General features: G+C 58.4%; 46 protein-coding genes (1 of these 46 running past the window's edge). 21 read left to right on the forward strand and 25 right to left on the reverse strand.

Going from position 1 to position 57,671, the window contains the following annotated elements; genetic code table 11:
- Window positions 1–187: 187 nt before the first annotated feature.
- Window positions 188–1,720 (reverse strand): hypothetical protein, encoded by a 1,533-nt coding sequence (locus PZA18_RS09575; protein ID WP_284100610.1) that lies wholly within the window; start codon window positions 1,718–1,720, stop codon window positions 188–190.
- A 45-nt stretch (window positions 1,721–1,765) separates the two neighbouring features.
- Window positions 1,766–2,932 carry a methionine aminotransferase gene (locus PZA18_RS09580; RefSeq protein WP_284100611.1) on the reverse strand — a complete coding sequence of 389 codons (1,167 nt, stop codon included), beginning with the start codon at window positions 2,930–2,932 and terminating at the stop codon, window positions 1,766–1,768.
- A 782-nt stretch (window positions 2,933–3,714) separates the two neighbouring features.
- Between PZA18_RS09580 and PZA18_RS09585 the strand changes: the two genes are divergently transcribed.
- Both PZA18_RS09585 and PZA18_RS09590 read left to right on the forward strand, forming a co-directional pair.
- Window positions 3,715–4,467 carry a pseudouridine synthase gene (locus tag PZA18_RS09585; RefSeq protein WP_284100612.1) on the forward strand — a complete coding sequence of 251 codons (753 nt, stop codon included), beginning with the start codon at window positions 3,715–3,717 and terminating at the stop codon, window positions 4,465–4,467.
- Between the two features lie 2 nt (window positions 4,468–4,469).
- A complete protein-coding gene (locus tag PZA18_RS09590; RefSeq protein ID WP_284100613.1) occupies window positions 4,470–5,594 on the forward strand; it encodes a GNAT family N-acetyltransferase in 1,125 nt (374 codons plus the stop codon).
- Window positions 5,595–5,620: 26 nt separating this feature from the next.
- Here the strand turns inward: PZA18_RS09590 and PZA18_RS09595 are convergent, their stop codons facing one another.
- A complete protein-coding gene (locus PZA18_RS09595) occupies window positions 5,621–6,571 on the reverse strand; it encodes a hypothetical protein (RefSeq protein WP_284100614.1) in 951 nt (316 codons plus the stop codon).
- A gap of 179 nt (window positions 6,572–6,750) precedes the next feature.
- Here PZA18_RS09595 and cysM point away from each other — a divergent pair, with 179 nt between their 5' ends.
- From cysM to PZA18_RS09610, 3 genes are all read left to right on the forward strand, one after another.
- Entirely contained in the window at window positions 6,751–7,638 is an 888-nt protein-coding gene (gene cysM, locus PZA18_RS09600; RefSeq protein ID WP_284100615.1) for a cysteine synthase CysM, read from the forward strand.
- Between the two features lie 4 nt (window positions 7,639–7,642).
- Entirely contained in the window at window positions 7,643–7,900 is a 258-nt protein-coding gene (locus tag PZA18_RS09605; RefSeq protein ID WP_284100616.1) for a SemiSWEET transporter, read from the forward strand.
- Between the two features lie 216 nt (window positions 7,901–8,116).
- Complete coding sequence (locus PZA18_RS09610; RefSeq protein ID WP_284100617.1) at window positions 8,117–12,178, forward strand: bifunctional diguanylate cyclase/phosphodiesterase; 4,062 nt, start codon at window positions 8,117–8,119, stop codon at window positions 12,176–12,178.
- Between the two features lie 206 nt (window positions 12,179–12,384).
- Here PZA18_RS09610 and PZA18_RS09615 read toward each other — a convergent pair whose 3' ends face one another.
- Window positions 12,385–13,230: a DUF2971 domain-containing protein gene (locus PZA18_RS09615; protein ID WP_284100618.1), complete on the reverse strand. Its 846-nt coding sequence runs from the start codon at window positions 13,228–13,230 to the stop codon at window positions 12,385–12,387.
- A 114-nt stretch (window positions 13,231–13,344) separates the two neighbouring features.
- Entirely contained in the window at window positions 13,345–13,587 is a 243-nt protein-coding gene (locus PZA18_RS09620) for a hypothetical protein (protein WP_284100619.1), read from the reverse strand.
- A gap of 353 nt (window positions 13,588–13,940) precedes the next feature.
- On the opposite strand from PZA18_RS09620, the gene PZA18_RS09625 reads away from it, so the two are divergent.
- The 3 genes from PZA18_RS09625 to PZA18_RS09635 all read left to right on the forward strand — a co-directional run bounded on the left by PZA18_RS09625 (window position 13,941) and on the right by PZA18_RS09635 (window position 17,042).
- Window positions 13,941–14,732, forward strand: a complete 792-nt coding sequence (locus tag PZA18_RS09625; RefSeq protein WP_284100620.1) for an alpha/beta fold hydrolase — start codon at window positions 13,941–13,943, stop codon at window positions 14,730–14,732.
- Window positions 14,733–15,166: 434 nt separating this feature from the next.
- Complete coding sequence (locus PZA18_RS09630) at window positions 15,167–16,087, forward strand: lipase family alpha/beta hydrolase (protein ID WP_284100621.1); 921 nt, start codon at window positions 15,167–15,169, stop codon at window positions 16,085–16,087.
- Between the two features lie 4 nt (window positions 16,088–16,091).
- Complete coding sequence (locus PZA18_RS09635) at window positions 16,092–17,042, forward strand: lipase secretion chaperone (RefSeq protein ID WP_284100622.1); 951 nt, start codon at window positions 16,092–16,094, stop codon at window positions 17,040–17,042.
- 143 nt (window positions 17,043–17,185) lie between these two features.
- On the opposite strand, the gene PZA18_RS09640 is transcribed toward PZA18_RS09635, so the two are convergent.
- The 6 genes from PZA18_RS09640 to nudC all read right to left on the reverse strand — a co-directional run bounded on the left by PZA18_RS09640 (window position 17,186) and on the right by nudC (window position 22,591).
- The gene (locus PZA18_RS09640; protein ID WP_284100623.1) at window positions 17,186–18,259 is read right to left on the reverse strand and encodes a DUF418 domain-containing protein; all 1,074 of its coding nucleotides are present in this window, start codon (window positions 18,257–18,259) and stop codon (window positions 17,186–17,188) included.
- A 174-nt stretch (window positions 18,260–18,433) separates the two neighbouring features.
- Window positions 18,434–19,003, reverse strand: a complete 570-nt coding sequence (locus PZA18_RS09645; RefSeq protein WP_284100624.1) for an aminodeoxychorismate/anthranilate synthase component II — start codon at window positions 19,001–19,003, stop codon at window positions 18,434–18,436.
- 614 nt (window positions 19,004–19,617) lie between these two features.
- Complete coding sequence (locus PZA18_RS09650) at window positions 19,618–19,824, reverse strand: hypothetical protein (RefSeq protein WP_284100625.1); 207 nt, start codon at window positions 19,822–19,824, stop codon at window positions 19,618–19,620.
- 545 nt (window positions 19,825–20,369) lie between these two features.
- Window positions 20,370–21,089: a substrate-binding periplasmic protein gene (locus tag PZA18_RS09655; protein ID WP_284100626.1), complete on the reverse strand. Its 720-nt coding sequence runs from the start codon at window positions 21,087–21,089 to the stop codon at window positions 20,370–20,372.
- Between the two features lie 109 nt (window positions 21,090–21,198).
- A complete protein-coding gene (locus tag PZA18_RS09660; RefSeq protein ID WP_284100627.1) occupies window positions 21,199–21,747 on the reverse strand; it encodes an SRPBCC family protein in 549 nt (182 codons plus the stop codon).
- Window positions 21,748–21,754: 7 nt separating this feature from the next.
- Entirely contained in the window at window positions 21,755–22,591 is an 837-nt protein-coding gene (gene nudC / locus PZA18_RS09665; protein ID WP_284100628.1) for an NAD(+) diphosphatase, read from the reverse strand.
- 573 nt (window positions 22,592–23,164) lie between these two features.
- Here nudC and PZA18_RS09670 point away from each other — a divergent pair.
- Window positions 23,165–24,796 carry a methyl-accepting chemotaxis protein gene (locus PZA18_RS09670; RefSeq protein ID WP_284100629.1) on the forward strand — a complete coding sequence of 544 codons (1,632 nt, stop codon included), beginning with the start codon at window positions 23,165–23,167 and terminating at the stop codon, window positions 24,794–24,796.
- A 26-nt stretch (window positions 24,797–24,822) separates the two neighbouring features.
- Here the strand turns inward: PZA18_RS09670 and PZA18_RS09675 are convergent, their stop codons facing one another.
- Together PZA18_RS09675 and PZA18_RS09680 are read right to left on the reverse strand one after the other, a co-directional pair.
- Window positions 24,823–27,450: an ankyrin repeat domain-containing protein gene (locus PZA18_RS09675; RefSeq protein WP_284100630.1), complete on the reverse strand. Its 2,628-nt coding sequence runs from the start codon at window positions 27,448–27,450 to the stop codon at window positions 24,823–24,825.
- Between the two features lie 126 nt (window positions 27,451–27,576).
- Window positions 27,577–27,936, reverse strand: a complete 360-nt coding sequence (locus tag PZA18_RS09680) for a DUF4326 domain-containing protein (RefSeq protein WP_284100631.1) — start codon at window positions 27,934–27,936, stop codon at window positions 27,577–27,579.
- A 716-nt stretch (window positions 27,937–28,652) separates the two neighbouring features.
- Between PZA18_RS09680 and PZA18_RS09685 the strand changes: the two genes are divergently transcribed.
- Window positions 28,653–29,057, forward strand: a complete 405-nt coding sequence (locus PZA18_RS09685) for a hypothetical protein (RefSeq protein ID WP_284100632.1) — start codon at window positions 28,653–28,655, stop codon at window positions 29,055–29,057.
- A gap of 106 nt (window positions 29,058–29,163) precedes the next feature.
- Here the strand turns inward: PZA18_RS09685 and PZA18_RS09690 are convergent, their stop codons facing one another.
- Window positions 29,164–30,393, reverse strand: coding sequence for a peptidoglycan DD-metalloendopeptidase family protein (locus tag PZA18_RS09690; protein WP_284100633.1), 1,230 nt, complete (start codon window positions 30,391–30,393; stop codon window positions 29,164–29,166).
- 490 nt (window positions 30,394–30,883) lie between these two features.
- On the opposite strand from PZA18_RS09690, the gene PZA18_RS09695 reads away from it, so the two are divergent.
- Complete coding sequence (locus tag PZA18_RS09695; protein WP_284100634.1) at window positions 30,884–31,633, forward strand: hypothetical protein; 750 nt, start codon at window positions 30,884–30,886, stop codon at window positions 31,631–31,633.
- 19 nt (window positions 31,634–31,652) lie between these two features.
- On the opposite strand, the gene PZA18_RS09700 is transcribed toward PZA18_RS09695, so the two are convergent.
- From PZA18_RS09700 to PZA18_RS09715, 4 genes are read right to left on the reverse strand one after another with little or no spacing between them, the layout of a single operon-like run.
- Window positions 31,653–32,651: an ABC transporter substrate-binding protein gene (locus PZA18_RS09700; RefSeq protein WP_284100635.1), complete on the reverse strand. Its 999-nt coding sequence runs from the start codon at window positions 32,649–32,651 to the stop codon at window positions 31,653–31,655.
- Window positions 32,652–32,701: 50 nt separating this feature from the next.
- Entirely contained in the window at window positions 32,702–34,747 is a 2,046-nt protein-coding gene (locus PZA18_RS09705; protein WP_284100636.1) for an MFS transporter, read from the reverse strand.
- Window positions 34,740–35,564, reverse strand: coding sequence for a hypothetical protein (locus PZA18_RS09710; protein ID WP_284100637.1), 825 nt, complete (start codon window positions 35,562–35,564; stop codon window positions 34,740–34,742). Before PZA18_RS09710 ends, PZA18_RS09705 begins: the two co-directional genes overlap by 8 nt.
- An 18-nt stretch (window positions 35,565–35,582) precedes the next feature.
- Window positions 35,583–37,202 carry a serine hydrolase gene (locus PZA18_RS09715; RefSeq protein ID WP_284100638.1) on the reverse strand — a complete coding sequence of 540 codons (1,620 nt, stop codon included), beginning with the start codon at window positions 37,200–37,202 and terminating at the stop codon, window positions 35,583–35,585.
- A 333-nt stretch (window positions 37,203–37,535) separates the two neighbouring features.
- Between PZA18_RS09715 and PZA18_RS09720 the strand changes: the two genes are divergently transcribed.
- Complete coding sequence (locus PZA18_RS09720) at window positions 37,536–37,976, forward strand: hypothetical protein (RefSeq protein ID WP_284100639.1); 441 nt, start codon at window positions 37,536–37,538, stop codon at window positions 37,974–37,976.
- Window positions 37,977–38,092: 116 nt separating this feature from the next.
- On the opposite strand, the gene PZA18_RS09725 is transcribed toward PZA18_RS09720, so the two are convergent.
- Complete coding sequence (locus tag PZA18_RS09725; protein ID WP_284100640.1) at window positions 38,093–38,980, reverse strand: cation diffusion facilitator family transporter; 888 nt, start codon at window positions 38,978–38,980, stop codon at window positions 38,093–38,095.
- Window positions 38,981–39,206: 226 nt separating this feature from the next.
- On the opposite strand from PZA18_RS09725, the gene PZA18_RS09730 reads away from it, so the two are divergent.
- Together PZA18_RS09730 and PZA18_RS09735 are read left to right on the forward strand one after the other, a co-directional pair.
- Window positions 39,207–40,523, forward strand: a complete 1,317-nt coding sequence (locus tag PZA18_RS09730; RefSeq protein WP_284100641.1) for an NAD(P)/FAD-dependent oxidoreductase — start codon at window positions 39,207–39,209, stop codon at window positions 40,521–40,523.
- 397 nt (window positions 40,524–40,920) lie between these two features.
- A complete protein-coding gene (locus PZA18_RS09735; RefSeq protein ID WP_284100642.1) occupies window positions 40,921–41,787 on the forward strand; it encodes a M48 family metallopeptidase in 867 nt (288 codons plus the stop codon).
- Window positions 41,788–41,893: 106 nt separating this feature from the next.
- On the opposite strand, the gene PZA18_RS09740 is transcribed toward PZA18_RS09735, so the two are convergent.
- Window positions 41,894–43,816: a UvrD-helicase domain-containing protein gene (locus tag PZA18_RS09740; RefSeq protein WP_284100643.1), complete on the reverse strand. Its 1,923-nt coding sequence runs from the start codon at window positions 43,814–43,816 to the stop codon at window positions 41,894–41,896.
- Window positions 43,817–43,883: 67 nt separating this feature from the next.
- Window positions 43,884–44,516, reverse strand: a complete 633-nt coding sequence (locus PZA18_RS09745; RefSeq protein WP_284100644.1) for an arylesterase — start codon at window positions 44,514–44,516, stop codon at window positions 43,884–43,886.
- A 142-nt stretch (window positions 44,517–44,658) separates the two neighbouring features.
- Here PZA18_RS09745 and smc point away from each other — a divergent pair, with 142 nt between their 5' ends.
- From smc to def, 7 genes are all read left to right on the forward strand, one after another.
- A complete protein-coding gene (gene smc, locus PZA18_RS09750) occupies window positions 44,659–48,171 on the forward strand; it encodes a chromosome segregation protein SMC (protein WP_284100645.1) in 3,513 nt (1,170 codons plus the stop codon).
- Window positions 48,172–48,491: 320 nt separating this feature from the next.
- The gene (locus tag PZA18_RS09755) at window positions 48,492–49,598 is read left to right on the forward strand and encodes a cell division protein ZipA C-terminal FtsZ-binding domain-containing protein (RefSeq protein WP_284100646.1); all 1,107 of its coding nucleotides are present in this window, start codon (window positions 48,492–48,494) and stop codon (window positions 49,596–49,598) included.
- 52 nt (window positions 49,599–49,650) lie between these two features.
- On the forward strand, window positions 49,651–50,199 hold the full coding sequence (locus PZA18_RS09760; protein WP_284100647.1) for a GNAT family N-acetyltransferase: 549 nt from the start codon (window positions 49,651–49,653) through the stop codon (window positions 50,197–50,199).
- Window positions 50,196–52,301: an NAD-dependent DNA ligase LigA gene (gene ligA / locus PZA18_RS09765; protein ID WP_284100648.1), complete on the forward strand. Its 2,106-nt coding sequence runs from the start codon at window positions 50,196–50,198 to the stop codon at window positions 52,299–52,301. Before PZA18_RS09760 ends, ligA begins: the two co-directional genes overlap by 4 nt.
- Window positions 52,302–52,311: 10 nt before the next feature.
- Window positions 52,312–53,196 carry a UTP--glucose-1-phosphate uridylyltransferase GalU gene (gene galU, locus PZA18_RS09770; RefSeq protein ID WP_284100649.1) on the forward strand — a complete coding sequence of 295 codons (885 nt, stop codon included), beginning with the start codon at window positions 52,312–52,314 and terminating at the stop codon, window positions 53,194–53,196.
- Window positions 53,197–53,246: 50 nt separating this feature from the next.
- Complete coding sequence (locus PZA18_RS09775; RefSeq protein ID WP_284100650.1) at window positions 53,247–53,993, forward strand: S-methyl-5'-thioinosine phosphorylase; 747 nt, start codon at window positions 53,247–53,249, stop codon at window positions 53,991–53,993.
- A 12-nt stretch (window positions 53,994–54,005) separates the two neighbouring features.
- On the forward strand, window positions 54,006–54,539 hold the full coding sequence (def, locus tag PZA18_RS09780; protein ID WP_284100651.1) for a peptide deformylase: 534 nt from the start codon (window positions 54,006–54,008) through the stop codon (window positions 54,537–54,539).
- A gap of 89 nt (window positions 54,540–54,628) precedes the next feature.
- Here def and PZA18_RS09785 read toward each other — a convergent pair whose 3' ends face one another.
- The 4 genes from PZA18_RS09785 to PZA18_RS09800 all read right to left on the reverse strand — a co-directional run.
- Window positions 54,629–56,212, reverse strand: coding sequence for an ABC transporter substrate-binding protein (locus PZA18_RS09785; RefSeq protein WP_284100652.1), 1,584 nt, complete (start codon window positions 56,210–56,212; stop codon window positions 54,629–54,631).
- Window positions 56,213–56,373: 161 nt separating this feature from the next.
- Window positions 56,374–56,838: a DUF3617 domain-containing protein gene (locus PZA18_RS09790; RefSeq protein WP_284100653.1), complete on the reverse strand. Its 465-nt coding sequence runs from the start codon at window positions 56,836–56,838 to the stop codon at window positions 56,374–56,376.
- A gap of 18 nt (window positions 56,839–56,856) precedes the next feature.
- Window positions 56,857–57,621 carry a TylF/MycF/NovP-related O-methyltransferase gene (locus PZA18_RS09795; protein ID WP_284100654.1) on the reverse strand — a complete coding sequence of 255 codons (765 nt, stop codon included), beginning with the start codon at window positions 57,619–57,621 and terminating at the stop codon, window positions 56,857–56,859.
- A 9-nt stretch (window positions 57,622–57,630) separates the two neighbouring features.
- Window positions 57,631–57,671, reverse strand: partial view of a class I SAM-dependent methyltransferase gene (locus PZA18_RS09800; protein ID WP_284100655.1) — the 3' portion only. 619 nt of this gene lie beyond the right edge of the window; 41 of the gene's 660 nt are visible here — the last part of the coding sequence; the start codon falls outside the window, past its right edge — the gene reads right to left on this strand; it ends in the stop codon at window positions 57,631–57,633.

Consider the following 57,671-nt stretch of genomic DNA (forward strand, 5'->3'; position numbering starts at 1 on the left):
GGAGGGTTTCGCCGGATTTGGGCCTGCTGCCGCGTTGACTGCCAGGCTGTTGGCTTGCGATGCAAGCCTTACAGCCTGTGCGCCCAGACGGGAAATCGCGTGGCTTATCACTAAGCGGCGCGCTTTTCGCCTTGCATCAGGCCCAAATCCGACGAAACGCGATCCGGAAACAAAACGTCAACAGAGCCTAACTGCGCGATGCCTTTTTCCGACTGCCCGCCGCTCCGGGGGGGACGATCTTGACGCGATAGAGCGCTTGGTCCGGACCTACGCTGAGGCGGCTGACGACGACCAGCGTCACGGCTTTTCCCTCGATTTCCGTTTCAAACTGCTGGGTAGACACCAGATCAGGGGTGTCGATCATCATGGCGGGCTGATGGTCGTTCAGCGGGCCGGGCGGTAGATAGATGGCCTGCCAACGGGCATTCACCTGGCTGCCCTGCAGCCGGATCGGATCGGGGTTATTGGACAGTAACTGAATGCCAAGAAACTGCTTGCCTGATGCCTGACGATACCGCCGGCGTATCACGCCCACCCACCACTGTTCCGAGGCAGGCCGCCACAGTGCTACCGCCCCATCTATGCCAGCAAAACGTGCGTGTTCTGCCAGCTCCAGTCCGAAACCTCCGGTGGCGTAGTCGTCAACCGGGCAAGTCCAGATCAGAGGGTCGTTGGCCAGCAGGCGTTTGTTTTTCTGGGTGATCAGGCTGCGGATGCGTAACAGGTCGAAAGCGATGGTCACGTTTGCACCATCCGCCAGCTTGGGGTTGCGGCAGAAGCCAGGCTGCTCGGTCCAGACTTTGCGCAAGGCAGCCAGCACACGCATGGTGTCCGGGACTGTCTGGTCTGGTTCACGCTTGAGTTCGTTCGGGACGAGGCCGGACAGTTCCAGCTCTTCGATATAGTCAGCGCACTGGACGCAGACGTCTGCCAGCCCAAAGAAGCACTGCTTGCCATCCAGCTCTACCTGCTCCCAGCCAATCAGGCGGCGAATAGGCGGTGACTTGTCGGCTTCGATCAGCAGAGGGCAGTTCAGGTGAAAAGCGCTACCAAACCAGACCGCATCGGCCAGGGTTTCGCAACAGCGCGCAGCCAGCAGCGCGACAAACGGGTTATCCGAAGTCTGGATGGTGCTCGAAATCAGCAGAAGATGAGCAAAACGCCGCGAATAATCGTTATCCCGGGCGTGGATCGGCTGTAGCGGATTCAGTGCGTCCCCGCTGGCGCGGCGATAGACCGTCAGCCAGCGATCAAGCCCCGGCTGGTCGCTGGCGGTGCCGGAGATCTGGTGCAATAGCCAGTCAATGCTGCACCAGTAAAGATAGCTCTCGGCCAGTGCCTGCAATATTTCGTGACTGCCACCCCGATCCTTGTCGATAGCGGCCACTTCGCGGCGGAATTCGATGTAGTAGGTGTTGCACAGCTGGTCGGCCAGCAGGGCGACGCGCTTTTGCAGCAGCTCGAATCGCACCGGGCTGTCTTTGCTTTGCGCCATTTCGGTGAGTCCGCGACGCGCCATGCTGCGGCTGGCGGCTTCGGTCGTGGCCAGCAAGCGGCGGGCGCCGCTGCTGCTGGGGAGTGCGCCCAGGCCATCAAGCAGGCAATTGCGTAGCGCATCCAGCGCGGCGACAGGTTGCATGCTATCTAGTGCGTCGATGACATGGCGCGCGGCGCGCAGGGGCGTGTCATCCTGAAACAGCGGAAAAATTCGACCCAACATGCTGTCTTCCTCCGGCCGGCTGATGCCGGCCGTCTCCTGCGGCGGTTACAGCGACGCCAGCCGTGCAGTGGCGGCTTGCAGCGTGGCAGTTTGTTTGGCGAAGCACAGTCGTATCAATTTGTGCCCGCATCTTTCAGCATAGAACGGCGAGAGCGGAATGGCGGCAACGCCTGCTTCACGGGTCAGCCAGATGGCAAAGTCAGCATCATCAAGCTCCGACAGGTGCGAGGGGAGGGCGCTGTAATCGACCAGCTGAAAGTAGGTGCCACGACAAGGCAGCAGACGTAAAGGACCATTTGCCAGCCCCTGGCGCAGGATGTCGCGCTTGGCCTGATAAAACGCCGGCAGGCTGGTGTAGTGGCTGGCATCGGCCAGATAAGTGGCCAGGGCATGCTGGGCGGGGGTGTTCACCGAGAACACCAGGTATTGATGAACCTTGCGGAACTCACTCATCAATGCTGCAGCGCCGGCGCAGTAGCCAATCTTCCAGCCGGTGGCATGAAAGGTTTTGCCGAACGAGAAAACCGCCAGGCTGCGGGGGGCAAGCCGGGGGTCGGCCAGAACGCTGTGATGACGGGCTTCGTCGTATACCAGATGTTCGTATACCTCGTCGGACAGAACCAGCAGATTATGCTGCTCGGCCAGATTGGCCAGCTCCGTCAAATCATCGGCACTCAACACGGCAGTCGAGGGGTTGCCTGGGTTGTTGATGACGATCATCCGGGTGTGTGGCGTGACGGCAGCAGCCACCCGCTGCCAGTCAATCACAAACTCAGGTGCCCTCAGTGGGATGCGGATGGCGCGTGCGCCCTGAACCTGTATCGACGGCACGTAGCTGTCGTAGGAAGGGTCGAATACGATGGCTTCATCGCCCGGCTGCAGCAGGGCAGCAAAGGCGGTGAACAGTGCCTGTGTGGCGCCTGCGGTGATGGTGATCTGGGTTTCGGCATCAACAGGGCTGCCGCTGGCCTGCAGTTTCGCGGCCAGCGCCTGTCGTAGTGCGGGCAGGCCTGGCATCGGCGCATACTGGTTGTGCCCGGCCGCCATGGCGGCGCTGACCTGATTCGCCAGTTCGCTATCAATCGGAAAGTCTGGAAAGCCTTGTGACAGATTGATGGCGCCATGCTCCTGCGCCAGTTTGGACATCACAGAAAAAATCGTTGTACCCACATCGGGTAATTTGGAGTGGATGACGGGAGCAGAGATCGGCATGGCGGAGTATTTGATTTTCGGTTGATTTGATCATGTTTTGCCGGCGTTGCAAGCGATGCAGGCGCTCACGATAAAGGCGCGCCTATATCGGCAGACAGGGCTTCCCCAGCTCGGGCCAGTGTGCTGGCGCAGGCCAGTCGTGAACACGATGGATGGGAACCCGGAGCACCATTCATCCTCCGTGCGGAAGGCAGGACGCCAAACGGATTGTCCAAGTTTAGCCCTAGTGCTGCACAAATTCACGCGTCAGGGGTCAATGGACGCCAAAAGCCACTAAAAGTTTATCTGTTTTGCATAATTAGCCGGGGTGTCGGAATTTAACCGATTTTCGGGGCGATGCCACACTGGTCTATATCAGGATATTCTGATTTTACAAAAATATGCTGTTTTGATATCTGGACGCGTATCTGACTTCGTTCAGATATCCCATTCTTGTGGCGCGCCACCCAACCCAAGGCAGTGAGGAGCGACGACAGTTGTTGATTCCGGGCACAATCGCGGTTTGGGGTTCAACGAGACCTATCACCCCTTGCGTCCAGGCGCTGTTGACGCTGGGTTTCCGGGCCGCCTTGCGGGAGTGGAGGGTTTCGCCGGATTTGGGCCGGCTGCCGCGTTGACAGCCTGTGTGCCCATGGGAAGCCACATGGCTGACCACCCAGTGGCGCGTTGTTTGAAATTTTGATCGCCCATAAATAAAAAAGGGCATTGCGAAAAACCTGGTGCCCAGGTACGGGCGGCAGTTTGATTGCCTGATACCTCAACCAGATGAGTGACCACTATTCATGCTTCCGATTTTGTATCAAGACGACCATCTGGTCGCTATTCACAAGCCCTCGGGTCTGCTGGTTCACCGGACGGCGCTCGATTGGTATGAACGCCGTTTTGCCTTGCAGATGCTGCGGGATCAGCTGGGGCGGCGTGTTTACCCGGTTCATCGACTGGATAAAGGGACCTCGGGAATTCTGTTGTTTGCGCTCGATCAGTCAATGGGACGGGCCATGTCGATGGCGTTTGAAGAAGGTCGTGTGCAAAAGCGCTATTGGGCGATTGTGCGTGGCTGGCCTGCCGAAATCGGCGAGGTGGACCACGCCCTGAGCCGTCGGGTGGATGATCTGGAGTGGCTTGGCGAGTCGGTCGAAGGTGGGCCGCAGCCGGCGCAGACCCGTTACCGACGGCTGGCCACGGTTGAACTGCCTTATTGCGTCGATAAATATCCGACCAGCCGTTACGCGTTGGTACAGCTTGATCCGCTCACCGGTCGGCGTCATCAGATCCGGCGTCACCTCAAGCATTTGTCCCATCCCATTATCGGGGATGCCACCTATGGCAAAGGGCGGCATAACCGGCTGTTTGAACAGCTGTACGGTCAGTCACGGCTGTTGCTGGCGGGGGTAGGGCTGCGCTTTCGACATCCGCTGAGTGGTGAGTGGCTCAATATCGAAGCTGAACCGGCCGACGGTTTTGCTGAGGTGGTACAGGCATTGGGCTGGCAACATTGCTGGCCACAACGGCAGTTCGACTGGCATCAGGGCTGACCATGAACCTGGCGTTACGGTTTCTGGATTCCCTGAGCGGGGTTGCTTCGGATCAATGGGATGCCATCAGCGATGGATCGGTGTTTCTCAAGCATGCCTTTCTGCATGCACTGCACGAGACGGGTTGCGCCAGTGCCAGAACTGGCTGGCAAGTGGCATATCCGAGCCTGTGGCAGGGTGACCGCCTGCTGGCGGCCATGCCGCTTTACGTCAAGTCCCATTCCTGGGGCGAATATGTGTTCGACTGGGCCTGGGCCGAAGCTTATGAGCGTGCTGGCGGCCATTACTACCCAAAGCTGACAGCGGCGATACCGTTCACACCGGTCGCGGGTAGCCGCCTGCTCGCCCGTAGCGATGAGCACCGGACGCTCCTGGTGGATGCGGCGCTGCAGCTGGCCCAGGCGCAAGGCATTTCGTCGCTGCATTGCTTGTTTCCGCAAGGAGCCGAGGTGCCGCTATGGCAGTCGGCAGGGTTAATGCTGCGGCATGGCGTGCAGTTTCACTGGCTGAATCAGGGGTATCGGGATTACCAGGATTTTCTCGATGGTTTGCAGAGCGAGAAGCGCAAGAAGATTCGGCAGGAGCGGCGCAAGATTGCGGAACAGGGTATTGAAGTGCAGCGCAAGACGGGTGCCGAAATCAGCGAGGCAGACTGGCGTTTTTTCTACCGCTGTTATGTGCATACCTATCAGGCCCACGGTTCACGGCCCTACTTGAGTCTGGACTTCTTCCAGCAAATCGGTCGCGATCTGGCAGGGCATTGCTTGCTGGTGCTGGCTCTGAAACATGGCAAGCCCGTAGCGGCTGCGCTGGATCTGTTTGATGCGCAGCGGCTGTATGGGCGTTACTGGGGCGCGCTCGAATACTTGCCGAACCTGCACTTCGAGCTGTGTTATTACCAAGGCATCGAATTTGCCATCGCGCAGCAGCTGCAGGTGTTTGAAGGTGGGGCGCAAGGGGAGCACAAACTATCGCGCGGGTTGAGTCCGGTCGCTACAGTGTCGGCCCATTGGCTGGCAGATAGCCGCTTTGCAGATGCCGTCAGCCATTTTTTGCAAAGGGAATCGGGTGGCGTCGAAGCCTATCTGGACGAACTGAACGAGCGTGCGCCTTTTCGACGGGCTTGAATGACAGAACCTAAGGTCAACAGAACCTAATCAAACTGCACGTCCCGGCTGAAGTTATAGGCGGTGCGGGCGTCACAGCTGGTCAGCAGCAGGGGGGCGGCCGGAGTGTGGCCGATTTCGTTCATCAATTCAGTGCTAAACGCACAGTCCGTACGCAAACGGCAGGCGGCGGCCATTGCTGGCCAGAAGACATTGGGCGGACTGGCCTCTCGGGCTTGTTCGTACTGCAGACGCTGCCCAAGCCAACAGAGTGCCGCCAGTTTTACCAACAATGCGAAGCGGCCAGGATTGCCGGCTGCTTGCACAACCAGCTCTGTCAGATCCATCTGCAGTATGGCGTGCTCGGCAAGCAGCCGGGACAGGCCGCGCTCGGCGATCTGCTGGATACGGCTGTCCTCGGGCAGAAGCGCCGGGTTCATGCCTTCCCAGCTTTGTGCCATGGCCAGACCGTTTTCCAGATCCTGCTCGGTACGATCGGCGTCCAGGCCGTCCAGGTGATCATTCAGCAACTCCGGCCCGCCGGGACTGTAGAGATTGAAGACCGCAAGCCGGGCACGTACCTCGTCATCATCAAACTTGCGCCAGTTGACGGTTCCCCATTTGGGGTCGAACTGTTCGGGGTCCAGCTCAGGTTTGACTCGCTCGATGGTGCCTTGCTCGACAAAACTGTCATAACGGTCGAGGTGGACCGACACATAGGTGGCAATGCCCTTGCGGTAGCTGTCCGGCAACTCGCTGTCATGCAGGGCAAAGCGTTTGAGCACGATGTCCAGCCAGCGCAGCATGGCGCGGGGCGAGCGCTCGATCCGGTCGCTGAGCAGTGCCAGAAACAGACTTTCACGCGCGGCATCGCCATCGTCCGATGCCGTGCGCAAGGCCCGATCCAGCGCTGGCAGGGCTTTGTCTTCCTCGCGCGCATTCCAGAGGTCGAGTATCCGGCTGGCCAGCTGGCCATATAAGTCATGTGCTTCGCTCATCGCCTGTCCGCCCAGTTTTGTTTGGCTTCAGCATAGTCTATCGGCAAGGCGCAACGTTGCTTTAGGCGCCGTACCTGAACGAACTGTGCAGTGACACTGTCCAGTGGGCGGGCTGCGACCTGAGCCGTATCTGGAAGCCCCCACACCGCCTATAATCGCGGCTTCGCAAAGGAGTACCCATGTATAAGACCATTGAGGATTTCGTCGGCAATACGCCTCTGGTGCAGCTCAAGCGCCTGCCGGGGGTAAGCAGCAATACCCTGCTGTGCAAGCTGGAAGGCAATAACCCTGCTGGTTCGGTCAAAGACCGACCTGCCTTGTCGATGATCCGGCACGCCGAAGCCCGTGGCGAGATCAAGCCTGGCGATACCCTGATTGAGGCCACCAGTGGCAATACCGGCATTGCGTTGGCCATGGCTGCGGCGATGCGTGGCTATCGCATGGTGCTGATCATGCCCGAGCATCTTTCAATCGAGCGTCGCCAGACCATGCGGGCGTTTGGGGCTGAAATCATCCTGACCCCGCAGTCTGCCGGCATGGAAGGGGCGCGTGATCTGGCCGAGAGAATGCGCGATGCCGGTGAAGGTCGCATCCTTGATCAGTTTGCCAACCCAGATAACCCGCTGGCGCATTTTGAGACCACCGGGCCGGAAATCTGGCGCGATACCGATGGCCGCATCACCCACTTTGTTTCCAGCATGGGCACGACCGGCACCATCATGGGCACCGGGCGTTTCCTCAAAACGCAGAACCCGGCGATTCAGATTGTCGGGGTCCAGCCTTGCGATGGCGCGTCGATTCCTGGCATCCGCAAGTGGCCGGCGGAGTACGTGCCGTCGATCTGCGACTTCAGCAAGGTTGATCAGATCGTGGAGGTGACCCAGGCCGAAGCCGAGGAGACCACACGACGGCTGGCGCGGGAGGAGGGGATATTTGCAGGTATTTCCTCTGGTGGTGCGCTGGCCGCAGCGCTCAGGCTGTCGGCCACGCTCGAAAACGCAACGATCGTCACTATCGTTTGTGATCGAGGAGATCGCTACCTGTCTACCGGCGTCTTCCCGGAGTAAGTGCATGACACTTTCGCTTGAATGGATAGGCATGCTGGCGGGTTTTCTCACTACCTTCGCTTTTGTGCCCCAAGTTATCCGCGTCTACCGCACCCGCTCGACCCACGATATTTCGTTACCGATGTATTCGATCTTTGTTACGGGCGTTGGATTGTGGCTGTATTACGGATGGCTGATCGGTTCACGTCCGATTGTGCTGTTCAATGCCATTACCTTTGTGCTGGCAGGTGCCGTGCTGGTGATGAAGCTGCGGTTTCGCTAGGCTCTGTTGACGTGTGGTTTTCAATAAGCCCGGCAAGCCGGGCTTATTGATTTTTATCTGTGTAGGTTTGAGTAAGCTTGATTGGTAGCCGTGCTGCGGAGTTTTCCAAGGGAATGCTCGACATCCGGCTACACGTAGGTTCTGTAAACCTTACGTCAACAGAACCTGGTGACCACTATTTAATCTGGCCGTTGACTTCCAACCCGGCGCCCCATCATGACTGTACGCAATTCTCCAATGTTGGCCCCCACCCTGCTGTTTCAGCTGGGCGTACTGGCCCTGTACCTGTCTAGCGGTTTGCTGTCGCGACAACTGGCGCTGTCCCACCAGCTGGAACCCTTGGTATGGCTGCCCGCTGGTGTAGGGGTTGCCATGTTGCATCTGGGGGGGCTACGTCGCTGGCCCTTGCTGGCGGCCGCCGCGACCGGACTGGCCCTGCTGCGTGGTGAGGGCTTCCAGCCCGGCCTGCTGGCCGTGATTGGGGCCGTGGCCGAAGCCATGATGGTTGCTGCCCTGTTACGTCGCTATTGCTTCAGCAGCAGTTTCTCCACGATCAATGATGGTGCCCGGCTGGCCACCTTTGCGGCGGCGGGGGCGATGCTCGGCGCCAGCATCGACATGCTGGCCGGACATCAAGGCGGCTTTGGCCCGCATGCGATGCTGGCCCACTGGCTCGGGCACTGGTTGGCCGACACCACGGCCATCATGGTGGTAACGCCACTGGTGGTGGCGATGGCACAGTGCAAAGGCGCTTACCGACCCTGGCGCTATCTGGAACTGCTGATCTGTACCGTGTGGGCGGCGGTGCTGGCATTCGCGGCATTCGGCCCTGGTGGGGCTTACCCATCGCTGCAGTTTGTGCTGTTCCCGGTGGCGATCGTCGCCGGCTTGCGCCTGTCGCATCTTGGTGCGTCGATGACCACGCTGAGCGTGATGGGGACGGCTGTCGGCGCCATGCGCTACGTTGGCAACGTCGGGCCGGATGAGGCCTTGTCCACCAGTGTGGTGTTCGGAGCACTGGCCCTGACCGGACTGGTGCTGGCCGCCTCACGCGCAGAGCGCACCACGGCTTACCATGCCATCGAAGAGCAGCGTGCCTATCTGCGCAAGATCCTTGATGCACTGCCTACCTATATGTATCTGAAAGACCTCGACGGCCGCTACATCTTCGTCAACCGCGCCTTTGCCGAGCTGTTCGGCCTGGAGCCGGAGGCAATGATTGGCAAGACGGTCTTCGATCTGCTGGCCTATGACGATGCCACCCGCTTTCGGGGCAATGACCTGAACGTGGCGACCAGTCGTATTTCCCGCCAATTTGAAGAGTCCTTTGTCCTGCAGGGGCGGCAGATGACCCTGCTGTCGCAGAAATTTCCGATCATCGACGAAAACGGCCGGCTGACCGGCACCGGCTGCAATGCCACCGATATTACCCAGCGCAAGCACGATGAACAGGCGCTGCGAGAAGCCGAGGAGCGTTTCCGCGCCTTGGTCGAACAATCGTTGATCGGCATCTATTTCATCAAGGATGACCACATCATCTACGCCAGCCCGCAAATGGCCACGGCCTTTGGTTATCCGCGAGAACAAATCACCGGCATGCCGCTGGATGTCCTGATTCACCCTGATGATCTCGCCCTGGTGCGGCGGAATATCGCCCGCCGCATCAATCGCGAAGTAGACAGCATGCGCTATGGCATCCGCTTTCTGCGCGCCGACGGGGAGGTGCGTTATGCCGAGGTCCACAGCCGGCTGGCCTCGCAGGAAGGCGAGCCGGTCATCATTGGCGCCTTGCTCGATGTGACGGACCGACTGCAGGCGCAGAAGGAAGCGACCTTGGCGGCAGCCGTGTTCGATAATGCCAACGAAGGCTTTGTGGTGATGGATAGGCAAGGCATTGTGCTGACGACCAATCATGCGGCCCTGCATATGCTCGACGTCAGCAAGGTTGAGATCGTGGGTGCGCCGGGGCAGGCACTCAAGGCCAGCACGGGTGAAACCCGCTGCGAAGACATGATGATCGAGGCTGCCCGGACCGGGCGCTGGCATGGTGAATGCCAGCTGCAACGCCGCGATGGCGGCCTGTTGCCGGTCGACGTCAGCCTCAGTTCGATACGGGACGAAGCCGGCGACGTCTCGCACTTCGTGGCGATGTTGACCGATATTTCCGGGCGTCGCGAAACCGAGCACCAGCTGGAGGCCACCGAAAGCAAGTTCAAGGCTTTTGTCGAGCTGTCGCTGGCGGGCATCTACGTGGTGCAGGATGGCATTCTGGTCTACGGCAACCCGCGCCTGGCCGAGATTCTGGGCTACACCCAGGAGCAGCTGATCGGCACCCCGGTACGCGATGTCACCTCGCCCGAAGACTTGCCCAAGCTCACGGAAAACCATCGGCGGCGCCTGGCAGGAGAGGTCGAAAGCGTGCGCTATGTCTATCGCGCCCAGCGGCGCGATGGCAGCCTGGTCGATGTCGAAGCGCATGGCCGTGTGTTCCAGTACAACGATCGTCCGGCGGTCATCGGCATCCTCATCGACGTGTCTGACCAGCTGGCGGCCGAACGCCAGCTCCGGCTCTCGGCCAAGGTGTTCGAGAACGCCTCGGAAGGGATTCTGATTACCGATGCCGATACCCGCATCATCGCCGTCAATGCGGCGTTTACCCGCATCACCGGCTATAGCGAGCAGGAAACCCTGGGTACGGTATCGCGCATGTTCAATCCGAAGGGTGATCGGCGCGAAATCAACCGCATCATGTTTGAGGAGCTGAACGAATCCAGCCACTGGCAAGGGGAGATGGTGGATCGGCGCAAGAGCGGCGAGCTGTACCCGGTCTGGCTGTCGATCAGCGCCGTGCGGGATGCGTCTGGCCGCATCACCAATTTCGTTGGCGTTTTCACCGATTACACCAGCCGCAAAGAGGCGGAAGAGCGCCTGTACTACCTCGCCAACCACGACCCGCTCACTTCTTTGCCCAATCGCACAGCCTTGAACGAGAGCCTGATTCACTCGGTCAATCAGGCTCGCAAACTCGGAGAGAAGCTGGCCGTACTGTTTATAGACCTCGACCGTTTCAAGGCCATTAACGACACACTGGGCCATGCAGCTGGTGACCACCTGTTGCAGACGGCGGCATCACGCCTGCGGGCCTGCCTGTCGGATGAAGACACCGTAGGCCGGCTGGGCGGCGATGAATTTACGGTGGTGCTGGAAACCATCGGCGATCCGAACGCAGCGGCCTTTGTCGCCCAGCGAATTCTCGACCAGATGGGCAAGCCGTTCACGATTGATGGTCACGAAATGTTCGTCACCTGCAGTATCGGCATCAGCCTGTATCCGAATGATGGCCAGGAAGCCCAGACCCTGCTCAAAAATGCCGATATCGCCATGTATCGGGCCAAAGAATGCGGCAAGAACAACTACCAGTTTTTTGCTCAGGACATGAACGCCAAGGCCTTCGAGCACCTGCTAATGGAAAACAGCCTGCGCTACGCCCTGGAACGACGGGAATTCGTGCTGCATTACCAGCCGCAGGTAGCCACGGCAGATGGCCGGGTTGAAGGACTGGAAGCGCTGATCCGCTGGCGCCATCCCGATTTTGGCTTGGTGCCGCCGACCCGCTTTGTGCCGCTGGCCGAAGAAACCGGGCTGATTGTGTCGATAGGCGAATGGGCGATACGCGAAGTTTGCCTGCAAACCAAGGCGTGGCTGGACGAGGGGTTGGAGATTGACCATGTGGCCGTGAATCTGTCGGCGCGCCAGTTTGCATCAGACAACCTGCTGCCGGCTGTGCATGCCGCCCTGGTTGAATCGGGCCTGCCACCGGCGCTGCTTGAACTGGAGCTGACCGAAAGCCTGATCATGAAAAATCCGGCTGAAGCGGTTGAGCTGCTGAAACGCCTGCAGGCGATGGGCGTGCAATTGTCGATTGATGACTTTGGCACCGGCTATTCCTCGCTGTCCAACCTCAAGCACTTCCCGCTGCACAACCTGAAGATCGACCGCAGCTTCATCGAGTCTGTACCCTACGACGACGACAGCGTGGCGATTACCGAGGCCATTATCGCCATTGCCCGCAAGATGAAACTGCGTGTCATCGCCGAAGGCGTCGAAAACGTACAGCAGTTTGACTACCTGCGTAGCGTGGGTTGCGACCTGGTGCAAGGCTATCTATTCAGCCCGGCCGTCAAAGCCGAAGACGTCCCCCGCCTACTCAAAGCCGGCCCCTGCCCCGTCACCCCAGAAGCCCGCGAAACCGTGCGTTTACTGGTTGAGGCAAGGTGAGGGGGCATGAGTGACCTGCGCAGGTGTTCCGAAATCATTGCCAAACCTAAGCATTTTTTCTGGGACCCAAGCCGAGACTAATCTCCGCGATTGGGGGAGCCGCCATCAACGCGGTGTCTAAAAAGTGTGTGCGCAGTGAGTGCCTTGGATTGCTCCGGCCTTGCGCGGCTTTATGTGCATGGTCTGATGGAATGATGCATTCGATGTCATGTTGTTCCTGAACTCGGAGCTAGGTCAATGCGGAGCTTGCTCAGCTCGCGAGTGAGAAAGCCGGCGTCTGCGTCGGGGGTGAGCAGAATTTCTCGAATGGCGGTGCTGGCAATTGCCTTACAAAAATCGAATCCCAGTAGCAGGGAGGTCGGAAATTGAATCCGTGCGCCGTCCTTTAGTACGAAGTGCCCCATACTAATGGCGGACAGGGAAATTCTTAGCTCCTTTTCTTCCGAAAAGCGAGCGGCATCTTTGATGTATGTGTAGCGAATCGGGTTGGGCAGATGCTGTTCATTTGCGCGATGGCTGTCCCAATCAACATAGTCAACCAACCCGTAGTTCACATCGAATATCTGGCGAAAGACTTCGCCGTTGTACCGAAGTACTGCACCTTCAGGGTCGAGTGCGCTATTGAGCAAGGTTCTCAGTTTGCCGAACTCGAATACAACACAGACTTTGCCCTTTTCGCTCCCGTTGGCATAGTTTTTCCAGATGTAGTCCGAGTTCTCAGTCGAAAAGCAGCAGGCATAGGTTCTCGCTCTACATTGGTCATAGTATTGAGCGGCATCGTAGTCGGGGCGGGCCTCGAATTTCGTTGTGGCATTTGCCGCTTGATCCATCGGCAGCTGCTGCCCGTCGTTTTTGTCGGCGTTCGGAAAGTCCGCGTAGCTATCGACACGATTGAAGTAGAGGTAACTGCCCGTGATTGAGTGCAATAGATTTTCGACACTCATGATCTTGTAAAGCAATTGATCCTCGGGCGGGACTGTTAGTAATGGCGCGTGCGGCTCAATGCTTCCCGGGGCAGCAGAAAGGCGTTGGGATTGTTCCGAATCATTCATGTCTGCCTCCTGTGAGCGATGATTGGACGCTGTAAATCTGACTGAATGTGGGGTCAAGGGGCATTCGGGATTGTTGTCAGGTGCTTCGATTGACTGTGAGGATAGACATTGCAGTCACGAAAGCTCCCACGGTAGATCACGACGGCCGTGGACCGGTTTTAGAGTGCCTTCATTGCGCAGTGCCTGAGCAGCCCAGCGAATATCGTATTGCCAAGTATAGAGATGGTTGCCCGAGCGCTTGAGTTCGATTTCATAATGATCCCAGATGTATTTGGCAACATCTTTGGGCCAGCCTTTTCCCCCCAATGAATTGACGGCTTGTATTACCCAGCTTTTCATATCTTCCCGTGTTGCCATTTGAGCCTCTCTATACATGAAATGCATGACATGAACTGCCCTGCCACCTCTTGCTACGTGATGTCTTGGCGATGTTAAGCGTACTAAGTTTGGTCTGAAGACTATCTTGACGAATTTCTCCACAAGCCCCGATTCCGGCCCCTTGCCGTATTGTGCCTCGTCCTTCAAAAGCCAGCGCCAAGTTATCGGTACTGGTTTTTTTATTGGGCTGGTGTGGTGGCCTTTCCGTTTTTCTATTGTCTGATCAGTGCTTGCGACGAACCGTTGGCGCCAGGGTGGCGACGCAATTGGGCGGTGTTTGGAATGCTTGCGTATAAAATGCTTCGACCAGCCCCTGACGATTGCACGCCCCCATGCCCGAGCCGATTCATTTTTCGCATGCCAACAGTTTTCCGGCCAGTAGCTATCGCAAATTGTTTGCGGCGTTGGCGCCGGAGTTTGAGGTGGGTTATATCGAAACGCTGGGGCACGATCCGCGTTATCCGGTCAGCGATGGTTGGCCGCATCTGGTGCAGCAGACGCTGGACTATATAACGCTGCACTATCGCGAGCCGGTGATTGGGGTTGGGCACTCGCTGGGCGGCTTTCTGACCTTTTTATCGGCAGTGGCTCGGCCGGAGCTTTTCAAGGCAATTGTCCTGCTCGATTCGCCGATTTTCGGTCGGCGCATGTCTACCTTGCTTTATTTAAGCAAGCGTCTGGGGATTATCGAGCATGTAACGCCAGGGCGGGGTGCGCGGGCGCGTCGCAATGACTGGCCCGATCTGCCAAGTGCCATGCAACACTTTGCCGAGAAGGCGTTGTTCCGGGCGCTGGACCCGGACTGCCTGTGTGATTACGTGACCTATGGCACGGTTGAGCACAATGGCCGTCGGCGCCTGCTGTTCCAGTCCGATATCGAATATCAGATTTATTGTGGCTTGCCGCACGATTTTCCTCGCCACAATGGTCGGCTGCAGGTGCCGGCTGGCTTTATTGGTGGCCGACGCTCGAATGTCATCTATCGCAGCGATCTGCGCCACATGCGGCAGAATCTTGGCATGGTTCTGCAATCATTTGATGGCAGTCATCTCTTCCCTCTTGAAAAGCCCCAGGCAACCGCCGATGCCATCCGCCTGATGTTGACGCGCTTACGCAACAGCTGATCCGGGCCATTTCCATTTTTCTTACACTGGCTTTGCACCCTCCGGCTGTGGGGGTGTTTGCGCTTGTCTGTCATCCATTCAGTTGATGATGTCCCCCTGACCTGAACAACATCGGCTTGGTTGCGCGATGTGGGCAGATCTATCGAATCGTCTTTTCGAAGAGGATTGTTTCGGGGCGCGGCGGCCGCGCAGGCGGCGGGAAAATCTGCTTATTCTTCACCGACTTGTAGTCATTTGCCGCCTTTGCGGAGAGGGTGCGTGATTTCCCGTCATGGCGCTTGATCTAGAGTAAAAACACGATTAGAGTTTGCGCACTACTACCAATCGATTGCTTGATTGATCAACCATCTGAAAGCAGCTTGCAAGGTTTGTAGTGCATTGCAGGTGTTGGCCGTCGTTGCATACAGATTTCCAAATAGAGGAGAACGACATCAATGAAGAAACTGCGTTTGTCTGCGGCCATTGCCGCTTTGTGTGTGTCTGCTTCAGTGTGGGCGGGTAACGGGTACACCGAGACCCGTTATCCGGTCGTGTTGGTGCATGGCTTGTTTGGCTTTGATAAGGCACTGGGCGTCGATTATTTCTATCGCGTACCGGGCGAGCTGCAGGCGGGGGGTACCAAGGTGTTTCTGGCGCAGGTTTCGGCGACCAATAGCACCGAAGAGCGCGGCGAGCAGTTGCTGCAGCAGGTGAAGAAGGTTCTGGCGATTACTGGTGCGACCAAGGTCAATCTGATTGGCCACTCGCACGGTGGCCCGACGATTCGCTATGTGGCAGGGGTGGCACCGCAGTTGGTGGCATCGGTGACTTCGGTGGCGGGGGTCAACAAGGGTTCGAAGGTGGCCGATCTGGTGCGGGGTACCTTGCCGCCCGGCTCGGTGTCGGAGGGGATAGCTGCCGCCGCCGCCAAGGCGCTCTCGACAATTATCTCGCTGGCATCGGGTGGTAGCAGTTTGCCGCAAGACCCGCTGGCCGCGTTGGGTTCGCTGACGACCCAGGGTACTGCTGCATTCAACCGCAAGTTCCCGCAGGGCTTGCCGACCACAAGCTGCGGTGAAGGCGCCAGTTATGTCAACGGTGTCTACTATGCCTCGTGGAGTGGTACCAAGCCTTACACCAACTTCTTCGATCCGCTGGATGCCCCGCTGGGCGTGCTGGGTCTGGTGCATGGCGAGGCCAATGACGGTCTGGTTTCGGCTTGCTCTTCGCATCTGGGCAAGGTGATCAAAGACAATTACAAGATGAACCATGCCGATGAGATCAACCACACTTTCGGCTTGCGTGATCTGTTCGAGACCGATCCGGTAACCGTGTACCGGCAGACCGTCAACCAGCTGAAAATGCTGGGGCTGTAAAGCCATGCGCCGCCCACTGATCGGTATTGCCCTGGTTGCTGTGATGGGCATTGTGGTCTGGCAATGGCCGGGCAGTGATGCCGTGGCCAGTGCCGGGGCACCAAGGGCGGCCATTGCCAGTCAGCCAGTTGCCAACCACGGCAACTGGCTGGCTACCCCCACTGCTGATGGCAAGTTGACGATGGTTGCAGGTGGCCAGCTGGTGATTGATGCCGAGCTGCGCCGCCTCTTTGATTTTCTGTTGACGGACAGTGCAGAAAAGCCAATCCGCCAGATCAAGGACAATGCCCGCAAAGTACTGGCAGAACGGCTGGCGCCGGGGGCGGCCAATGTGGCGTATACCCTGTTCGAGCGCTATATCGCCTATCGCGATGCCTTGGGCAATGTCAAACCGGCGGCAGATGCCACACCGGCCCGGCTGGCCGATGTGGTGGGGCGCCGCAATGCGCTACGCCGGCAGTTTTTCTCGGAAGAGGAAGCCAATGGCTTGTTTGGCGAAGAAGAGCGCTACGACCGTTTTACCCTGGACCGGATGGCGATTGAGGCCGACGTCAGCAAATCTGCGGCCGATAAGCGGGCGGCTTTGGAAGCGCTCGAAAATGCATTGCCACCTGCCTTGCGTCAGGCCCGTCGCGAGCCGGTGACGCATTTGGTTGAGGCTGACAAGGCCGCCGAGCTGCGAGCCAAGGGCGCCAGCGATGAAGATCTGTTCCGCTGGCGTAGCCAGGAGTTCGGGGCTGCCGCTGCCAGCCGTTTGGGCGAGCTGGATCGCGAACAGGCGGCGTGGGAGGCGCGGCTCGACCGCTTTGCGGCTGAACGCAACCGGATTCAGGCTGACGCCTCGCTCAGTGCTGAACGTAAACAACAAGCAATCCTGGCACTGCAGAACAGCCAGTTCACCACTCAGGAGCAGCTGCGGCTGGATGCAGCGTTGGCCCTGAGGGCCCGCCAGTAATCAGTAATCCATCGCTGCAGCGGACGCCGGGCGTCAGCTGCAATCCCGCCGCTCTCTCTTTTCTCCAGGCTCTGTTGACCGTCAACACCGTTGTTGACGTCAACAAAACCTAGGTAATGGCCGCATTACGGCCTGTTTGCCACTCAGAATGTGCTGAGTCGGCGCAACAGCCATTCCACTGGTCCCTGACGGAATCTCCGGCGCCAGAGTGAGGCAAATACTACCGCTCCCACGCAGAACGCCAGCGCGCTGCCTATGGCAATGGACGCAGAATGACTGGTGATCAGCCCCATTGCTTCCAGTGCCGACATCCCGATCAAGACATGCGCAAGATACAGCGTCAGGGCAAGCTGGCCGGTATGAATCAGTGGTTTGAGCCATGCGCTGTCGGCGAAGCGCTCGGCGATGGCGACACAGCTGACGATGATCGCAATGGCGCTGGCTGCCGCCGAAATGAAGTAGAACGGCTGTGGCGGCATGGGTGTGGTTGAAAACAGAAAATCCGCCAACTCGCGCGGTTGACCGAGCTCGCCCATTAGCCAGCGACAGCCCAGGGCCAGACTTTCGGTAAGCGCACAGACCAGAAGGCTGGTAGTCAACAGGACGCGCCGCTTTTCTGGCAACAGCCAGGCGGGGCGACCAAGCACCATGCCGATCAGCAGAAAGCCTATCCACGGAAATACCGGGTGGAAGCCATTGAAAAACAGATTTCGGACAAAACCGGTGACCGACCAGAACCCGCGATAGCTGAGGGCTTGCCAGTCCCAGCCGCTGCCGTAGTCCAGCAGGGTATGCAGCAGCGGCACCAGGGCTACCACCACACACGCCAGGGCGAGCAGGATGCGTGACGGTGTGGCCAGCAGCATCGCGCCGACACAAAGGTATACGCCGTAGTAGTGCAGGATGTCGGCAGGCCAGATCTCGATGTAGGCAAGCCCGCCCACCAATAGCCAGAGTGCCCGCCAAAGCAAGCGCGAGCGTGCCTGCTGCAAGGATTGTTCGGAGGCGCCATCGCCGCCGGCTGACAGGCTGATGCCGACGCCAGCGAGTGTCACAAACATCGCAGCGGCGCGCCCATCCACCAGATCAAACAGCGACCACCATCCGCCATCCGGCTGATGATCCGTGTGCATGACGGTTTTGAAGTTGACGATGACCATGCCGAAAATGGCTAGCGCCCTGGCAAGGTCAAATCCTGCAATTCGTTGTCGGGACATGGACAGGTCCTCCCGCTGGCGGGCGATGCGCCGACTGGCACCATCGTCCCGCCTCAAGCGTTGTATTTGTTTTAAATTTGGGTGCAGCGAGGCCGTGGCAATGCCTGGGGATTCGGGAAATGCCGGCCAGCCTTTACTTCAAATCGGGCACGGGTTCAACAGAGCCGGGATGTCTCAGGCGTGGGCGCGCAGGAAGTTATCCAGCATCTGGTGCCCGTGCTCGGTCAGGATCGACTCCGGGTGGAACTGTACGCCCTCGATGGGCAGCGACTTGTGCCGAACGCCCATGATCTCCCCGTCTTCCGTCCAGGCCGTTACTTCGAGGCAATCCGGGCAGGTTTCCTTTTCGATGACCAAAGAGTGGTAGCGGGTGGCGGTAAAGGGGATCGGCAGATCTTTGAAGACGCCGACCGATTTGTGCTGGATCGGCGAGGTCTTGCCGTGCATCAATTGCTTGGCGTGGATGATCTTGCCGCCAAATGCCTGGCCGATCGACTGATGGCCAAGGCATACGCCCAGAATCGGGATCTTGCCGGCAAAGTGTTCAATGGCTGCAACCGAAATGCCGGCCTCGGATGGCGAGCACGGTCCGGGTGAAATCACCAGATATTTCGGCGCCAGCGCCGCGATTTGCTCCAGTGAAATTTCATCGTTGCGATATACCTGCACCGCTTGCCCCAACTCGCCGAAGTACTGCACGAGGTTGTAGGTGAAGGAATCGTAGTTATCAATCATCAGTAACATGGGTCACCCTGGTCTGGCCAATCGTTATATCAATAGATAAGTATTGGCACGGCTGTGCGTTGGCTCGGTTGCGCCGGGTCATCTCTTGGGACGGGCGTGGCCGGAAAGTTACGTCAGCGGTGCCGGTGCGGTTGCCGCCAGCCGTGGTGGCTGGTGCGGCGATCCGCCAGAAAACGAAGAGCGCGGCAGATTGCCGGCATCGCAGCCATTATGCCGTTCAGGCTGGCGATTTGGCGACCGGATTCGCGGTCTGTGGCCGGCGCGGAGGGTTGTGAGCCGGGCTTCGAGCGAGTGTGCTGAGACTGAGGAATTGGCCACTTTAAATGCGAATCAATTTCAGCAAAGCGAATGATTTAATTGTTCTACTGTTTGATGCAAACAGGTGGTGATTGTTCTGATCGCAGCACCTTAAATTGAATGCCTGAAAAATATCATTTGATTGTTTGATTGCATTCAATGCGAACTTGACTGTTAGTGGGTATTTTTTCGGGACAAGTGCGCTGAATCAATTTGCCAGACAATACATCACAACCGAGAAATAGGGCGATAAATGCTGCCATGACGGTGTGCGTCATGTCTGAGAAAAACAGTGATTGCTGCCAGATTATCTCGATTTACCGGCGATTGCAGTGATATTGAATCGTGCTAAATAGATGGCCTGGGCCGGCACAGGTTTTGGTTTTTTCCTGAGTGAGCGGCCACGATGCCGGTAATGGTGATCCAACCAGGGCAATGACCACGCCGCCGCAGATTGCCAGAAAAAGCGCGGAGATCAATGCCAGATCCTTGGCGTAGTCGATAATGTCGAAAGAGTCGATCATATAGTGGGTTTCCCTGATATGGCCGGTCGGCGCGCGCGGTGGCAGATCCGGAGGGTAATGAGAATTGAATGCCCCGAAATTGCAGCAGGCCGGATACGAGTTTAACGGCAAAAATATCGACCCTGAATTCGGGTCAACACCAATCGAAAAATGTCAGCTGTGCAGCCTTTGCACGGCTTTGCGTGAATATTGAAAATTTACGCTTGACCAAATCTATTGCAAATGAAGTTGTACTGAAATCTGCCAAGCTGTAACAGTGTTTTCTTCTGAAATGGTAGATTTGTAAGAATTAGAATCAACTAATCTATTTAGTAGATCAGTCAAATATTTTGCTGATGATAGCGCTTGATCTACATAAAGCCAAGGAGCGTTATCGCGGGCTGTGCAGCGCGAGCGCAAAAAGATGGGTGAGGCGCAACGGCGCCCGTCGCGAGCCGTGCGTAGGTAAGCGAGGAGGGGGGTAGAACCGGGCTGGAAGAGTGGTCAACCGCAAGGGGGGTGACGGGTGAGGAGCGTGCGCATTGGCGGCGCACGCTCGATGGGGCTTACTGGTACTTCTTCATCACGCCGTCATAGCGGCCATCTGCCCGCATTTTCTTCAAGGCGGCATTAAAGGCATCGCGTAACGCGGCATCGCGAAACGCTACCTTGTAAGGCGTGGGGGGAAAGATCTCGTGGTAGGTCACCGCCTGGCCCACATCCATGCCTTCTTTCTTGGTGTCGGCGTTGTAGTACTTGAAAATATTGCGGTCGCCGACCACCAGATCGACCCGGCCCGAATACAGCAGCATGTTCTGTTTGACCTGTTGGGCGTGTTCGGCATAAGCCTTATTGCCCTCTGCCATTTTCTTGAATTTGTCACCCAGATAAAGCGTGGCGTTCTGGAAGGCAGCCACCGAATGTTTGCCCAGATCTTCCACACTACTGATCTTGAAGTTGTTCTTGGCCAGGCTGATGGCGAAGTTCTGGTAGCTGATATGGGAGTCGGAATACGAGGCCTTGATGCCGGTACTCTCATTGACCGTTATGGCGGCATCGACCTCGCCGTCCTGCATGGCGACGGGCACCCTGGCAAACGGCAGGTAGACCGGCTTCATGGTGTGGCCGGCTTCGGCCAGGCATTGCGCCACGATGTCGAGTTCCATCCCGGCGTTCTTCTCTTGAATCACATACGGCGGCAATGATAGTCCGACAGCGACTTTGATCTCTTTGGCCAGTGCTGGGGCGGCAAACAGGGCAGCGACAAGCAGGGGCAAGGCTTTCATGGCAGGCTTCTCCGATGGGAAGAGGATTCACCCTAGTGATATAGCCCTTTGTCCGGCAGAAGGTGGGCGCCAGTGCGGTTGGCCGATAAACGGTGCCGAAGAGACCGCCTCAGCCGTGAGCCTGCCGGCGTTTCATCTCCCGCCCCATGGCTTCAAACTGTTTGCCGATTTCCCCGCGAATGACAGTAGCGGTGAGGAAGTCGGGAATCCAGCGGTCGGGCACGATGCGGGCGTGGTAACGGATGTGGGCAGTGGCCGCGCTTTCGGCGTCGATCCGCGATTCGCTGTCGAGCGATTTGACGTCGCCTTCAATCATTTTCGAAATGATCAGGCTCTTGGGGGCGAGTTCGATGTCGCGCACGGACCGGAATGGGAACGCAAGGATACCGTAGCGGGCGGTGCCGGTTTGCTCAATCCGGAGGTGGTTGTCGCGCCGGGACAGGATTTTGCTGCTTTCCAGATTGGGCATGAACTCGTGCATATGTTCGAAGTCGGTGAGCACGGCCCAGGCGCCGTCAACATTCACGGGCACCAGATAGTCCACATCGACAATCAGCGTCGGGCCATCGAAGCGGGCTTCGACTTTGGGGCTGGTGTCTTTATCGGTGGCGAGTACGGTGGTGCTGGCAATCAGGGTGGCAAGCAGCAGGCGGCGCATGAGGTCCTCAGGCTGGTTCGGGGTTGTCGGATTGGCGCAGGCGGGCGATGGTTGCAGCAATCAGCCGGCCGGAGATGCTGAATGGCGGGGGGAGCTCCGGCAGGGCGTCGATATCAAACCAGCGCGCATCCTCGATTTCGCCGGGCTGCGGTGTGATGTCGCCACTATCGTATTCGGCGGTGAAAGCCAGCATCAGGGAGTGGGGGAATGGCCAGGGCTGGCTGCCAAAATAGCGCAGCTGTTTGATCTTCAAGCCGACTTCTTCCTGCACCTCGCGTGCCACACACTGCTCCAGCGACTCACCCGGCTCGACAAAACCCGCCAGCGCACTGTAGCGGCCTGGCGGGAAGTTCGGCGAGCGCGCCAGTAATAGCTCACGCCCGCGTACCACCAGTGCCATCATGGCCGGTGAAATGCGTGGATAGGCCGACTGCCCGCAGGCCATGCAGACGCGGCAGTATTCATGCGGTTTGCGCTCGGTCGGATGGCCGCAGGCGCCGCAAAAACGATGGCTACGATCCCATTCCACCACCTGGGCAGCGCGGCCTGCCGCAGCGGCCAGCTCGGGTGGCAGCCCCATCATGCCTTGACGCAGCGGAACGGCTTGCCAGCTGTCCGGCGGCGCTTCGGTCAGCGCCAGCGCCAGACAGTCAAACTCGCCAAGTCGGCCAATGTAATGGGCATGGGCATCGTCACTGCCGGGCAGGCGTTGCTGGGGCACGCTGGTCGGCCCGTCGCCCAGGATGAGCCGGCCTTGCCAGAAGTGAAACCAGAAGGTTATGCCAGTCAGCTCGGCGGGACGTTGCGAAGCGGGAGTGAAGTTGAAGTCGGGTTCGTTGGGCATTGTATTTCCGGTTGCGCGGGGCCGGGCGTTGAGCCTGGCTATGGTGTGCAGTATAGGGGTTGTTGGGGCGGCCTACGTTTCCAGGCGCTATTGACGTTTTGTTTCCGGTGGCACGGGGCCGGGTTTTGGAGCAGGGCGATACCCGCAGAGAGTAAGCCGTAGCGGGTAAGAGGCTGAAGGCCCCGCCACTACGCACGGCTGGGTGAGTAAAGTGTAGCGAGCTGAATCAGCGAACCCCAACGGCGCCTGGTAACACTAAAGAGCGATTGATTGACCGATTGCCCCTCGCTTGGTTGCCCTTGGTGTACCCCATGGATTACAACGGAGAGTGGGGAAATCAATTCGTCTGCACCTTTCCACTGTGCAGTTCGGGTGCGGTTGCAGCGGTCTGTCAGGTTGAACAAGACAGTAGCCCATCGCACCGGATCATCGGGAAAGGCTGCGGCATGCTAGGCGCTGTTGACGTTTTCATGCGAGCGATTGATTTTAAATTTGGAATATTTTATTCCATTTAAAAATCAAATAGTTATTTAGAGATGTCAGCGGAGCCAAGGGGGTGCAACGATGATAAGCATGCGCAACGGGTCGTTGCGGACCAAGCTGATGGCGATGTTCATGCTCGCCAACCTTGTCACCGCCCTGATTTACACCGGGTATATCTACCATCTCAAGGTGCAAAGCGTCATGGCCGGCATTGACGGCAAGCTGTTTGGCGTGGCCTATGCCGTGCCGGATATGGTCGGCGAAGGTTATATCCAGCGTGGAAAAGCCCCCGAGTCGATTTCCGACAGCGAATACACCCGTATTGGCGAAAAGCTCGACAGCTACGCCAAAAAAGCCGGTATCGGCAGTCTTTATGTGTTGGGCACCCAGGGCAATCAGGCGGTGTATCTGGCAGATAGCTTCGACGCCAAAGCCAAAGAGACGAAGCAGTACTCGCCTCATTTCACCCTGTATACCCAAGCGGCTGCCACCGCGCAGAAAGCATTTGCCGAAGGAGGCGAGCAGGTTGGGCAGTTCCGCGATGCGGTTGGAGAGCGCCGCGTTGCCATCGTCGCCCTGAAGACCACGCAGGGTTATGCCTATCTGGTGGGGGCCGATGTCTCGACCGCCAGCCTTGGACGCGAGGCTCGGGCCGCCTTGTTGAGTGCGCTGGTATTGGGCCTGCTCGGTTTTGCGATTGGCGGGGTGATTGCCTATATCAGCTCGAATCTGGTGGTGAAAGCCGTCGAAGCGATGAGTCGCACGCTGACCGAGGTCGCCCGGACCCGCAACCTGACGGCCGAAGTCAAAATACGTTCGCAAGATGAAGTGGGCCGCATGGCGCAGGACTTCAATCAACTGATGGGAGAATTCCGGCTGGTGCTGGGTAATGCCAAGCTGGCGGCTGCCGACAACGCCGAGCTATCGAGACAGTTTCTGAGCGTGACCGATGATATCGGCAGCCGTATCGGGCTGAGCGCCGGGCAGCTGACTGAAGTGACCGAAAGTGCCGAGGGCATTGGCCAGACCGCAGACCAGTCCGCCCAGCGTGCCAATGCGCTCAAGGCGGATATTCAGGAAGTGGAGGCCAGACTGCACGAGGCACGCGAGCAGATGGCTGCGATGTCGCACGAGATCGAGTCGGGGGCCAGCGCCAATCGCGAGTTGACGGGGGCTTATCAGACACTGAGCCAGGATGTTCGGCAGATCACGACCATCCTCGGCACCATTTCGGCGATCAGCGAGCAGACCAACCTGCTGGCGCTCAATGCGGCCATTGAAGCGGCGCGGGCTGGCGAGTTGGGACGAGGGTTTGCCGTGGTGGCCGATGAGGTACGCAAGCTGGCCGGACAGACCCAGTCCACGCTCGGAGAAACCAATCAGTTTGTTGGCAAGATTCTGCAGACCATTGAACGCACGACTCGGCAGGTCGAGGCGCAGGCCAAGCAGATTGATGTGCTGGTCGGGGCTTCGGCGGCGGTGGACGACGCCATCAGCAGTACCAGTGACATGATGGCGCGTACCAGCGGCGTGGTGGGCGATACCGCGAGTGATGCCGAAGCCGTGCGGCAGGCTATCGACACCATCCGCGAGCGCCTGCAGGTTCTCAACGGCCTGATGCAGGACACCCGCCAGAAAGTGGCCGGCATCGGCAGCGATGCCCAGCAGCTGGGCGCCAATGCCATGACCTTGAATCAAAGCCTTTCTGGCTTTCAAACCTGAGCGGCTTCAGCCTGCAAGGGGAGGGCCTAGGGCTGTGCCTTGGCCTGCTTGCGAAGCCGGGCTTGCAGGGCCTTGGTCTTGGCAAAGGCAAGTGCAGACTCGCCATCCTGATTGACGATATCCAGCCTCGCCCCCTGGCTAACCATCCAGACTGCCGTTGCTTCGGCATCTTTGCGTGCTTGTTTGACCACCGCGTTGTCGTAGTGGTGCTTCTCATAAGCCAGCAATGCGCATAACGCGGTGTTGCCGGCGTGGTCTTGCTGGTTGAAATCGACAATGCCGTGTTCCACCAGATAATGAATACAGTTGAAAGCGCCGCCTTCACAGGCTGCATGCAGCACGGTGCCGCCATCGCCACGGGTACTCTCCGGTTTGGCGCCGTGTTCCAGTAGACGGCGCAAGGCCGTCAGATTGTTGCAAAGTGCAGCGACCATCAGGGGGGAAAGCCCTTGGCGATGGCTGTTGTTCGGGTCAATTCCTTTGCGCAGCAACCAATCCAGTACCGGGTGATTTTCATCGACAATGGCGTCATATAGCGCCTGACTACATTGCCCATGACGTGCGCCCCGGCTTTCCAGCAAGGCATATAGCGCGGGGTGGCTGATGAAATCGAGCGGCGTGCAGCCGTCCCGGTTGCGGAGGTTGATATCGGCACCGCAATCAAGCAGGCGCAGCAGCAGGCTTGACATTACCTCTGCTTGCGCAGCGTCTTCCTCCCTGTCAAAAACCGCGATGCGCACGGCTTTGTGCAAGGCGGACTCCTGATACAGCATTTCGATGGCATTCGGATCTGCCCCTTGCTCCAGCAGCATGCCTGCGAGCAGATGGAACTGGGGGAGCAGCGAGGGTTGGTCATCCTGACGGGCGTAACGACGCGCACTGTCCAGAACACGATGCAGTGCAGTTTCCTGGTCTTCCGCCGTGGCCGTGGCCGTGGCGGCATGGCGGACCACTGCTGGGGCTGCGAGGCGGGCGATCTCGATGACCGCGTCCAGTTTTGCGGCGTTGCTGATGTCGAATGTCAGTTCAAGCAGTTCCTTGCCCTGCGTTCGTTCATCTTTGCTGATACGGGCGGGTGTAGGGAGGGCGCTTGCCTCAGGGGGCGTGCCGGGAGTGGCCGGTTCTGCGACAGGGGGTGGGAAAGTGGGATCAACCACTGCCTGGCTGGCCCCCGGAAGCCTTGGTCGGTTCGCCTTGGCGGCCTCCAGCAGCAGCTTGCCAACTTCGGCGCACTTGGCTTGCGCCAGGGCGGACTGGCCATGCTGATTGGTGAGCCGGACATCTGCACCATGCTTCAGTAAAGCCTGTAAGGCGCCGAGTTGTGCCTGGCCGTGGGCGTGCTGCAGATCACTTTTTTCAATTCGGCCCGCGATGAAGTGCAGGGCGGTTTCGCCATACAGATTCTGTGCATTGATCTGTGCGCCGGCAGCGACCAGCAGATCAACGATGTCGGCGCTAGCCGCCTGGCCGAGCGGAAAGTACATGAAACGGTCACCATATTCCGTTTCCAGCCCGTCAGGCGAGGCGCCGTGGGCCAGCAGGAATTGCACCATTTCGATGTGGTTGCCATGACAGGCTTCGGTTAGTGCCGTGCTGTCGCAGCTATCGTTGCTGGCGTTGACATCTGCCCCCTGCTCGACCAGATAACGGGCGATATCCTGATTGCCTTTGCTGATCGCCAAGAAAAGTGGCGTGCGGGTTTCGCGGATGATGAAGGTGGTATTGGTCTTGATATTGACCTTGGCCTTGTAGGCGATCAGCAGCTTGACCATTTCCAGCCCACCAGCCAATTGGCTGGCCCAATGCAGCGGGCGGGCGTTGTAACGGTTACGCAGATTGGGATTGGCGCCCCTTTCCAGCAGAAAGCGCGCCAAGGCTAGGTGGTTGCGGCTGACGGCATAATGCAGCGCCGTGTTTTTATCCTTGCCGAGTTGATTGACGTCCTCGCCTTGTTCCACCAGCCAGCGCACGATGTCATCGGCGCCCTCGCGAACAAACAGCAACAGACTGGTGTCGCCATTTTTCAGCGAGCGATTCAGAGGGATGTCTGGTGCCAGTGCATGCAGATGCTGAAGCATGACCAAGTGCCGGCAGAAGTCGATCGGCAGGTGGTCGTCGGCATTGGGGGTTTCCAATGACAGCCCGGTTTCCCTCAGCACGCGGTCAAACAAGGCGAGGTTGCCGGAACGAGCAGCCCGATGCAGGCAGCTGGTGCCGTCCTGATTGGCATAGTCCAGACTCAGTCCGAGTGTCGAGAAGGCGGCAATCAGCGCCTCATCGCCCGTTGCCAGCGCCACATCGTAAATGCGAGTACCAATCTTGCTTTGGGCCAGCAGATTGGCGCCTTGCGCCATCAGCCAATGTGCCATTGGTAACTGCTCATTCACCAGCGCCCAAAATAGCGGGGTGCGACCAGCGATATCTGTTTGCTCTGGATTGAGCCCAAGTGTCAGCAGATAGCTGAATATCTCGCAGCTGTTAGCCGCTACCGCCTGATGCAGCGGCGGCGCGATCTTCTCTCCTTTCCAGTTGGGACCATGCAGATGATTGGACAGGTGATAAGGTTTGACGCTGGCAAAAAAGGCTTTGAGTGCCTCCACATCACCACTCTGGATGATGCGGGACAGGGCTTCTGAGAAATGATGAAAGTTCATGGTGAGCTGAGATGGCAATTGAAGCGGCGAGCCGTCATGTCAGCAGCCCTAGATGGTGTCACTGTAACAAATACACTGGCAATACGCAGACTGCGCTGACGCGACCTCTGAAGCGGCCTCAGTTGTTCAGGGTTCCGTCAGGGGCGGCAGGTCCAGATCCAGTGTCGCCGCAGGGTCGTTGGCAAGACGTAGTAGCCAGTCTCCATGACACGGCGTACCAAGCTTGCACCAACAGGCCAAGTGCTTGCCGACAAGCGCCGTACGGATTTGTGCAAGCGTGGGTGGTGGGGCCGCAGGGGGTAAGACTGACGAAGGCAGCGTTTCGCCGCGCACCCAGCGACGATAGAGTTCGATCGCCTTGGCTGCCGAGCCGCCACAATCATCCGGCCGGAAGGGATTGCCCCAGGGCGTGGTGCGATCGACTTTGATTGCACCATCCGGCATGCGCCAACCCTTCTTTCTACTTAAAACAATACGTTCTGGCATGGTGGTTTCCTCCCGACAAACCTGATGGGAAAAAGGGGTGATAGGGAAAGTTTTTGTTCTCATTCATGTACTTGGGTGTAGCGAATTACCAGAGGGACAATGCGTTCGCCGATTAAACCATTACATCCCCATTCTTTCGTCAGGATTGAGCTTGAAGGTATCTGACCACAGAATGGTGGTGAATCAAACCTGGCTGATCTGCGATCAAACCGAAATGATTCGGACCGGAAAGTAAGTCAATAAGATTAGCGCAGCTGACGGGGATATATCGCCACAGCCATTCAAGAGGATAGGCATTGAAAGCCCCTGTGCAGGCTGTTCCTGTGGTCTGTCCGACCAGAGGAAGCGGATTATCAATGGTTTATTCGCGGTAAGTTCTGCTGATGCACGGGATGGCAGAGGAAATAGGCGAGCAACAAAGAGAAATTCTTCAGACGATTGGTTTGGGCCAAATATCCCGATGGGAGGCGCAAATATAAGACCTCCCGCATGCAGCGTTCAGTATTTTTGTTGCGGATAAAGAACAATTTGCCAGCAATAAATAGATTATTTGAATGGTGGAATTGCGATTTATTCAGGTGATGACTACTGCTTAATCCTGGGCATAGAAAATGACGTGAACGTAACGTGCCACCTGTGGCAACCGTTGCATCCGCGTCGGGCAAGGCAGATGGCCATAAGCTGTCATGACTTGCTACACCAAGCGGGGATTAAACATGAAGAAACAGTATGCAGTCTGGCTGGCCTTGACCTGTCTTTCCTCCAACCTTCCAGCCTTGGCGGAGCCGTATCGGGCTGAGGTGTTCCGTGCGAGTGAGGTAGGCGTCACCCGTGTCTGTCTTGATGAAGGCATTTTATACATCGTCATGACCCCCAGTTCTGGCTTGCCGTGCTCTGCCGTAGCATTCCTGATTCCGCCGCCGTCTAGCCAGGCCACCCCTGCGGCCCATCTGCAACCATCGCATGTGCTGGGCGAGCCGATTCAGGTATTGCGTGACGATGCCAGCCATCGGGAAGTCAAGGTGCCGATAGAGTACTGGGATGCCGAACACCATAGCTGGCAGCGAAGCCTGGCGGTTTATCGCATAGACAAGCATACCGGGTTGGTAGCCCCTGCCTGAATGGTTGCAGCCAATGATGGGTGGCTTTTGAGCGTTCGAGCCAATTGCGCCGCCCTGAGGGCTAACCCCAACGGCGGCGCGACCGGAAATCAAATGTCAACAGCGCCTAGCTGCACTGCGGGACGACCGGGTCGTTGCTGCCGGTATCCAGAAAGCCGTCGTTGACCCACTGGCCGGTTTCCAGCTTGTTCCATAACCTGGTCTGACCCCACATGCCCTGCACGGCATCGCCATATTGGTAGCAGACGATGCGCACCCGGTCGCCATGTTTTGCGGTGGCCAGAATGGTGGCACTCAGGCTGGGGCGCTCGCGCAGATTAACCGGCTGGTTGGGGTTGGGCGCTTGCACCAGAACTTCTACTGCACCCGGCTTGGGCGGGATGGTGCCGCCGCCCGAACCCCCTCCGTAGTTACGCAGTGAGCCGCCAACGCCAACGCGCTGTCCGGCATGGGTTGCATAGCCACCATAGGCCCGACTGCCCTCGGTAAATTGCCAACCACCAATGATCTTGCTGTTAACGGAGATGTCGCGCCCATCTTTCTGCAAGGAAAAGTGAACGTGCGCCCCCGATGCGCTGCCGCCGCAAGGCAGCTGTACCCCAATCCGGCCCAGGTAGGTGCCTTTGTCGATGCGCGTGCCGTCAGCGTAATTGCCGAGGTTGGTCATGTGGTAGTAGGTCGTGGTGTAGCCGTTGTCGTGGACCAGCTTCACCAGTGCGCTGCCATTACGGACACAGGTGCGGTAGAACCGTCCGGCTGCCGGTGCCAGTACCTGCCCGTCGCCGCCATTGAAGTCGATCGAGTTGAAAGGCCGCGAATTGCCGCTGTTGCCATGTGGGCCACCGCCCATATACCAGGCGACCCCTTCCTTCCAGGGCAGGCTGAGGCCGGTTTCGTCGCTGGCATCCATCTGCAGGGTCGCGGCGGCGAGCAGGCTGGTTTTCTCGCCTTGCTCGATCAGATCGGCCGGGGCGGCGGCAAGCATCTCGCTGTATTGCGGGCTGCCTTCAACCGCGAGCTGCCAGCTGTTGCCAACACGCTGCGCCACAAAAAATAGAGATTTTGGGGATTCGTGAACCTGTGGGCTCATGATCGCGGTGATCGATCCGGCAATCCAGCGCCCGCCGGCGTCGGCCCGGGTGATTTCCACCAGATTCTCACCAATCGTCGCCCGCCGACCGGGCCAGTCAAGCGTGGCCGCCGCAAAGGCTTGATTCGCGATACGACTTAGCGTGGCATCGACGGTGGGGCGGTTGCTGAGGGTCTGCGGTGCAGCCAGGGCGCCGGTAGCGACACACAGCAAAGCCAGGCAGGTTATACGGGTTGGGGTAAACATGGACTCTCCTGGATTCTGGTGACCAGGCATGCCAACAGCAGAGCAGACAAGGGTGGGCAGGGCGCTGGTCATGTTTTAGTCAGAAAAACAAATACATAAAGACATCGCGCAGTTTTCAGTAAGATTTGTTTTATGACGTAAACATACGCAGCCCCTAGCATAGTGCCTGAGTATTTAATGTCAAATGAATTTTTCTTTGTTATGAGACAGGCAGTTAAATGACTGTTCGTCATAATTTGAGCGTGAAAATCCATTTTCCTCATGAATTTCGATTCAAATCAGCGATTTGAATCAGGACTGTTATGCAATTTGATTGGCTGGCAGATTCGTCTGTCTATCGGGTTGTGCCAAGGCCGCAGGGCGGCTGGCGATGCCATTACCCGTAATGGGCTATCGACGGGCAGGGGAGAAGGTGACGGAATTGAAGGGTGGGCGCTTATGCGCTAAGTTGCGCATTCCCCTCAAGCCATGATCGCTGTAAATAAGCAAAATGACAGACAATAAAACAATAGACCGATTCATCGATCTGAAAATGCTCAATCAGCAGGCAAACTGGCTGAGCGAGCCTTATCAGCAAGCGTTGAAAGCAATCATCGACTGCTGTTTTTCCGGGATTGATGCAGCAGCCTATTTGCAAAAATATTTTCTGGCTGACGATTGCTTTGCCCGGCGATTACGCCTGTTTTTTTCCGGGGAGAAACTGGTGGGGTACTGCCTGCTGACGTTTCGTTACCAAGCCGTGCAATGGCCTGGTCAAAACCAGCCCAAACCGCTGACGCTGATTGGTGCATCGGCGGGGTTTTATCCTGAATTTCGCCACGGCAACCAGACGGTGCAATTTTCAATCTGGCAAACAATTCTTTACAAACTGGCCCATCCGCAGCAGGCGGTTTATTACGCCGATACCATGCTCAGCCCTGCCATGTATCGGGTCATGGCCAAGTCTGTTGCCGAGGTTTACCCGCGCCGGAATACCCCGGTGCCGCCAGAAATCAAAGCCATATTGCGAGTGCTGCAGCCCGATCAGCCGGCGAATGCCTGTAATTTCGTTTTACCAGTTGGGCGGCGAAGTGATTATTCTGCTGAAGATCTGGCGCGATTTGCCGCCAGTGATAAAGAAGAAATCCGCTTTTTTTGCGAAACCAATCCGAACTTTGCCGAGGGAAATGCGCTGTTGGCGATCATGCCGATTCATCTGCGGCAGATTGCGGCGACGCTATGGCGGATGTTGCGTAGATAATCCGGCCAGAAGGGTGTGATCAGACTGGACTTTTATCGACGATTTCAGCAAACCGGAATATCGCAACCGGTGGGAAAGTGCCAAGGCGGCGCGCAGTCTGCATATTGATCAGATAAGAGAAGCGATTCAACACTTCGATGGGAATCTGCGACGGGGCCTTTTTCTGCACCAGAATCTCAATGGCTTTATGGGCCGCAAATTCGCCAACATTATAGTATCGGCTTACCAGGCCGGCGAGCGCGCCCTGCTGGCGTATGGGCGCTTCGGTTGCAGAAAATGCCGGCGTGCGTGCCAATAGCGCCGGTTCGATGATTTGGCGGGCATTGGCGATAATAAAGGAGTCGGAAGGCAGATAGATCATTTCCGGCTTTTGCGCCAATAGCTGGTTAACGCTGTTATTTAGATCGGCTTTGTCTGGCATGCCCGTTGTCTTTTTGACAACCGGGCTAAGGATTAATTCGATTTTTTCAATCAGGCAAGCCCGCTTCAATTGCTCAATGGCGAGCAGGGAATTTGCCTCATCCGGGTTATAGATAGCCCCCAGTCGCCGAATGGTTTTGAAATTGATCAGAGCCTTCAGCTGTGCCGGCATGGGAACCAGATGGGAGGTGCCGGTGAGATTTCGGCCTGAGGCACTTAAACGCGGCACCAGCTTCGCGCCAACGGGGTCGGCCACGATATTGAAAACCACGGGTATATCATTGATATAAGGCGATTTGTCGATAGCGTCGTAGGGGCCAACTATTGCCTTGGTCAGGGTGGTGCCAAAGCTGTAGATCAGATCCGGCCGGAGGGTGCGGGCTTCGTCGATAAACTGGCGGATTTTCTGTTTGTCTTCATTGGCATCGCGAATAATGTATTCAACCGGAATGTGGCGGCTTTTCAGGTAGTTTTGAAAACCTTTTTCCGCTTCGGTCTGGCCTCGATACAGCATCAACATAATCCGGAACGGCGCGGCATTTGCGACCGCATAGGGTGAGCTAAATGCGCCAAACAAGCCAGCTGCCGTCATTTGCATGAAATGTCGGCGATTTAATTGGCGATAAGTCGGGTCAGGTAAACATGCCATCATGGCCCCGCAGTTCGGTGGCGCTCTTTATAGGCGGACATCTGGAAATAGGCACTAAATAGGGTAGCGCAAACCAGGCAGAGTATTCCGATGCCGTAAAAGGCGCCTTTGAAGCCGAATTTGGCAATCAATATTCCCGCAATCATCGGCCCTAAAACATTGCCTAGCCTTTCTATCAGGCGAAATATGCCGGTGGCCGTTCCGAGGCCGACTTCTTTAACGACATCCTGACAGAATTCACTGACCAGGGCTAATTGCGGGGATACGCCAATTGAATGGGCAATTCCCAGAAATGTAATTGCCAGCGCCACGCCGACGGCATCATCCCGGAAGTGGATCAGGAACATCGAAGCCGCTGCGACATAGCCGCCGACCGCAACAAACCAGCGTTGATGTCCAAACCGGTCGGCCAGCCGGGCAATGGATGGCGACATGCCGACAATAACCAGACCATAGGCCATCATGGCCCGGCCCGTTGCCGATTGGTTATTGCCAAGAAATTTAAGATAAAGCGGGGCCGAATAATATAAAAAGCCCGTCAGCGCGATTTTGGCGGGAATCGCGGCGAGAAAGGTAATTACCACGAATTTGGGGTTACGCAATAAGGCCTTGAAATCGGCGCTGCCCAGTTTGCGTTTGGCGTTCTGTGCGCTTGGGGGGGCGGAATGCAGAAAGCGGGCAGCAAACAGGGCGGTGCCGGCGCTGAGCAGGGCTGAGGTGACAAAGGTCAGCGGGTAACCGATGCGGTCTGAGAGTATGCCGCCGATGGCGGCACCACTGAGCGAGCCGGCAAAGAAGCTGGCCAGAAAAATTGCCATGCCCTTGGTGCGCTGGGATGGCGGCGTGTTGTTGGCGATGTAGCTCTGGGCGGTTACAAAAACCAGCCCATAGCCAAAGGCGGTCATGCAGCGCCAGAGCACGAGGTCGAAAATCGTTTGGGTGGCGGCAGTCAGCAGCAGGCCGGCACAGGTGATGATGGCCCCCACCATGAAGGCCCGACGATGCCCGACCCGATCACCCCACAGGCCCGCCCAGGGCATTGAGAGCGCCCAGACGAACATGAAGATGGAAATCGGCAGGCCGATGACGAGTTCGCGTGGCACTCCCCACTCGGGCGAGAAGAACTGCTCGACGTAGAGTGGAAAGAACGACAAGGAAAGCGATTCGGAAAAAATCAGCAGGAAGAACGGCCAGCGCACATAGTCGATGGCACTGTCGCGCAGGATGACGCTGGCCTGCGGGGCATGAAACTGAAAGCCGGCAATGGCAGGGATCTTGTCGTCGGCGCCGGCCTCGCCACGCGCCCGCAGCCGTTGCCAGATCTGGTGCGCCCGCTCGTTGATCAGATTCTGCCAGTGGTTGAGCGGGGCGTTGAGGCGGCCGACGCCTACGGCATTGCCAAGGGGCAGGTAGTGTCTGAAATCTCCCTGGCGGGCGCGGTGCAAGAAGTCGTGCAGCAGCGATGATGGCCCCTGCACGCTGACGGCCAGCACAAAACGCAGCAGCTCCATGGCGATCAGGGTGGCGACGATCAGCACGGTCAGCACGTCATAGCTGAGTTCTTTGACCTTGCTTTCAACGATGCTGGCGCGTTGCCCAAGATGCAGGGTGGCCACCACTTGCCCCTCCGCCCGCAGTGGCGTTGTGGTATCGAAGTAAGTACCCAGGCGCTGGGTGCTGACGAGGGATTGGTCGGGTGCCGCCCAGTTGATCGGCAGGGGGGGGCGGTTGGCGTTCTGGTTGTCACTGCGGTGCAGGGTAGTGCCCTGCGGGCTGGCAATCGCCAGATAGTCGAGGCCGGGGTTGTCCTTGCGGACGGTGTCGAGATAGTCGTTGGCGCCGACGAGACTTTCCGGCGGAACGCCCGCAGCATAGGCAGATTCGATGACTTTGGCGGTGGACTGGCCAACCACGGCAACGGTCTTGGCCATGGCTGGGGGTAATTCGCGCTCGAAATGTCCCAGTGCAAACCATGAAAGCATGATGGCTGCACCGGCAACCAGCGAGGTCGAGAGCAAGATCAGCCGGTTCTGCAGCTTATTCATGGTCGGTGCCTTTGTCTGCCGGTTTGGCTGAGTCCAGCGCATCTAGCGCCTGCATGGCCTTGCGTGCCTGCTCGGCGTAGGCGTGCAGGCTCTGATGCAGACTGTCATCCATGTCACCGGGTTTTTGCAGCGGCTGGTCGGAGGCTAGATCCAGGCTTTCGAGATGGCTGGCAGCGGTGACGACGCTGGCCGTGTAGCGGCGCGTCAATAACCAGGCGCCGGCGAGGCTCAGTACGGTAAACAGGGCTTGGGTCAGCAGGGCCTGTTGCGCCAGAACGATCAGCATATGGTGGGTGGCGCGGTCGATTTCCTCGCGATCGTAGCCGATCACGATGGCACCTTCCTTCACCGCAAAGTTGTTCACAAAAGACAAGCCCACCAGATAGTTGCGACCACTGCTGGTTAACCACGAGGATTCAGGGGCGATAGCATTCAGCCGTTCCCGCCAGTAATCGGGGCCTTGCTCGGGAGGTTCGCCTTGCGAGAGCTGCCAGCGGCCGTTGGCGTCGCAGATGCCGACAAAATGCAGTGCGGCGTGCTGGCTGCGCAGCGCGTTCAGAATGCGGGGCAGGCGGGTGTTCTCGGCAGTAGTGAGGCCGATATTCATGCCCGCTTCAATGGTCTGGCGCAGATCTTTGGCCAGAACCAGATGGCGGGTCAGATATTGTTCCTGCAGGCTTTTGCGGAAGTTGGCGTAATTGAGCAGCACGACAACGCTCAATACGAAGGCGATTACCATTGCCAGCAAACCGCCGACCAGCAGCCACAGGGCTGCTGGTCGGCGTTTGGCGGCGCCTGATGAGGCAGGCAGGCTCATGCGATGTCAGTCCAATTCTCAGTACTCGCTCAGCAGACCCGGTTTGCCCTGTGGCCCGCTATAGCCGAACGACCGGTCATTCTCGATGCGACTGCCTGAGGCTACAGGACGGCCGGGCCACAGTTTCTGGATGACGGTGTAGGTCATCACATCACTATAGTCATGCAGTGCCAGCGTGCGGTTATAGAAGAACGCCAGCGTGGCGTCTTTGTCCGGCAGGTAATACATCTGCGAGGTGTAGCCGATCATGCCGCCCTGATGGCCGATCAGATTGGCGTAGTTGTCTTTCACCAGACCCAGCCCATAAGTGAGGTTGCCGGTAAAGGGCATGAACTTGTAACGCTCGGTCTGCATGGCCGGGGTGATCATCGAGCCACGACCAACCAGCATGCCCAGCGCCGCCAGATCGGACGTTGTCGAGATGATGTCGCCCGATGACCAGACGGTGGAAGGGTCTTTCAGCGTGACATCCTGCATGGTCAGCGTCTCGCTGTCCTGATAATAGCCATGCGAATACGGCGAAGGCACATACGGGTCGCCAATGCGCGGCACAAAGGTGTTCCGGATACCGTTGGCTTTCAGAATCCACTGCTCAATGGCGTCTTCGTACACCGTGCCCGAAACGTTCTTGATCAACATCCCCAGCAGCACATAGTTGGTATTCGAATAACTGACCGTGCCATAAACCGGCGCATTCGGATTCTTGGCGTTGTTATTGGCGATGATCAGCAGTTCCTGAGGGAAGTAGCGCTTGAAAGCATCCGAAATGAAAGCATTGCCCCAAGTCGAATCCAGCGTGAAGTTATAAATGCCGCCCGTATGCTGCAGCAGATTGCGCACCGTGATCTTATTGCCATCGTAGAACGGCATATAAGACTTCATCTCGTTGGCCAGATACTTGTTGACTGGGTCATCCAGACTGATCTTGCCCTGGCCCGCCAGTTGCAGCACCGCCGTGGCCACCAGTACCTTGGTGTTGCTGCCGATACGGAAGCGCATATCACCGGTGATCGGCTGCTTGTTGGTGATATCGGCGTAACCACTGGTGGTCGTCCAGGTGCTGCCATCGGCATTACGTACCGACATGATGGTGCCGGGAATGCCGTACTGATAAGTCGATTGATCGACGATCAGCTGAACCTGTCGTTGTGCCTCGGTGTCCGTACGGGACGCGGCCACCTTGAATTGCCAGCAATACTCATTGCCCAGCGTGACACCCGAACTCCCCTTGATACCCTTTGACAGCCGTGCGAAATAACGCTGATTGGCCGCAAGAGGGTCGGTCGGATCGAACACCACTGCCTTCATCGAAGCGTCGTACCGCACCTTGCCGGCAACGGGCCGATCACTCTCGTCCTTGACCACCAGTGCGTTGGCATCGACGCTGCCTGCATCGAGCGCGCTATTGAACGCTGCCAGCAGCAACGAATTCGACGCTGCATCCTGGCTATTGTGGCTGCGGCTGGTATAGATAACCTGAGGTGCGCCGGGCGCCGACGACTGGATCGTTTCCGGCCCCAGGCACGGCGCCTGCACCACGGGTGACGAACTATCACCATCCGAATCACAACCCGTCAGACACATCGTCAACGCCACGGCTCCTCCCAGACCCACGACGCGCAAACTGTTTACCGCCATGAAATATCCTTTCATGTTGTTGAAACATTCGAATAAAGATTCTCCGATCAGGCCCTGGCGGGCTCTTGTTCACCCGGCGGCTATCAGGTCGGACCAGCCGGGTTCGTGTTATTTGTAGATGGGGGAAGGGCAAAGTGGTAGGAGAAAATGAAAATTAGTTTGAAATCTTATTAATCTATTTGCTAGAAATAGCTATTAAATGCCTTGTAGGTGAGATTGTGTGGATCAAGTGCATTTTGTGCGAGGGGCGGAAGATGCCTTTCTTTGAGTAAGTTCAATTCATCTTGGGTGGCTGTGGCCTATTAAGGTTGTTTGTGGAGAAAGGGAATTGATATGAAAATTCAAGAAAAAGATTTGTATCATGGTGCGGCTTTGACACAAATTGTTGAGCATGATTCATTTAAGGCCCTAAATAAAGGTAGTGAGAAGTATGGTCACTATCTGATTAATCAGAATCGAAATATATTCATAAAGCACACAAAAAACCCAGAGTCTCCTTGGAGTTTTACCTTTCAGCCAGATGATTTGGAGTTTCTTCGAAATTTGCATGAGCAGGAAGGAGCATACCTGTTTTTGTGCCTAGTCTGTGGCAGCTCAACAGTCTGTGCATTGAGCGGTAAGGAAATTAAACAGATATTGGACTTGTGTTCTAAGAATGTGGCTTGGGTTAAAGTTGAAGTGCCGCCTCACGGGCAATGTCACGTAAAAGGGTCAAATGGTGAAGCTGGAAAAGCTATTCCTCATAGGGCTTTTCCGGATAAATTGTTTTTGTAGATCGTATTTTTTGGACTGTCTGTGATGCGCTGTGGTTTTGATTGGATTGATTTAAGTTTTGCTATCTGCTTAATATTGATTGCTGTGCATTCAGGAAATTTATTTGCGATTTTATTTTAATCCTTGGCCTCTTTGGGCGCCCGTTCTTCTGGCTCGACATGCACCATGACGGTGGTGTTGCCCAGCGCCTGTTCGATGGCGGCTTCGAGCTGGTCACACAGGTGGTGGGCGGCATCAACGGTGATTTGGCCGGGGACATATAGCTTGAACTCGACAAAGCGTTTGGAGCCGGATTTGCGGGTTTTCAGCTCGGCATGGCGTCCAGCGGGGCCAAGCTCGTGTTCAATGGTGCGGTGGATGGTTGCCACTTCGTCTGTGGGCAGGGTGGCGTCCATCAATCCGTCGGCGCTACGTCGCAACAGGTCAACCCCGGTGCGGATGATGTTAAGGCCAACCAGCAAGGCGATGATCGGATCGAGAATGGCCCAGCTGGGTGGCGCAAACAGCAGGACGGTGAGGCCGGCAATCACGCCAACCGAGGTCCAGACATCGGTGAGCAGGTGACGGGCGTCGGCTTCGAGCACGATGCTGTCAAGACGTTTGGCCTGTTTGAGCAGGATCAGGGCCGTGCCGGCATTAACGACCGATGCCAGGGCGGAAAGTCCCAGCCCGGCGCCCAGTTGCAGCGGCGGGGTCGGCATGCGCAGCTTCTGCCAGGCTTCGAACATAATGGTGAGCGCCGCGACCAGAATCAATGCGCCCTCGACGCCACTTGAGAAATACTCGGCCTTGTCGTGACCCCAGGGATGGGATTCATCGGCCGGCCGGGCCACGATGGTGACGACGACCAGAGCCACGATGGCAGCAGCCAGATTGACAAACGATTCCATCGCGTCGGAATAAAGGCTGACGGAATCGGTCAGGAACCAGGCACCGAACTTCAGCCCGAGGGTAACGCAGGAGGCTCCGACGGAGAGCAGGGCAAGCTTTTGTGAAGCATTCATGACTTGTTTTTAGACTACCCTGAGAAGCTGTTTGCAACCTCGCCATGCGGTGAGGATCTGCAAGCCAGCAGTGAGCGTTGCCCATCAGCAGGGGAGTGTTCTGTGTGCAAAGCAGCATTCTGCCGCAAATGGTGGAGGGCAAGCCAGCTGGCATAAGGATTGCCTTGTTTGTTGCTGTGCAGCATTGTCGTACACTGATGACATCTTTGTTACCGGAGTAAACCGTATGAATGAGGATGAGCATGCCCACAGAATTGTGATTGTCGGCGGCGGTGCCGGCGGGCTGGAGTTGGCAACCCGCCTGGGTAACAGCCTGGGGCGCCGAGGGAAGGCCGAAATAACGCTGGTTGATGCGGCCCGCACCCATATCTGGAAGCCCCTGCTGCACCAATTGGCCGCTGGTAGTTTTGATACCCACGCAGAAGAAATCGAATATCTGGCCCAAGCGCGCTGGAACCACTTCCGCTTCCGCCTTGGTCGGCTCGAATCCATAGACCGTCAGGCCCGCCTGATTCATCTGTCGCCCAGTTACGATGCCCACGGCGCAGAAATCACCCCTCCCCAGCAAATCCCCTACGACACCCTGGTGATCGCCATTGGCAGCCAGACCAATGACTTCGGCACACGCGGTGCCGCCCAGAATGCCATCAAGCTCGATAATCCTGAATCGGCCCGTCGTTTCAACGATAGGTTGATCAATGCCTGCCTGCGGGCGCAGACCGTGCCTGTTGGGGCGGGGCAGGGCCGGTTGACTGTCACCATTGTTGGGGCCGGCGCAACCGGGGTGGAGCTGGCGGCCGAGTTGCATGCCACCGCCAAGGTGCTCACCAGCTACGGGCTGGAGCATGTCAGCCCTGAGAGCGAATTGAAAATTGTGCTGGTCGAGGCGGCGCCACGCATTCTGGCGCAGTTGCCCGAACGCTTGTCCGAAGCCGCCAGTCGCGAGCTGCGCGCGCTGGGCATTGAAATCCATAGCAATGAGCGGGTAGTCGAAGTCACTGCAGATGCGGTGCATATGCAAAGTGGCAAAGTGATTCCGAGCACGCTGACAGTCTGGGCTGCGGGCATCAAGGCTCCCGACTTTTTGAAGGAGTTTGGCGGGCTGGAGGTCAACCGGCTGAATCAGCTACTGGTCGGGCCAACCCTGCAGACCACGCTCGACCCTGCCATCTTCGCTATGGGTGACTGCGCGAGTTGCCCGCAAGGCGATAGCACCGTACCGCCGCGTGCGCAGGCCGCGCATCAGCAAGCCAACTACCTGACCCGTACCATCATGCGCATCATTGCCGGTAAAACGGTCAAGCCGTTCAAGTTTCAGGACTATGGCTCGCTGGTGTCGCTAGCGTCTTATTCTTCGGTGGGGAGTCTGATGGGTAGCCTGAGCCGGGGCAGCCTGTTTGTGGAAGGTCAGGTGGCCAAATTCATGTATTGGAGCCTGCACAAGAAACATCAGCTGGCGCTGAGTGGTGTGGCGCGCACGGTGCTGATCACCGCTTCGGAATGGCTGGATAGGGTTCACCGGCCGCGCATCAAACTACACTGAGTCGAAAGAGCCCTCTCGAAATCTGGCAGGCGTGTCTGCCTGCCAGAGCCCATTTCCCTGTCTGTCATCTACAAATAGTAACAAGCCCGCGCTGTACTAGTTGTCTTGCCGTTTTGTACCGACATTGCAACTTATGCCACCAGGGCAGGGAAAAATACCAATACCTGAAGAATGTTATTGAAATCAATGATTTTCGGTTTTGAATGACAATGGTATTTGCTATTCTGGCCGACCCGTTTGGCCCCATTCCGCCACCCTTCATCCTGGCATGGTTCCCGACGGGGCCGGATTCCTGTGCGCCAACCGCACGTATCGCAGCAGTGAGCGGCCCGAATATCTTGGGAGACCAGATAAGGGCCGTATAAAACCCAGATCAGACTCGACAGGAGCTTCTTCAATGATCAGACCGACCCTCCTCGCCACCTTGATAGCATTGACCCTGGGCGCATGTGCCAGTGCCCCGACCGACCAGAAATCAGGTACCAGCAAGCCGGCAGACAAAGGTTCTACCAACAGCTTGTCTGCACTGGGCAGTGCCCTGTCTTCGGGCAGCAATTCATCCGGGGCAAGCAAAGAAGATAACAAGATCGGCGCAGTGGGTGATCTGATGTCAGCTGCATCGGTCAGCGAGGCCGAGCTGAAAAGCGCTTCGTTGCAGCAGATGAAATACTCCGACAAGAAATCGAAGGTGGCGCCCGCCGGCAACAAGTATGCCGCCCGCTTGGCCAGGCTCACCGCCAAGCACGTCAACGAAGACGGCATGAAGCTTAACTTCAAGGTTTACCTCACCAAAGATGTGAACGCCTTTGCTGCCCCGGATGGCAGTATCCGTGTGTACGCCGGATTGATGGATCTGATGGACGATGATGAACTCCGGAGCGTGATTGGCCATGAAATCGGCCACGTCAAGCACGGCCATAGCCTGAACGCGCTACGCACGGCCTATGTTGCGTCGGCGGCACGCAAGGCAGCAGCGAGTACCGATGGCACGGTCGGCGTTCTGGCCGACTCCCAGCTTGGCGCCCTTGCCGAGGCAGTCGTGGGCAGCCAGTTCTCGCAAAGTCAGGAGACCCAGGCTGATGACTATGGCTATGAATTCATGAAGAAGCATAAATACAAGGCAGCCGCAATGGAATCGGCCTTCCGCAAGCTGGCAAAGGCGGGCGGCGGCAATAACTCCTTACTGGCCAAAATGCTGTCCAGCCACCCAGACCCATCCGGCCGTGCTGATCGGGTGAAAGACAAAGTTGCCAAGGGTCAATAAAAGCATTTGGTCGCGACTAGCCAACAAAAATCCGGGATGAATATCCCGGATTTTTTTATGTGCGTTCACGCAGGGAGTTGGGGGTGATGGCAAGAGGCGCCACGCGTCACGGCACCAGCAGCCAGGCGCCTTCCTGCGCGCGGGTCAGGCCGACATACAGCTCGCGTTTCTGTTGTTCGCTGGCGGTGGCGAGCAGGTGCTCGGCCCAGCTCTGGTGGCCGCTGGCGGGCAGGATTACATACGGCCATTCATTGCCTTTGCAGTGCGTGACCGAGGTCAGAGCCACCTTGCTGGCGTACCCGACATTCGGCTTGGAAAACTGCTTGGCGAGTTCATCCAGCTCAGCCAGGAATGCCTTGCTGCCTTCCCGCTCAATCTGGGCGGCGAGCTGGCCCAGCGCCACCTGCATGGCCTGTGCCGCAGCTTGGGTGGGGGACATGACCCCCAGCCATTCCCTGATGCGAAAGCGTTGCAACCAGCCTCGAAGGCTGGGGGATTCATCGGGGGCGCCGGTCTCGGCCAGACGGGCCCGCAGCATCTCCAGCGCCAGCGGCAGGTTGGCGGGCAGATATACGATCTGCCGCTCGCCCAGAGCACGTTCCGACAGCAAGGCTTCCAGACTGCGATAGTCGTCGGCCGAAAGCTTCAAGCGGGGACTGAGTGCCAGCAACAGCAGGGCCATGCAGTCGAGGTGGTTGTATTCGCGCTGCAGTTTCTGATCGATCAGCAGGACGATGGCGCGTAGCACCCCGGCTTCTCGCGACAAATGCAAAGGGGTGATGCCATCGCAGCGATAGCCGATCTTGGCCCGATGCAGACAGACCATCAGCGAAAACGCCATCTGCGGCTGTGGCAGCAGGATGGCAAAGTCCTTGCCGGCTGCACCGGCACTCATGCCCTTGCTGATCAGGCTGATCAAGGCGTCTTCCGGTGTCTGCGTTTTCAGGCTGAGTTGCTTGAATTGCGTACGGCTATCGCGTAGCGGCGTAATCGACAGCTCGTTGCCACGCAATCGTTCCAGCACGCCTTTGACGGTCTTGGCCAACGGGTTGCCGAAGCGATAAGTGATAGAGAGCGGCAGGTGACCTACCTGTTTCAACTGCTGGTCGTAGGCCTCAAAGGCGTCGAAGGTAGTAGCGCCGCGCCATTCAAAAATATCCTGATTGCGATCACCCACTGCAACAAGCCGGCAGCCGGCTTTGGCCATCTCGGCCAGAATCGCAAAATGCACGGCCTTGGTGTCGTGGAATTCATCGACCAGCACGTATTCGATGCCCTGCTGTTGGCAATATTGGCGGATCGCAGCGGGCTCCTGCGCCAGGTCATAGGCGGCATCGCCGTGACAGAGAAAATCCGCAGCGTCCCGCTGTTTTTCATACTCCTGATACAGACTGAACGACCAGGGCGGCAATTTCAGCGCCTGTAGCGCCAGCTGGATCGACTCGCGGTCGAATTCATCCGCCCATTCCTGGTTGTAGGCATCAAACGGTGCACGAGTGAAAGTCAGGCTGGTTTTCAGATTGGTAATGAGTTCCAGCAGGGCGAGGATGGATTCGCTGTCGGTCGGCAGCGGGTCCATATCGTGGCGCTGCGCGTGCTGGTTGATAAGGGCCACGGCCTGCTCCATGGCCAGATAGGGCCGGTCATCATCGACAATGGCCCGCCCCAGGGTGCCGGCTTCCCAGCGCTTGACGCGTGAATGCACTCGCAGACAGCGAATGGCAAACTCATCGAAGGTGTTGCAAAGCGCATGTGCAGCCTGTTCATTCAGGCTGGCATCAAACAAGGTTTTGTACTGCCCAAGAAAGCGGCGGCGCCCCTTGCGGGAGAAGGTCAGCGCCAAGGCTTGCCTGCCCTGCCGTTTCAGGCCGTCGTAGAGGGCTGTCAGCGCAGTAGTCTTGCCGGTGCCGGCCAGGGCCTCAATCAATAGATGGCGCGGGGCTTTGGTGGACTGAGGCCATTGCAAAATGGCCGCCAGCTCGTCGGTCAGCTGGATGCGGCCTTGGCCGATGGTGGATGCGGATTCCAAGCGGATGTCTTCAGGTAAGTGTTAACAATGGGCCGAATGGTCACATATCCGCCATTTCCTTGCGCAGCTAAATCGCCCCGGCCTGCCGCATCACTTGCTCGATCGCCTCGGCAAATCGGCCATAACCGACCGCGTTCGGGTGGATCGGATCACTTTTCTGATGGCCCTTGCCCAGAATATCCGGCAGCGCCTTGTCTTCAAGTGGCAGCTTGTATTCCTTGGCGAGACTGGCATAAAACGGTGGCACGTCGCGTGTCAGGCTGGGTTTGGGAACGCCTATCAGCAGCACGGCGATTTGCTTGCTGCGCGCCAGCTCGATCATCGCCCGCAGGTTGGCAATGGTGTCAGCCTCTGGTGCGCCACGCAGAAAATCGTTGCCGCCCATGCACAGAATCATCAGCTTCGGTCTGGCTTCTTCCAGCACCTCCGGCAGTCGGCTACGGCCATCGGCGGTGGTTTCGCCGGGGATACCGGCATTGACGACCTTGTGGCCGATGCGCCCCGCCAGCACGGCCGGATACGCCTCTGGCGGGCTGGCGCCGGTGCCAAAGGTCAGGCTGTCGCCAAATGCCAGCACGACATCTCCTGCCGCAAGGCGTGGCAACGGTGGCGGCTTGCTGCAGGCGGCAAGCAGAAACAGACTGGCCAGCAGCCAGATGAGGCGGTGCAAGACAGACAGTCGAGGCAGAACGGCAGGCATAAATCGCTGACTCCTGTGGGGAAGGGGGCTGGGGTCGTTTCGGGTACTCCCGACGCCAGGATGGCCTGGCGATGGATTGAACGTCAGTCAAGCGGGCGCACCCTGTTAATATTGGCGCCTTTGTCGCTTTCTGTCGCCTATCGTGCGCCTTACCCATATCAAACTTGCGGGCTTCAAGTCCTTTGTCGATCCGACGGTGATCCCCGTGCCGGGCCAGCTGGTGGCGGTGGTCGGCCCCAATGGCTGTGGTAAATCCAATGTGATCGACGCCGTGCGCTGGGTGCTTGGCGAATCTTCGGCCAAGCAGCTGCGTGGCGAGTCGATGCAGGATGTCATTTTCAACGGCTCCGGTACACGCAAACCAGTATCCCGCGCTTCGGTCGAGCTGGTTTTCGACAATGCCGAGGGCCGTGCTGCCGGACAGTGGAGCCAGTACGCTGAAATCTCGATCAAGCGGGTGCTGACCCGTCAGGGCGAGTCGTCCTACTACATCAATAACCTGCAATGCCGGCGCCGGGATATTGCCGACCTGTTTCTGGGCACGGGTGTCGGCCGTGGCGGCTACGCCGTGATCGAACAGGGCATGATCTCGCGCATCATCGAAGCCCGGCCCGAAGAACTGCGCGCCTTTCTTGAGGAGGCCGCCGGCGTCTCGAAATACAAGGAACGCCGCCGCGAGACCGAAGGCAGGCTCGGAGATACCCGCGATAACCTGGCACGGGTCGATGACATCCGGCAGGAGCTGGATCGCCAGCTGGAAAAGCTCGAATCGCAAGCCGTGGTAGCTGGCCAGTACCAGGAGATCAAACAGAAGATCGAAGAGAAACAGAATCTGCTGGCGCTGCAACGCAAGCTTGATGCGGTGCGGGATGAGCAGAAAGCCCAGCAGGAAATCGAAGCCGCTCAGAATGAAATCGAGGCGTTGACCGCGCGATTGCGCCATGTCGAAGCGGAAATCGACACCCTGCGCGACACCCATTACAGCTCCACCGACACGGTGCAGGCGGCTCAGGCCGAATTATTCGAGGCGAACTCCGCTGTGGCGCGGCTGGAGCAGCAGCTGGTCCATCTGCGCGAAACCCGCCAACGCCTCAGCAACCAGCTGAATCAGGAAAAGCTCCGCCTGACCCAGTTGACCGATCAGATCACTGCCATGGGTCGGGAGCGTCAGGACTGGACCGAACGCCGCGAGGACGCGGTGATGGCGGCCGAAGACGCCGCCGCAACGCTTCTGGCCGAATCAGATGCCATGCCCAGGCTCGAAGCTGCCTACAAGGCCGCCGACCACGCCTATTCGACCGCGCAGCTGGCGCTGTCGCAGTCGCGGCAGGCCCGCCAGCTGGCCGAGCAGCAGATTGCGCATCTTGAACGCGGCCTGCAACAGGTTCGCCAGCGGCTGGAACGCCAGCAGACCGAGCTGGCGCGGCTGCCGCAGCCCGATCCGGAAGCGCTGGCACTGGCGCAGCAGGAACTCGAAGAACTGGCGATCGAAGTCGAAGAGGCCGGCATGGCGCTCAGCGAGGCTGAACATGCCGTCGAAGCAGGCGAGACCGGCCGTCTTGCCGCCCGCCAGCAGCTTGAATTGCTACGAGGCGAGCGGACCGAACTGGCTGCCCGCGAAAAGGCTTTGAGTCAGTTGCAGGCGCAGGTCGGAGCGGACCGCAAACTGGCGGACTGGCTGAAGCGGCATGGGCTGGAGTCTGCACCGCGCCTGTTCTCGCTGCTCGACATCACACCGGGCTGGGAAACCGCCGTGGAGGCGGTACTGCGCGAACGACTGCATGCCGTTGTCGCCTCGGCGACGCCGGATGGCCCGGCCCCGGCTCGCCTGACCCTACTGGCTTCGACGGAGAGTCTGCCCTCATCGCCTGCCATCCCGGCCGGTTGGATTCCCTTGCGCCAGCATGTCCAGTCCGCCAATCCTGCCGTGCAGGCGGCCCTGCAGGACTGGTTGGGATCAGTATTCTGCGTCGATGACGTGATGGGCGCGCTGGAGCGACGGGCGCAGCTGCCGGCCGGCGGCTTGCTGGTTGATCCGCGCGGGCACGCTGCCAGCCGTCACGGCTGGCACTTCTTTGCAGCAGATGACGGGCTGGCCGGGGTGTTGGCGCGGCAGCGCGAGCTGGAGTCGGTCACGGCACGCCTGCAGGAAGTCGAGCCGGCCGAGCAGACTGCACAGCAGGCCATGCAGGCTGCCGAGGCGGGGTTGAACCAGGCGCAGCAGGATCTGAAGCAAGCCAGGCAGCGCCTGGATGGTTGTCGTAGTCGGCGCGGCGAAAAGCAGGTGGAACTGGCACGCCTGAATCAGGCCGCCGAACAGGCACGGGAGCGCCGTGGCGCCTTACTGGCAGAAATTGACGAGCTGAATACGCAGATCCGTGCCGATGCTGAAGAGATGGAAGCTGCGCGCCTGGAAAGTGAGGCATTGCAGGATGGGCATGCCGAGCGCGATGCCGCCCTCGAAACCGCGCGCCTTGGTCGATCGGAGGCCGAAACGGCGCTGGACATCCAGCGTAGCCGCTTGCGGCAGGCCGAGCGGGCTGAGCAGGAAGCGGGCTTTGCCCGGCAGACCGCAGAAAGCAAACTTAGCGAATTGCAGCGTCGCGAGCAGGAGCTGGCCGAGCAGCGTGAAGAAACCCAGACCCGGCTGGAAGAAGTGATGTTCGATCTGGATGGCATCGACGAAGGGGAGTTCGATGTCGGGTTCCAGTCGGCCGTCAATCAGCGCAGCGAAAAGGAAAGGGCACTGGCCGCCGCACGCGATGCCGCCAACCATGCCACCAACACCCTGCGGACCAAGGAGCTGGAAAAGACCCAGATCGAACAGATGTTCGAGCCGGCACGTAACCGGATCGGCGACTTGCGGCTGAAGGAGCAGGAGGCGCGACTGGCGGTCGAACGCTTCAATCAGGAATTGCTGGATGCCGGCGCTGACGAAGCCGCCCTGTTGCTGCTGATTGGCAGTGGCCTCAAGGTGCAAACACTGGTTGGGGAAATCGGTCGGCTGACGCAACAGATCAATTCGCTGGGCGCGGTCAACCTCGCGGCCTTGCAGGAGCTGACCACCGCACGCGAGCGCAAGACCTATCTGGATGCCCAGGCGGCTGATCTTACGGCTGCAATGGACACGCTGGAAAATGCCATCCGCCGCATCGACAAGGAAACCCGAAGTCTGCTGCAGACAACGTTTGATCAGGTGAACAGCTCCCTGATGGAGTTGTTTCCACTGCTGTTTGGCGGCGGCCAGGCTGAACTGATTCTGACCGGCGAGGAGATCCTCGATGCGGGTATTCAGATCATGGCGCATCCACCAGGCAAGAAAAACAGCACGATCCACCTGCTTTCGGGTGGCGAAAAAGCGTTGACCGCGCTATCACTGGTGTTTGCCTTGTTCCAGCTCAATCCGGCGCCGTTTTGTCTGCTGGATGAGGTGGATGCACCACTTGACGACGCCAACACCAGCCGCTTCTGCGAACTGGTGAAGCGAATGGCGATCCGCACCCAGTTTCTGTACATCAGCCATAACAAGTTGACGATGGAAATGGCCAGCCAGCTGGTTGGCATCACCATGCAGGAGCAGGGGGTGTCGCGGGTAGTGGCGGTTGATATTGAAGCCGCTTTGCAGATGCGCGAAGTATCAGGCAGCGCAGCCTGATGCCACAGGGGCGTGGCGGATTGGCAATCATGGGGGCCCCGGTTTGCCTTCGTCTGACCGGACATCAGGCCTCAGCAGCGTCTAATAAAACGCAAATAACGCTTGGGGAATACCGTTTGCTGGTTGACCAAGGCGCCGTCGGCTCGGAAAATCGGGGCAAAGCGTGTCACATATGGCGCAAATTCGGCGCTGTTTGACAATCTCGGGCGACCGCCAGGCGCCGACGGCAATTCGTTTTCAGACCGGAAACCAAACGTCAACACCCCCTGGCCGTGGGCAGCCCCCGCGCGATGAATATAAAAAGGTGCATTGTCATTGCTATGACTGAATTTCATTACATTTCCCTGGGCATAGGCGTTGGCCTGGTGGCTGCCGTCTGGCTGTTCAATGTCTGGCAGGAACACCGCTACAAGAAAAAGGCCGCTGCGGCCTTTGCCCGCAACCATCCGGATGTCCTGCTTGAGACACCGAAGAACCACGTTCGCCCGGCCCAGAGTGCCAACCGGATGGAGCCATCGATTGTCGATACGGCAGCCCCGACCGCGCAGGATGCCCCGCCGGTGGCGCCCGAGCTGGTCGAGGACTTTGACAGCGCTGCCACGCTGGATCTGGATGCCGTACAGGCATTGGCTGCGGTCATGCTCGACCCGCAACTCGATTACATCGCCGAAGTCGGGGCAGACCAGCCGATTGCCGGTGGTTTGATTCCCGCGTTCAACGTTGGCAAGCGCATCAAGGTGGTGGGGCTTAACGAGAATGATGTGTGGGAAATTGCGGCGGTCGGCAATCGCTATCTGGAGCTGCGCATCGGTCTGCAGTTGTGCGATCGGCAAGGCGCGGTCAGTGAGGGCCAGCTGATTCTGTTTACCGAGCAGGTGAGCGAGTTTGCGGCATCGTGCAAAGCGGTGGCCACCTTCCCCAACCGGCAGGACAAGCTCGACGTTGCGCGGGGACTTGACCAGTTCTGCGCACAGGTCGATGCCATCATCGGCCTCAATGTTGGTGCCGGGCGCGGCCGGATTCCGGTTTCGCAGGTGGCGACCCTGTGCGAGTCGGCCGGAATGCAGTTGCTCGACGATGGCAATTTTCACGCCCTGAGCGAATCGGGCAAGACCCTGTTTTCAGTCGCCAGCATTGACGAAGTGCCGTTCTCGCGCGCCAGCTTTGGCCAGGATCAATGCTCGGGGCTTACGCTGCTGCTCGATGTCCCGCGCGTGGCAGACGGCTTGGCTGCTTTCGACCGCATGGCCGATCTGGCCCAGCAACTGGCGCTGACGCTGGGCGGCGATGTGGTCGACGACAACGGCCGATCCCTCAAACCTGCCGATCTGGCTGCCATCCGCAAGCAGCTGGGTGTCGTTTATACCCAGATGGATGATCGGGGCATTGCCGCGGGCAGTGTGGCGGCCTTGCGGCTGTTTGCCTGATTACCCTCTGTAATCCATTGCAGCTGGCGTCGCCCGTGGTGGTGCTGGCTGCATGTCTACCAAGCCAATGACCATTTCCTTCCGTGAAGCTGATCTTGCCGCAGATTGCGAGCGGATCGCGGCGTGGCAGAACGATGCCAGAACACGGCCGTTCGTCACCAATATGCGTGGCCCGGATCAGCCCGATTTGCACGTCGATACCCTGCGTCAGCGTTTCACCGGGTTTACCGACTGGATCTGCCGGCTGCTGGTTTGCATCGACGAGGTACCCATCGGTTTTGCCTTTGCCCGCAAAGACCCGCCGATGCTGGTTTCCAAAGAAGGTGGCGTGGCCTGGTTGGCCTATTGCATCGGCGAGCACGCCTACCGTGGCCGAGGGCTCAGCCGGCAAATCCTGCGCGAGCTCGAAGCCAGGGCGCTCGCAGCCGGCTGCCATCGGGCCGAAGTGGGGGTGTTCGAATTCAACCTCATCAGCCTTGGCCTGATCCGCGCTGCTGGATACCAGGAAATTGCCCGACACCCTGAATTCACCTGGTATCAAGACCGGATGTGGGCCGATATCCGCTTTACCCGCAATCTGACAGAAAGTGTGCCGCAATGACTGAAGCCAAACAGGCAGCCCGTGCCGCCGAGTTACGCGATCTTCTGAATCGCTATGGCTATGAATACTACGTTCTCGATGCGCCGACGGTGCCCGATGCCGAATATGACCGGCTGTTTCGTGAGCTGGAAGCCCTGGAACAGGACTACCCGGAATTACGCACCCCGGACTCACCAACGAGCCGGGTAGGGGGCACCCCTCTACCCGAATTCGACAGCGTAACCCACCAGACGCCCATGCTTTCGCTGGCCAATGCGTTTGAAGAGGCCGAGGTGGAGGCTTTTGACCGCCGCATCAGAGAGGCAACGGGGCGTGAAGTGGTTGAATATGACGTTGGCCCGAAATTCGATGGTCTGGCGATCAGCCTCACTTACGAAAACGGCGTATTTGTGCTGGGTGCCACACGCGGCGACGGTGCCAGCGGCGAGAACGTGACGGCCAATCTGCGCACGGTGCGGGCGCTGCCGCTGAAACTGGTTGGTGATCAGATTCCCCGCTTGCTGGAAGTGCGCGGCGAGGTGGTCATGCTGCGCAAGGACTTCGACCGGCTGAATCAGGAGCAGGATGCCAAAGGCGAGAAACGCTTTGCCAACCCCCGCAATGCCGCTGCCGGTAGCTTGCGTCAGCTTGATTCGAAAATCACCGCCAGCCGCCACCTGTCCTTCTTTGCCTACGGGATTGCGGCTTGTGAAGGTATGACCCCTCCTGATAGCCAGAGCGGCATCATGAACTGGCTGGCCACACTCGGCATGCCAATATGCCCGGAGAAAGATCGGGTGCAGGGGGTTGAGGGGTTGTTGGGTTACTTCAAACGGATCGGTGGCCGACGTGCGCAGCTGCCTTACGATATCGACGGCGTGGTCTACAAAGTGGACGCCCTGGCGCTGCAGGAGACGCTTGGTTTTGTCTCGCGGGCACCACGCTGGGCTGTCGCCCACAAATTCCCGGCCGAAGAAGCGCTGACGACGGTGGAAGGCATTGATATCCAGGTGGGGCGCACCGGTGCGCTGACGCCTGTGGCGCGGCTGGCGCCGGTATTTGTGGGGGGGGTCACCGTCACCAATGCCACTCTGCATAACGAAGACGAGGTACGGCGTAAAGATGTACGCATCGGCGATACCGTGATCGTGCGCCGTGCCGGTGACGTCATCCCCGAAGTGGCTGGTGTGGTGCTGGAGCGGCGACCGATGCAGGAAGTGCCCGGTGAAGACCTGTTCTCGACCCGGCAGGCACCGTGCTACCAGCCTTTCGAAATGCCCAAAACCTGCCCGGTGTGCGGCTCGCATGCGGTCAAGGAAGAGGGCGAGGCCGTATCGCGTTGCAGTGGTGGGCTGTTCTGCCCGGCTCAACGCAAGCAGGCGCTGCTGCATTTTGCTTCGCGCCGGGCCGTCGAAATCGAGGGGCTTGGCGACAAGCTGGTTGATCAGCTGGTCGATCTGGGCATTGTCCACACCCCGGCCGACCTATACAAGCTGGGCTTGGTCAAGCTGGCCGAGCTGGAACGGATGGCCGAGAAGTCAGCCAGCAAGCTGATCGCCGCCATTGAGGCCAGCAAGCACACCACCCTGCAACGCTTCATCTTTGCCTTGGGGATACGCAATGTTGGCGAATCCACGGCGCGAGATCTGGCCAAGCATTTCGGCAAGCTCGATGGTTTGATCGAAGCAGCGCAGCTGGCCGACGACGCTGCGGCGCTGGCAGCACTGCAGGCAGTGCCCGATGTTGGCCCGATTGTCGCCGGCTCGATTCGCGACTTCTTTTCAGAGCCACATAATGTTGAAGTCGTGGCCCAACTGCGTGCCGCCGGGGTGAACTGGACGGAGAGTGAGCCGGGTGCTGCCGTGTTATCTGGCCCGCTGCTCGGCAAAACACTGGTGCTCACCGGCACCCTGCCAACGCTGGGCCGCGATGCAGCGAAAGCCATGATCGAGGCGGCTGGTGGTAAGGTGTCGGGCTCGGTATCGAAAAAGACCGATTTTGTGGTGGCAGGAGCCGAGGCCGGCAGCAAGCTGGCCAAGGCTGAAGAGCTGGGTATCGCGATTCTGGACGAGCAAGGTCTGCTGGATATGCTGGCGACTGGTCCGGGTGCAAACGCTTCCTGAAGGACTTGAGATGCAGAAGATTAAAAAAGCCGTATTTCCCGTTGCAGGCCTGGGCACCCGATTTTTGCCCGCCACCAAGGCCAGCCCCAAGGAAATGCTCAATGTCGTCGATAAACCCCTGATCCAATACGCCGTCGAAGAGGCCGTAGCGGCAGGTATTACCGAGATGATCTTCGTTACCGGCCGCACCAAACGGGCGATTGAAGACCATTTCGACAAGGCGTATGAGCTGGAATCGGAGCTTGCTGCCAAGCACAAGCACAAGCTGCTGGAGCTGGTGCAGAGCATCATTCCCAAGACCGTTACCTGTGCCTATGTGCGCCAACCCGAGGCCCTCGGCCTTGGACATGCCGTGCTCTGTGCCCAGCCTCTGGTTGGCGATGAGCCTTTCGCCATCATTCTGGCGGATGACCTGATCGACTCGGACAAAGCGGTGATGCGCCAGATGGTGGAGCTGTTTGATGACAGCCACAGTGCCATCATCGGCGTTGAAACCGTGCCGCAATCCGAGACCGGCTCTTACGGTATTGTCGTTGCCAGCGAAGACCGGCCAGCCCATTGGCCGATCACCCAGATCGTCGAGAAGCCCAAGCCAGCCGAAGCCCCTTCCAACCTCGCCGTGGTTGGGCGCTATATCATGACCCCCCGCATCTTTCACCATCTGCTGAACGTGAAGCCCGGGGCGGGGGGCGAGATTCAGCTGACCGACGCGATTGCCGCCCTGCTGAAGGAAGAGCAGGTGCTGGCCTGGCCTTTTGACGGCGTACGTTACGATTGCGGCAACAAGATCGGCTACCTGAAAGCAACACTGGCATTTGCCCGCAAGCATCCCGAAGTCGGCGACGAATTTGCCGAATATCTGCGTAGCTTCTGCGAGCAGAACTACCCGGCTTGAACAACAAAGTGGTGGCCGGCGGCCGGTCACCCAACCCAACAGGAGTCGCCATGCTGGCAATCATCGGAGGCACGGGCCTGACCCGCCTCAAAAACCTGCAAATTTCCCATCGGCAGGTTATCCGCACCCCTTATGGCGAGCCTTCCGGCGCGCTGACTTTTGGCAGCATCAACGACCATCATGTGGTGTTCCTGGCCCGTCACGGCTATGGCCACACCATCCCCCCGCACGAAATCAACTACCGCGCCAATATCTGGGCGCTGGCAGAGCAGAAGGTGAAGCGGGTTGTGGCGGTGGCCACCGTTGGGGGTATCCGCGATGACATGCCGCCCGGCACCATCGTGCTGCCCGACCAGTTGATCGACTACACTTGGGGCCGTAAACATACCTTCTTCGATGGCGGTGACAAGCCGGTGACCCACATCGACTTTACCGAGCCCTATTGCCCCCAGCTGCGGGCGCGCATTCTCAAGGCGGCCAAGGCCACCAAACAGAAAGTGATTGATGGCGGCGTTTACGCAGCCACCCAGGGGCCACGGCTCGAAACGGCTGCCGAGATCAATCGCATCGCCGACGATGGCGGCCACCTCGTTGGCATGACTGGCATGCCGGAAGCTTCGCTGGCGCGTGAGCTGGGAATTTCCTACGCACCGATTTCAGTCGTTGCCAACTGGGCGGCCGGCCGGGGCGATAGCAAGCACCGGATCGACCTGTCCGCCGCAGAAGAAGTCTTTCTGGAAGCGATTGAGCGCGTTCACCGCATTCTCGAATCGCTGGTAAAAGTCGAACACGACTGAGTGAGGGCGTAAATGGCGATACGTGACATCGTAAAAATGGGCGATCCTCTGCTGTTGCGAGTTGCCGAACCGGTCACCGACTTTGGCAGCCCGGCCCTGACAGCACTGGTGCAGGATCTGCTCGACACCATGCAGGCCCTGAATGGTGCCGGCATCGCGGCACCACAGATCGGCGTATCCAAGCAGGTGACGATATTTGGCGGGTTCAAAAGCCCGCGCTACCCCGATGCCGAGGAAATCCCCTTCACCATTCTTATCAATCCTGAGTTGACGCCGATTGGCGATGAGATGGCCGATGATTGGGAAGGCTGCTTGTCGGTACCCGGCATGCGCGGCCTGGTGCCCCGTCACACCCACCTGCGCTATCGTGGCTTTGGTCTGGATGGCCAACCCATCGACCGCACCGTCGAGGGCTTTCACGCCCGCGTGGTACAGCACGAGTGCGATCACCTGTTCGGCGTGCTCTACCCGATGCGCATTAAAGACATGCGCCAGTTTGGCTTTACCGACGTGCTGATGCCAGAGCTGGCGGGGATGGATGATTGACCTCGTCTGAGGTGTCTGATCCCACCTGAGTACGCCTCCCCGGACCAAAGCCACATGACGGGCTTTTGGTCTGGGGAGGAGGAAAGTGTTTAGCGCACCGACACCTTCTCGAAGTTATTGCTGTTGAACGGGCTGGGTTTGAAGCCGACGACGTTTTTCTGGAAGGCCACGGTGGTCAGGGGCTCAGCCAGGCTGGCCCAGGGCATCTCGTCGATAAAAATCTTCTGGGCGGCTTCATAGAGCTGGGCGCGTTCTTTCAGGCTGGTGACGCGCTTGGCTTTGTCGAGCAGTGCGTCGAACTCCTTGTTGCACCAGCGAGTACGGTTTTCTCCCGATTCCGCTGCAATGCAGCTCAAGTTGGGGCTGAGGAAGTTGTCAGGGTCGCCATTGTCGCTGGCCCAGCCATACAAGGTGATGTCGTGTTCGCCCGCCTTGGTGCGCTTTTGCAGCTCTACCCATTCCATCACAGTGATCTTGGCGTTGATGCCGAGCTTCTTCCAGTCAGCCTGAATCATTTCTGCTGTCAGCTTGGGGTTGGGGTTGCCACTGCTGCCGCCGGCACGCACCAGAATATTCAGATCAAATCCTTTCTCGAATCCTGCTTCTTTGAGCAGGGCACGGGCTTTTTCCAGATCGGGTTTGTAGGCGGGTATCGACTTGTTGTAGCCCCACATTCTGGCTGGCAGCGGCAGGTGGGAGGGGGCCGCATTTCCCTGGAAAATGGCCTGAATGATCGCCGGCTTGTCGATGGCGTAAGTCAGTGCCTGGCGCACCCGCTTGTCTTTGAGTTGAGGCTTTTGCGTGTTGAAGGCAACGTAGCTCAGCATCAGTGCCGAATTTTGTAGCACGGTGAATTTGGGGTCGGCTTTAAGGCCGGGAATGTCTGCCGGGTTGGGGTAGGCCAGGAAGTGGCATTCGCCAGCCCGGAATTTCTGGGCCCGGACAGCGCCATCTGCGGCGATGGTGAAGATCAGCCTTTCATTATCGGGCTTGCCACGCCAGTAGTTGGGGTGGGCTTCGTAGCGAATCTGCTGGCCTTTATCGTAGCGTTTGAATACATAAGGCCCGGTGCCGACGGGTTTGAGGTTGATGTCGGCGGCGCGGCCGGCTTTTTCCAGCTGCTGTGCATACTCAGCCGATACGATGTCGGCAAAGCCCATTCCCAGATTGGCAATAAAGGGCGACTCCGGCCGGCTCAGGACAAACTTGATGGTGTGGTCGCCAAGCTTTTCCACCTTCTTGATCAGGGTAGGGAATTCCATATCGCTGGCATAAGGCCAGCCCTGGGGGCTGGCTTTGGCGCCGGGGTGTTTGGCGTCGATCATGCGCAGGAAGGTCCACAGCACGTCATCGGCATTGAAGTCGCGGGTCGGGGTGAACCATTCGGTGGTGTGAAACTTCACGCCTTTGCGCAGATAAAAGGTGTATTCGAGGCCATCCGGGCTGATGTCCCAGCGCTCGGCCAGCCCTGGCACCACTTGTGTCGTGCCACGCTCAAATTCCACCAGCCGGTTGTACAGCGTCTCGGATGCGGCGTCGTGGGTGGCCAGCGCGGTGAACATGCCACCATCAAAGCCCTCCGGCGCTGCTTCCGAGCAATACACCATAGGTTTGGCCAGCGCCGTCGTTGCTAGCGCGCAAGATACGGCAATCGCGCAAATCATTGCTTTCATTGATGCGTCCTCTCGATTTCGGCATTGAAAATGCCTGTTGTGGATGGTTTTTTTGAGGGCCCGGGTTGCCGAGCTGATGATGGGGATGCAGTTGCCAAGGCTCCCATAAATACACAGCCGGGGGTGTTGGCCCCCGGCTGTGTCGGATTGTGCCAGCCCTGTCAGGGGCAAGGCTTGGACCACTGCGAGTTGTCGCGATAGGTCAGGAAAACATTTGACTTGGGATCGCTGTTTTCGCGCAAGACCAGCTCGGCGCGCAGCGTTTTGCCTTCAAAGAACATCGACAGACTACCTGCCTGCCCATTTCCACACACCAGCGTGGCCTCCATGCTATCGGCGGTGAGTTTGGACTCCTGAACCTTGCAGCTGGCGGTCAGATCGTTTTGATAATGGGGGGACAGTTTGTCGATCTTGTCCGGGATGTCCTCGGCCTTCAGGCATTCCTCATACAGGCGTGGCTTGGGCGGCAGTGGCAGGGCGGTCAGCAGCATGCGCCGGTCGATTTTCCATAAACCCGGCTCCAGCTTGAGCTTGGGTGGGTCTTTCTTGGCCTCCTCAGCCTGTGCGGCCAGCGCCAACCCGGCACCGAGCATCGTGGCGACCAGACAGTGAGCGATACGTATCACAGCGCTTCTCCTTCGCGATCAGTGTTTGATAACCAGCCCCTGCCCGGTGGGAAGTTCCATCACCATCAGGCCATGCTGCTGAAAGAATGCCCGCTCCGACACCATCTGTGCCCGGTTGGTCATCCAGCCGAAGTCATCCAGCAGGATCACCCCACCCGGCACGATGCGCTCGTAGAGCCTGGTCAGCACGCCCATCTCGGCTTGTTCCGAGTTCAGGTCGATGTGCATGAAAGCGATTTTCTCCGGCGCCGCCTGTTCGAGCGTATCGGGCAGGATGCCACGCACGATACGGGCATTCGGGTAGGCCGAGAACATCTCGACGACCTTTTCATACAGGTTCTCGTAGCGCGGCAGGTGGTACTGCACGTTCCAGATCGCCAGCTCGGTGTCGGTCGAATACTTTTCCGGCAGCCCGCTGAAGGTATCGTAGAGCCAGAATGTCCGGTCGAGCTCGCCGAATTGCAGCATGTGGCACAGACAGCGGGAGGTGAAGCCCTCCAGCACGCCACACTCGACGAAATCCCCTTCGCAACGCAAGGCCTGCCGGGCGGCCCAGAGTGCTACATGCACCCGCCACATCAACGAGTGATGCTGCGGGTTATGGCCGGCTTCGAGCTGGAAGGCCTTGACGAAGTCCAGATCTTCCATGAACGACACATTGCGGTTGAAGGTGATCAGATTGTCGCCGCAGTAAGTGCGGGTAAACATGCTGCTCATGGTGTCGAAGGCGGCCTGGAATTTCTGGCGCGCGGCCTCGCTATTGTCTTTGTCGGGATAAAACATGGCCCGGCCTCAGTAAGACGGCGATCCCGTCGAACGGGTGACCGGCGGGG

Origin of the sequence: Parachitinimonas caeni, from assembly GCF_030129945.1 — a bacterium.
Lineage (GTDB): Bacteria > Pseudomonadota > Gammaproteobacteria > Burkholderiales > Chitinimonadaceae > Parachitinimonas > Parachitinimonas caeni.

What these genes read in the sequence shown, in the direction of transcription:
- PZA18_RS09575 (WP_284100610.1), bottom strand. Translation starts at nt 1,720, where the DNA reads ATGTTGGGTCGAATTTTTCCGCTGTTTCAGGATGACACGCCCCTGCGC.
- PZA18_RS09580 (WP_284100611.1), bottom strand. Translation starts at nt 2,932, where the DNA reads ATGCCGATCTCTGCTCCCGTCATCCACTCCAAATTACCCGATGTGGGT.
- PZA18_RS09585 (WP_284100612.1), top strand. Translation starts at nt 3,715, where the DNA reads ATGCTTCCGATTTTGTATCAAGACGACCATCTGGTCGCTATTCACAAG.
- PZA18_RS09590 (WP_284100613.1), top strand. Translation starts at nt 4,470, where the DNA reads ATGAACCTGGCGTTACGGTTTCTGGATTCCCTGAGCGGGGTTGCTTCG.
- PZA18_RS09595 (WP_284100614.1), bottom strand. Translation starts at nt 6,571, where the DNA reads ATGAGCGAAGCACATGACTTATATGGCCAGCTGGCCAGCCGGATACTC.
- cysM (WP_284100615.1), top strand. Translation starts at nt 6,751, where the DNA reads ATGTATAAGACCATTGAGGATTTCGTCGGCAATACGCCTCTGGTGCAG.
- PZA18_RS09605 (WP_284100616.1), top strand. Translation starts at nt 7,643, where the DNA reads ATGACACTTTCGCTTGAATGGATAGGCATGCTGGCGGGTTTTCTCACT.
- PZA18_RS09610 (WP_284100617.1), top strand. Translation starts at nt 8,117, where the DNA reads ATGACTGTACGCAATTCTCCAATGTTGGCCCCCACCCTGCTGTTTCAG.
- PZA18_RS09615 (WP_284100618.1), bottom strand. Translation starts at nt 13,230, where the DNA reads ATGAATGATTCGGAACAATCCCAACGCCTTTCTGCTGCCCCGGGAAGC.
- PZA18_RS09620 (WP_284100619.1), bottom strand. Translation starts at nt 13,587, where the DNA reads ATGGCAACACGGGAAGATATGAAAAGCTGGGTAATACAAGCCGTCAAT.
- PZA18_RS09625 (WP_284100620.1), top strand. Translation starts at nt 13,941, where the DNA reads ATGCCCGAGCCGATTCATTTTTCGCATGCCAACAGTTTTCCGGCCAGT.
- PZA18_RS09630 (WP_284100621.1), top strand. Translation starts at nt 15,167, where the DNA reads ATGAAGAAACTGCGTTTGTCTGCGGCCATTGCCGCTTTGTGTGTGTCT.
- PZA18_RS09635 (WP_284100622.1), top strand. Translation starts at nt 16,092, where the DNA reads ATGCGCCGCCCACTGATCGGTATTGCCCTGGTTGCTGTGATGGGCATT.
- PZA18_RS09640 (WP_284100623.1), bottom strand. Translation starts at nt 18,259, where the DNA reads ATGTCCCGACAACGAATTGCAGGATTTGACCTTGCCAGGGCGCTAGCC.
- PZA18_RS09645 (WP_284100624.1), bottom strand. Translation starts at nt 19,003, where the DNA reads ATGTTACTGATGATTGATAACTACGATTCCTTCACCTACAACCTCGTG.
- PZA18_RS09650 (WP_284100625.1), bottom strand. Translation starts at nt 19,824, where the DNA reads ATGATCGACTCTTTCGACATTATCGACTACGCCAAGGATCTGGCATTG.
- PZA18_RS09655 (WP_284100626.1), bottom strand. Translation starts at nt 21,089, where the DNA reads ATGAAAGCCTTGCCCCTGCTTGTCGCTGCCCTGTTTGCCGCCCCAGCA.
- PZA18_RS09660 (WP_284100627.1), bottom strand. Translation starts at nt 21,747, where the DNA reads ATGCGCCGCCTGCTGCTTGCCACCCTGATTGCCAGCACCACCGTACTC.
- nudC (WP_284100628.1), bottom strand. Translation starts at nt 22,591, where the DNA reads ATGCCCAACGAACCCGACTTCAACTTCACTCCCGCTTCGCAACGTCCC.
- PZA18_RS09670 (WP_284100629.1), top strand. Translation starts at nt 23,165, where the DNA reads ATGCGCAACGGGTCGTTGCGGACCAAGCTGATGGCGATGTTCATGCTC.
- PZA18_RS09675 (WP_284100630.1), bottom strand. Translation starts at nt 27,450, where the DNA reads ATGAACTTTCATCATTTCTCAGAAGCCCTGTCCCGCATCATCCAGAGT.
- PZA18_RS09680 (WP_284100631.1), bottom strand. Translation starts at nt 27,936, where the DNA reads ATGCCAGAACGTATTGTTTTAAGTAGAAAGAAGGGTTGGCGCATGCCG.
- PZA18_RS09685 (WP_284100632.1), top strand. Translation starts at nt 28,653, where the DNA reads ATGAAGAAACAGTATGCAGTCTGGCTGGCCTTGACCTGTCTTTCCTCC.
- PZA18_RS09690 (WP_284100633.1), bottom strand. Translation starts at nt 30,393, where the DNA reads ATGTTTACCCCAACCCGTATAACCTGCCTGGCTTTGCTGTGTGTCGCT.
- PZA18_RS09695 (WP_284100634.1), top strand. Translation starts at nt 30,884, where the DNA reads ATGACAGACAATAAAACAATAGACCGATTCATCGATCTGAAAATGCTC.
- PZA18_RS09700 (WP_284100635.1), bottom strand. Translation starts at nt 32,651, where the DNA reads ATGCAAATGACGGCAGCTGGCTTGTTTGGCGCATTTAGCTCACCCTAT.
- PZA18_RS09705 (WP_284100636.1), bottom strand. Translation starts at nt 34,747, where the DNA reads ATGAATAAGCTGCAGAACCGGCTGATCTTGCTCTCGACCTCGCTGGTT.
- PZA18_RS09710 (WP_284100637.1), bottom strand. Translation starts at nt 35,564, where the DNA reads ATGAGCCTGCCTGCCTCATCAGGCGCCGCCAAACGCCGACCAGCAGCC.
- PZA18_RS09715 (WP_284100638.1), bottom strand. Translation starts at nt 37,202, where the DNA reads ATGGCGGTAAACAGTTTGCGCGTCGTGGGTCTGGGAGGAGCCGTGGCG.
- PZA18_RS09720 (WP_284100639.1), top strand. Translation starts at nt 37,536, where the DNA reads ATGAAAATTCAAGAAAAAGATTTGTATCATGGTGCGGCTTTGACACAA.
- PZA18_RS09725 (WP_284100640.1), bottom strand. Translation starts at nt 38,980, where the DNA reads ATGAATGCTTCACAAAAGCTTGCCCTGCTCTCCGTCGGAGCCTCCTGC.
- PZA18_RS09730 (WP_284100641.1), top strand. Translation starts at nt 39,207, where the DNA reads ATGAATGAGGATGAGCATGCCCACAGAATTGTGATTGTCGGCGGCGGT.
- PZA18_RS09735 (WP_284100642.1), top strand. Translation starts at nt 40,921, where the DNA reads ATGATCAGACCGACCCTCCTCGCCACCTTGATAGCATTGACCCTGGGC.
- PZA18_RS09745 (WP_284100644.1), bottom strand. Translation starts at nt 44,516, where the DNA reads ATGCCTGCCGTTCTGCCTCGACTGTCTGTCTTGCACCGCCTCATCTGG.
- PZA18_RS09755 (WP_284100646.1), top strand. Translation starts at nt 48,492, where the DNA reads ATGACTGAATTTCATTACATTTCCCTGGGCATAGGCGTTGGCCTGGTG.
- PZA18_RS09760 (WP_284100647.1), top strand. Translation starts at nt 49,651, where the DNA reads ATGTCTACCAAGCCAATGACCATTTCCTTCCGTGAAGCTGATCTTGCC.
- ligA (WP_284100648.1), top strand. Translation starts at nt 50,196, where the DNA reads ATGACTGAAGCCAAACAGGCAGCCCGTGCCGCCGAGTTACGCGATCTT.
- galU (WP_284100649.1), top strand. Translation starts at nt 52,312, where the DNA reads ATGCAGAAGATTAAAAAAGCCGTATTTCCCGTTGCAGGCCTGGGCACC.
- PZA18_RS09775 (WP_284100650.1), top strand. Translation starts at nt 53,247, where the DNA reads ATGCTGGCAATCATCGGAGGCACGGGCCTGACCCGCCTCAAAAACCTG.
- def (WP_284100651.1), top strand. Translation starts at nt 54,006, where the DNA reads ATGGCGATACGTGACATCGTAAAAATGGGCGATCCTCTGCTGTTGCGA.
- PZA18_RS09785 (WP_284100652.1), bottom strand. Translation starts at nt 56,212, where the DNA reads ATGAAAGCAATGATTTGCGCGATTGCCGTATCTTGCGCGCTAGCAACG.
- PZA18_RS09795 (WP_284100654.1), bottom strand. Translation starts at nt 57,621, where the DNA reads ATGTTTTATCCCGACAAAGACAATAGCGAGGCCGCGCGCCAGAAATTC.